Source organism: Streptomyces flavovariabilis (assembly GCF_000725785.1).
In the GTDB taxonomy this organism is placed as follows: domain Bacteria; phylum Actinomycetota; class Actinomycetes; order Streptomycetales; family Streptomycetaceae; genus Streptomyces; species Streptomyces hawaiiensis.
Map to the genome: position 1 here is coordinate 1 of NZ_JNXD01000037.1, position 46,965 is coordinate 46,965.

A 46,965-nucleotide genomic window follows, 5' to 3' on the forward strand; every position below is an offset into this window, starting at 1 on the left:
GGTGCTCGTCCTGTACCGGTCGGGGCCGGCGTGCTCCCGCCCTGTCCGGAGGATGGCGCCCGGCGGCACACTGGCGGTGGCGCTTCTGCTGACCGTCTCACTCGGATTCGCCGTCTACACCTCCCTGGTCAGCACCTATGACCGTCTGTACGGTTCACTGGCAGGCGTCGTGGTGTTCCTGGTCTGGCTGTGGCTCTCCAACCTGTCCCTCCTGATCGGCGCTCAGTTCAACGCAGAGCTGACGAAGCCTGCGCACGGGGAATGAGCCGGTCTTCTCGTACCTGCGGCTGACCGCCCGTACCCTTGGGGCCGGTTCGCCGCGGCCCCGTGGGCAGTGGCGGCCTCTGGCCTCGCGCGGCGCGCCGTCCGCCGCTGGACCGGCAGGGCACCGCACAAGGTCAGCGCGATCACGGGCCAGGGTGGCAAGGGGAGACCACAGGCCGGCCGCGAGCGCGGCGATGCCAGGTTGGTAGCCGGGCATGGAGAAGCAGTCGGCATCGTGCAGGCACATCACGCGCCACCACCGGTGCCCCTCCTGTTCGGGGTGCGGGTCCGGCGCGGGCCCGGGCGGGCGTCCGCTCGCTCAGGCCCTGTCGAGTCAGACCACCCATCGTGCATCCGGGGCGGCGGATGCGGGGCCTCGCCGAATCCGACCATCTGCCCGGCCTCAAGACACAGGTCATCGGCGAACTGTGGCTCCGAGATCTCGAGCTCACCGCCTGGCGCGTTCTGCATGCAGACCGCAGGTCGGGCCAGCCTCCGGTTCGGTGTTGCGGCACCTTGCGAGCAACCCTGGTCGCCGACGAACTGCGACACGTACGGTGAGGCGGCCGAGCCCGGGACAACGCCTGATGTGACCGAGTTCAGGAAGTTCTCGGCCTGCGGGCCCTTCTGGCCCTGGGAGACGTCGAACGGTGGGCGCCCGAACGGCGTACCGTTCGGGCCCCACTACTGTTTGTCAACTCCGGTGCCAGCGTGGCATGAACTCTGGTAAGCCGGATGACTACGAGGTCCAGGCGTTCCACACGGCGACGGTGGCCGGGCCGTTCGACGAACAGCCGGCCGACAGGTGCATCCGTTCAGAGGCTCTGTGGTGCAATAACATCTACCGGGCACCGGGCTTGGCGCCAGCCCCTCGCATCCGGGCCGGAGCCCTGAGCAGCACCGAGCAGCGAGGAGTCACCGTGACCGTGCGCGGGCCTGACGGGGACGGTGGGCCGACCACTCATACTCCCGCGAACGGGGGTGGCCGGGGCAGGGCGATAACCCTGGCGGAGACTCTGGCCGCAGCGGAGTCGGCGGCGCCCGTGGAGTCGCTCGACGTGGTCGCGCACATGCTCAAGGAGCGCCTCGGGGCCGCGTCGGTGTCGTTCCTCATCACCGACTTCACCGGTGGCTCGGTCGTACGGCTGGGAGCGGCGGGCAGCATCGATACCGATGAACCCGCCCGGCGCATCACGCTGCGGGGCACCCTGTACGACGACGTGATCCGAACCCAGCGGCCGAGCGTGGAGGACAAGGGCGAGGGCGCGCTGGTGCGGATCGTCGCCCCGGTGACCAACCGCGGGGACGCCATCGGGCTCCTCGAACTCTTCCTGCCCGCGGCGCCGGACGCGGAGGCGATGCGGGAGATCGGCGAGACCGCGCACGCCCTGGCGTACATCGTCATCGCCAACCGGTCCTACACCGACGTGTACCAGTGGGGCCGCCGTACCAGCCCGCTGAGTCTCGCTGCGGAAATCCAGCACCGGCTGCTCCCGGCGTCGCTGGCGTGTGAGGCGGCTCAGTTCGCGGTGGCCGGGGCACTGGAGCCCGCCGACCACGTCGGGGGCGACACCTTCGACTACGTGATCGACCGGGATACAGTCCAGCTCTCCGTCACCGACGCCATGGGTCACGATGTCGACGCCGCGCTGCTGGCCACCCTCCTGGTGGGCGCCCTTCGCCGGGCACGGCGGGCCGGCGCCGACCTCGCCGAACAGGCCCGACAGGCCGACCAGGCCATGCGTGAACACGGCCGCCAGAGCTACGTCACCGGCCAGCTCCTGCGCATCAGCCTGACCGACGGCAGGACCGAGTTCATCAACGCCGGCCACCCCTGGCCGCTGCGCATGCGGAACGGCCAGGTGCGGGAGATCACTCCGAAGATCGATATGCCGTTCGGCTTCCAGGTCCCCCACACCTACCGGGTCCAGTCGCTGGACCTGCAGCCGGGCGACCGACTGGTGATGCTGACCGACGGCATGCTGGAGCGCAACGCAGGCAGCCTCGATCTGTCCGACCTGATCGTGGGTACCCGCGCGCTGCATCCCCGCGAGGCCGCCCGCACCCTCATCGCGGCGATCGTCGACGCCCACCACGGCCACCTGCAGGACGACGCGACCGTCATGTGCCTGGACTGGCACGGCGTGGGCCACTCCGAGCGGGACGCCGACACCGGCGCCGACCTCTCCGACGCCTCCGCCCCGTCGCGGACGGGGCGGACCACTCCTGGGCGATGACTCGACGACTGCTCCGACCCCCCCGCTGCGTCCGGTCCCCGGACGGGCGGCCCGTGGGGCGCTTGCCCGGCTGACCGCGTCACCTGGGGAGGCGCCTGCGGCGGCGGCCCAGGCGTAGGCCGAGGAGGACGAGGTCGGCGACCAGAACCACCACGCCGATGACCAACAGGTAGAACAGGCCCTTGGCCACCACACCGATGATGCCGAGCACGATGGCCACAATGAGCAGCAGGAGGAAGAGAGCCATTGGTGTCACCTCGTGGTGGGGGACGTTGGTGAGGGCATCAGCGGCGGGCGAGGCGACGTTCGCCGCCCGCACCCGTTCGGTAGGCGAGCTCGTAGTGCGCGAAGACCGTCTTCTCGTCCTCCGCGAGCAGTTCGCCGTCCGTGCCGATCGAGGGCGCTTCCTTGACCTGCTTCTTGTCGTAGGCGACCTTCAGATAACCGGGACCGACCGTCGCGTCGCCCAGAGGGACGAACACCAGCCGGTGCCGGGTCGGCAGGCCGACCGTCACCGTCGCGAACGCGGGCTGGTCTGTGGCAGTGTCGACATAGACCGCCTCCAGGACGCCGATCTTGTGCCGCTCGCGGTCGACCACGTCGTGGCCTCGCCACTCCCTGATGTCTTGCGCCTCGAACACGGAGCCCCCTCTGTCTCAGGTCAGCTGAAGACCGCTGTCGTCTTTCTCTCGCTCCTCCCTCCTTACCTGCCTACGGAGCGTCACACCCTGGAGAGCAGCCAACTTCAGGGCGGACGACGGCGGATAACCTCGTATCCCTGGCCCCTCCACCGGCGTACGTGGGATGCACCACAGCACGCGGCGACGTGGGCGATGAGCGGCGGACCAGAACACAGTCGCGGGGTCAGTAGGTGGCGAGGGAGATGGCGGTGTAGTGCGCGGTGAAGGCCACCACCGTCAGCGCATGGAAGACCTCGTGGAAACCGAACCAGCGGGGTGCGGGGTCGGGCCGCTGGAGGGCGTAGACCACCGCGCCCGCGCTGTAGAAGAGACCGCCGACAACGATCAGGACCACTACGGCCGCTCCGCCGGTGTGCAGGAAGTCGGGCAGGTAGCTCACCGGTGCCCACCCCAGCGCCAGGTAGCACGGGGTGTACAGCCAGCGCGGAGCTCCGACCCACAGGACCCGGAACGCGATGCCGGCCAAAGCTCCTGTCCAGACGATCCACAGCAGCACGGACCGCTGGTCCGGCGGGAGCAGGAGCACAGCCAGGGGGGTACAGGTGCCGGCGATGATCAGGAAGATGTTGGCGTGGTCGAGGCGTCGCAGAAGAGCCTCGCCGAGCGGTCCCCAGGTGCCGCGGTGGTAGATGGCGCTGGTCGCGAACAGCAGCCAGGCGGTGGCCGCATACACGGCGCAGGCCACGACCGCCTGCGGAGTACGGGCCAGGCAGATGAGCACGACGCCTGCGATCAGTGCGGCGGGGACCATTCCGGCATGAAGCCAGCCACGCAACCTCGGCTTGATCGGCTCGGCCACGTCGGACACCCGCTCCACCAGAGCAGCAACCGAGTGAGCCCCCTCCCCCGCATGGTCGCCCGGTGATTGGTCGGGCAGCCCGTCTGCACGGCGCTCTCCACGCGCTGACACGACGTGACCACATTCGACTTCAGCGGCGTCGCGGGACACAGCTTCTCGTCCTCCCCCGGGCTCCTGGGCGTCACTGGCAACCATGCGGTCATGCTAGGAAACCTCACCCGGAAACATGACGGGAGGTCGGTCCAGAACCCCAGAGCCACGTCGCCGGGCGCGGGCCGGTTCGCCGCCGTGTGAACTCCAGCCCCGTTGACGCTACCGCCGATTGAACGTGCCGAAGCCGAGTAGAACGGCTGGTCATAGGAACGATCAGGGCCTCCGAACGGGCATCTCCGATCGCCTACGCGCAAGGATCGCCGATGCTTCCTGAGGTCCGCCCCCACGTATCCACCGCCCTCGCAGACCAGTTGGAACACCAACTGGACCTGGCTCCGCATCTCGAAGTCGGCCAGCTCGACGTGGAGCGCGTCGCCGGGATTGCGGTGGTCGCCGCCGCCCACGCCGATGGCTATGCGGCCACCGGCCATCTCCTCGGGCTGCTGGTTGCTCTGCCTGCCCCCACCAAGGCAGGAGAACGCTTCTGGTCGGACCTGTGGAGGTCGTCGGGCACCGCGTACCTGCTGCCCGTCAACATCAAGGCTCCGCTGCTGCGTTCGCTGGCAGGAGAAGGAACCGCCCTGGCCCGGCAGATCCTCTCGGCCGTCGATGAGATGACCCCGCCCCAGCGCGTCGCGGCCGGGGATGTGATCGGTCAGGCTCGTCGAGTCCGACCATCTGCCCGACCTCAAGACACAGGTCATCGGAGAACTGTGGCTCCGAGATATCGAGCTCACCGCCTGGCGCGTCCCGCACGCAGACCGCAGGCCGGACGATCCGGCTGGACGGAAAGCCTTCCTCGACGCCTGGACGAGCGTCTGAGCGTCGGCTCCTTCGAGCTGCACGGCAGCCGCGCAGGAGATGCGGCTCCCGTGCCCGACGACGCGTGCAGCGACTGAGGTCAGGAAGTTCCGGGCCGAAGTCGCACCGGCCCGGGGGCCTCCACAGATCAGGGGCCGCGCAGCCATTGCTGCGCGGCCCCTGATCCTGCCGACCCGGCACGAGAGCAGGCGCCTTCGTCCGGGTGGGTGGCAGGGCCCGCAGGGGCGGCGGCCGCCACCTGGACGCGGCGTGCGCGATTCCTCGGACAGGTCTGCGAGGTCAGGCCACGTTGATGTTCTCGGCCTGCGGACCCTTCTGGCCCTGGGTGACGTCGAACGTCACGGCCTGGCCCTCCTGGAGCTCACGAAAGCCTGTGGAGTTGATCGCGGAGTAGTGCGCGAAGACATCCGGGCCGCCGCCGTCCTGGGCGATGAAACCGAAGCCCTTCTCCGCGTTGAACCACTTCACAGTTCCCGTAGCCATGTCTCATGCCTTCCAGTCGATGAACGCCTCCCACTCCATGTGGCAGACGGAGGTGATCGCCCTGGTCCCTGCGGCACAGCACAGCAAAACGCCCACACCGAAGGCGTGGGCAAGAGGGAATTCCGAACCACGACAGCTGACGCAGACGCTACACGCCCGCACACCGCGTCACCATAGGAAATGATCACACCGCACACCGAGACCGTCCGTGCGGTGCCCGCCGAACCTGACGGGCACGCTCATCTCATGCTGCTGCCGTCGGGTTCGCCGATTCGGCGGCGCGGCGGTATTCGGCGTTGAGACGCTGGGCTTCCTCGAGCTGGTCTTCGAGGATGACGATCCGGCAGGCGGCCTCGATGGGGGTCCCGTGGTCGACGAGTTCCCGGGCCCGCGCGGCGATGCGCAGCTGGTAGCGGGAGTAGCGGCGGTGGCCGCCTGCGGAGCGCAGCGGGGTGATGAGGCGGGCTTCACCGATGGCGCGGAGGAAGCCCTGTGTGGTGCCGAGCATCTCGGCGGCCCGGCCCATGGTGTAGGCGGGGTAGTCGTCGTCATCGAGACGGCCGAACGTGTCGTCTGCTGTCATCGCACCTCTCTGTGGAACGCGTGGAGGGGCCCTGGCGCCGTACTGCCGCCAGGGCCCCGAAGGAACTACTACACCATCTGCCGGCCCTGATACTGCACCGGCCCTCTGTTTCCGCAGACCCGACCGAGACGCTGTCGGGGGCGCGGGGATCGCGGTTGCTCGACCGGAGACCACCTCACTATCGATGTCCTGCGGTACCCGGGGCCAAGACTTCCGCCCGGGCGATCCTGATGGCGCTCGGCTCCTCCGTTCTTCCCTCTTGATCAACTACTCACTAACGGAAACTGCGAACTGCTGGTGGCCTCGAACAGCGCCACTCTTCGGCAGTCAGCCCCGTCGCCCGTCCTGCGTCTGCACTGGCTTGGAACCCCACTGCCGAACCTCCCGGTGCGCGCGCCCGCAGCCGACGCCTTCACCGAGGTACTGCTCACTTACTTCACTGCTGGGTACTGCGAACCTTCACTTACTGGTACTGCCACTGCGGTACTGCCTCACGGCGGCCCCTGATCACTGCGGGCCACCCGGTCCGGTCGTCAGTCCCGTCGCCGTCCTGCAACCACTCTGGCTTCGGAACTCCACCACCGCACCGTCCTGCGAACTGCAACTGCGTACTGCTGCCCGGCAGTTCGTCTCTGCCGGGCCTCTCTTGATCTCGGCTACGAGAGAAACCATAACCACACTGCCGACGAATGTCTACTTCAGCTGGCATAGATTTCCATGTGCTCGAAGATGAGGTAGTCCGTCTCGACCAGCCTGCCTCGACCGGTCCAGGGATGGTTCAAGCAGCTTCGGGCTCAGTCCGGCGCGCAGGGATCCCCCGCCGCGCAGTACGTCGGGCTGAGCGGGACGTCGCCGACTGCGCCGCGGCTACCGTCGGCGGGCACCGGCCAACACTGCGTCTCGTGGAGAACTCCACCGGCCGGGACGGACGTTTCCAGCCGTGGCCCCCCAGGTCGGCCGTTGACGAGCGTGGCAGAAGGCCCTGCGCCGCCCTCGACGATCCCGGGATGATCGAGCAGCTCGTGGCGAACCGGCACGGCCCCTGACTCGAGCAGACCGCGGGCTGCGGAGACACGGTCACGGCAGCAGGTGCCGTCATGCGTCGACTGTGGTCCTCCGACCCCTTCCGGCAAGCACTGGGGCTCCGCGGGATTGGCGGGTGGAGGGGCGGGGCACAGGGGGCTGGGTAGGCACGGGCAGGGGCATGGACGATTCAGAGACCAGGGGGACCCTGATGATCACGGTGATGGCCAGCGCCGCAGCCGTCCGTTCCACAACAGCCGTTGCCGACGCACGCGATACGGCACGGGCCTTCCTCGAAGGTTTGCAGCAGTCGGCCGTGGCCCCTGACGCGGCGGACACTGTGGTCTTGGTCGTGTCCGAGCTCGTCACCAATGCCCTGCGCCACGGCGGGGGCCGCTGCACACTGGAACTGACTGCGCACCCCGACACCATCGAGGTCGCCGTTCACGATCCCAGCCGGCATGTGCCGCGCATGCGCACCCCTGACCTGAACGGCGGCACCGGGGGCTTCGGCTGGCCCATGGTCACCCGCCTCGCGCACGCCACGGCGGTCACCCGCGGGGCCTCCGGCGGCAAGACCGTGAGCGCCCGCCTTGCCCTGTAGCGTCACCGCTCAAGCAGCCGGATGGCCGGCGAATATGGTCCGCCTCATGTCGCAGCCTGACGAGTTGCTCGCTGACGTCAGCGCCCCGGTGGAGTCCGACGCCCACGAAGAAGGACAGGCCGCCCACGCGTCTGCACTTCCATGTCGCCCGGATCCTGCAGGGCACGCACGCAGTGTGGGCCCGACCGGCGTACCGGTCGGGCCCACACTGCCGGTCAGGTGCCGGCTCGTGTCTGTTCACCCGGTCAGACCGTGACGGGGGTGCCGAGCATCGCGGAGGCGTGCTGCATCGGGCTGAGGATGCCCAGGGGCGCTGCCTTGGGAACGGCGCGGCAGGTGAAGCCGAGCTGAGCCATGGCCCGCAGGACTTCGGCGGCGCTGAAGTCACGGCGGTCCTGGCGGGTGATGACCTGGCCGACCTGCTTGAGGGGGTAGTTGCGGCGGCCGATGATCACCGATTCGCCGGTGGCCGGTTCGGGCTTGATGCCCTTCATCGATTCCAGCACGCCGCCCTTGGTGAGCTCGAAGGGGAAGCGGGCGATGACGCAGCGCATGTGGCCTCACAGAGAGAAGGAAAGAACGGTCGCCCTACCAGGGGCGAGGTGTTTCAGCGGGAGAGGGCGAGGATGCCCAGGGCGCTGCCTTGCTCGTCGACCACCGGCAGGACACCAAGCCGACGGGTGCGCATCGCGTGCTCGGCTTCGGCCATCGTGGTCACGGGTGAGGGGAACGAGCCGTGGTCGCCGAGGATGTCGCGCAGGCGGACACGGTCCGTGTAGTCGGAGCTGTCGCGGACGGCGACGAGTTCGGTACGGGTGACCAGGCCGGTGCACTGGCCGTCCTGGTCGCAGACGACCAGTCGGATTGTGCGGGCGGCGGCCATGACGGCCAGCGCGACCTCGACGCTCATGTCGTCACAGACCTGCGGTCCGGCCGCGTCCATGACCTCCACCGCCGTCCTGTGCGCGGGGTTGGCGTCCGCCGGGCGGGGCTGCATCTGAACCAGCGTCAAAAGGTGCCTCCTGCAGAGTTGGGCCGGCTTCCCGATCACGGAGGTTCTAGGCCACCGCGCCGAAGCCGGACTGGCGTACGGGGGTGCGCCTGGTCGCCGAGGCGGGGCGGCGGTGGCCTCGGGAGGTGGCGCTGCGCTTGGGGCGTTCGACCACCGGTGCGGTGATGACAACCGGGATGCCGGACGGGGCCTGGGCGCCGGTGATCCGGTTCAGGGCCTCGTCGCCCGAGCGGACCTGGGTGGTCTGCGGCCGGATTCCGGCGTCCGACATGAGACGGACCATGCCTCGGCGCTGGTTCGGGGTGACCAGGGTGACGACGCTGCCGGACTCGCCGGCGCGGGCGGTACGGCCGCCGCGGTGGAGGTAGTCCTTGTGGTCGGTCGGCGGATCGACGTTGACGACCAGGTCGAGGTTGTCGACGTGGATGCCGCGCGCCGCGACGTTGGTCGCCACCAGCACGGTGACATGCCCCGTCTTGAACTGCGCCAGCGTGCGGGTGCGTTGCGGCTGCGACTTGCCGCCGTGCAGCGCGGCGGCCCGTACCCCGCTGTTGAGGAGGTCCTGGGTCAGGCGGTCGACGGCGTGCTTGGTGTCCAGGAACATGATCACGCGTCCGTCGCGGGCGGCGATCTCGGTCGTGGCGGCGTGCTTGTCGGCGCCGTGGACGTGCAGGACGTGGTGTTCCATCGTCGTGACCGCACCGGCCGACGGGTCGACGGAGTGCACGACGGGGTCGGTCAGGTAGCGGCGTACCAGCAGGTCGACGTTGCGGTCCAGGGTGGCGGAGAACAGCATGCGCTGCCCCTCGGGGCGGACCTGGTCGAGCAGCGCGGTGACCTGGGGCATGAAGCCCATGTCGGCCATCTGGTCGGCCTCGTCCAGCACGGTGATGCCGACGTGGTTCAGCCGGCAGTCGCCGCGGTCGATGAGGTCCTTGAGCCGGCCCGGAGTCGCGACGACGACCTCGGCTCCGCCGCGCAGCGCGCTGGCCTGCCTGCCGATCGACATGCCGCCCACCACCGTGGCCAGCCGCAGCCGCACGGAGCGGGCGTACGGGGTCAGCGCGTCGGTCACCTGCTGTGCCAGCTCACGCGTGGGTACGAGGATCAGTCCCAGCGGCTGGCGGGGCTCGGCGCGCTGTCCGGCGGTGCGGGCGAGCAGGGCGAGGCCGAAGGCCAGGGTCTTGCCGGACCCGGTGCGGCCGCGGCCCAGGACGTCACGGCCCGCCAGGGAGTTCGGCAGCGTCGCGCCCTGGATCGGGAACGGTGCGGTCACACCCTGCCTGCCGAGTTCGGCCAGCAGTTGCTCGGGCATGTCGAGATCGGCGAAGCCCTCGACTGCCGGCAGTGCGGGGGTGATCGTCCTGGGCAGCGCGAACTCACCCTGCACTGCGGCGGGCCGACGGCCGTAACCACCGGAACGGGCAGGCCCGCCGGAACGGCGCGGTGCCTGCGAGGCCCAGCGGCTGCCGCCCTTTTCGGCGTCGGCATTGCCATTACGGGCGCGGGCGGGGCGGTCGTTCGTGTACGTGCGGTTCATGCGGAACCTTCCTCGATGTGGCACATATCAAGGAATTCCCGCTGCGATGAACGGCATGGAGAATTACAAGTATGGACCGGTGGCAAGAGAAAGCAGATCTGGCCGGCGGGAACATCCGTGGGCGCAGGTGCTGAAATGGGTGACGCGATAGGGACCTTGAGATCCGGACGCCGACTGCGGTGTAGCGCTTCAGGATGCGCCTGCGTCCTGGGGGAGGAACCGCTTGTGGTGGTGGTACTGCGGATTCCTCCGGGGCGTCCCGCGGGTGAAATCCGCTGCGGGATACGCGTGCAGCTGGGGCCCGCACCCCGAAGGATGCGGGCCCCAGCTACGGATTGCGCGTGAGCGTCAGGCCGGGACGATGTTCTCGGCCGTCGGGCCCTTCTGGCCCTGCGCGATGTCGAAGGTCACCTTCTGGCCCTCGAGCAGCTCGCGGAAGCCCTGCGCGGCAATGTTCGAGTAGTGGGCGAACACGTCGGCGCCGCCACCGTCCTGCTCGATGAAGCCGAAGCCCTTTTCCGCGTTGAACCACTTCACGGTACCAGCAGCCATGTCATATCTCCTTTGGGGCAGTGCGTCGGCGTCCGCACTGCGCGGACGCCGTGTCGCCGCGATGATTACCCCGCCCGGAATGACCGGAAATACAAAAGTGCTCCCGCCCGACAGAAGCCTGGTGGGGGCACTTGAAGTTTTGGGAACCACAACTGCAACTGAGATAGACAGTAGCATGCCGGAGCGGCCCATGTGCGTTGGATAATCCCATTCTGCTCGTCGCAGCAAAAATCCCCACTGCGCGGTCCGTCAAACTCTGATCTCTCGGGCACAGATATTGATTCACTCGGAGTGCAACGTCGCATGAAGAGTGGCCAACGGCACCAGGGCTCCCAAGGGGCGTAACGACGGACGCGGCTATCCGTAAGACGCCTCTTCGAAGGGGCCCAGCAACTCGTATCGCATACCGTGGGCCGGATCCCGCGGTACGACTACTCCCGCATGACCGTCCGAGGATTTTGCTTCAGCGGTGGGTTGCCCCACCGAGCCGGCCTCGCGTTGACGCAGCAGTACCCCGGTTCTGCAGGACATCGAAGTCGGACCAGTCCCACGGGCCGCCGACGCTGTCGAGGACCATGCGACCGGTGCGGTGCGGGGAGCGGGCCGCACAGGCCGCGCCAAGCCTGGTGCCGTAGGAGACGCCGAGGAGGTTCGCCGTCCGTTCGCTCGCTGGGCGCGGCGCGTATCGCGTCCCTGTCCCGGACAGTCTGCTCTGCCGAGAGGCACGGCAGCTCACCGCCGGCACCCGCCGCGCAGTCGTCGGCCACGTTCCGGAGTGACGTCAGGTAGGCACGTTCCGCCGCCGGTCCGGCGTGGGCCCGCGGCCCTGATCGCCGCGGCTGACGCCGCGGGCCGCAGCGGACATGCCCTTCCGACCGTGCCACCTCGGAGCAGACGGAAGCTACCTCGCGTCGACGCTGCGAGGCCGACCGGCCACTCAACCACCAGCCCGGCGTCGACTACCCCGACGACCGCGCCCTGCTCCTCGCCTGCCCGAACTCGCCAACCCCCACGCAGCAGACATGGCGTGAGCCGACCGCCCCCGACGCCTTTGGACGGGGCCGGGCGTGCTCACCGCAGTTGACGCACCACGTCAGCCTTGTCCCAGCGATCAACGGTTGAGTCCGCAGTTCCGCGAATCCCACCGGTCGATCTCCATGGCCCCACTCAGGTCGAAGCGGACGATCCAAGCCCGACGAGCCTGCCGTCGGCAGGACTCATTCGTTCAGCGGCGGACCGTGTCGCTGCTGAAGGCGTCGGACAGGGCGATGCGGGCCGTGATGCGCTTACCGACCGGCTCCCGTTCGGTGAAGAGGTCCTGTGTGACAGCTTTGACGATCTCCAGGCCGTGCTGGCCGATCCGATCGGGATCGGCGGGCCGGGCAGCTGGCACGATGGGGTCGCTGTCCCACACGACGACGTCCACGGCTTGGGCGGAGATCCGCAGTTCCATCAGGACGGGGCCGGGGGCGTACTTGAGCGCGTTGGTGACCAGCTCACTGACCACCAGCTGCGTGAGGTCTCTCGCGCGAGCGGACACGGGCAGGCCATGATCAGCACGGGATTGGTCGAGGAAGGCGACAGCGTGGTGGCGAGCGTCGGCGATACGGCCGACGCCTCCGTCCACGCGTAGCCGGCCCGCATCAGGTACCGATCTGCGGTACAGCCGTCACCCTCGGCATGGACTCCCACGTATCTCGTCCTCACTCCCCCCGTCGACGTGCGCAAGTACCCACGACAGCGACACGCATGTCACCAGGCGCCTTGTCCCACACCTCTGGCCGGGCACATGCCGCCGCGGCGGTGGGGCAGAATCGTCCCGGCACACCCCGAGTGAGCAAGCCCAGGCGCAGTCGAGGAGACGTGAGCGACATCCACAAGGAAGACCGCCAGGCCGATTCTCCGTCCAGCACGAAATGGTCGACCGCGTCCTCGTCGTGGCCGTGCACGGCGAAATCGACCACGACGTCCAGGACGTCCTCAGCCAGGCAATGCTGACCGACGACGGCAGGACGCAGCCCCGCATCGTGGCGGACCTCAGCGGCGTGACCTTCATGGACTCCAGCGGCATCAATGTCTTGGTCACCGTGCACCGACGCGTGAACGCCGCTCAGGGGTGGCTGCGCATCGCCGGCGCCCAGGAGGCCGTCGTGCGCCTGCTGAACATGGTCGGTATCGACGAGATCATCGACTGCCACCCACCGTCGAACAGGCCCTCAAACACGTGAAGCCCTGCCCCAGCCTGTCCGGGACGTCCTGGTGAGGCGTGAGCCGCCGCACCGCCACACCCAGTTCCCGGCCCAGCGCCCACGCGATGACGGCTTCCGCCTCCGCAGAGGCACCGATCCTCACGCATTCAGACCACCGCGCTTGACGAGCTGACTCGCGATGACGTTCCGCTAAATCTCGTTGGCGCCCTCGCCACGATCATCAGTGGGGCGTCAAGGATGTGGCATTCGGCGTCGAACTCCGTGGAATAGCCGTAGCGCATGACATCTCGGTCATGAGCGAGGGCCCGAACTTGCCCGGATGTTGTCCATGATCTGTTCGGCGACGAGCCGGGCTTCGTGGGTGGCCGTCCAGGCTGATCCGCTGGGTCACCTGGCCGGCGTCGATGAGACCCTCGGCTCTCAAGAGGAACCCGGTCAGGCGGGCGCGACGAAGACCGCCGGCGCCCATCGGCCGACAGGCGACGTGTGACTGGTCGGCGTCGCTGGACGGTCGTGTGCACCGCCGCTACGAACGCAAGGCCGAACACGTCCTCGCGTCCGCGTCCGGCGGTACCCGCACGTTCGACTTCCGCGAGTTGGTATCGGGAATCCGCCCATGCCGCCGCAGACTCTCACACCGGAGCGACAGGGAAACGGAATAGGACAGTGGGCTCGTCGGGAAGGCTGTCATCTTCTCGTTCTTGCAGCTCCCGCCTGCCGCGTGACATCCACCCTGCCCGTTCGAATCCAGCGGTGCCCTGCCACATCGTTGCGCCGCCTGCGGGACGTGTGGGTGACGCTCGGTCAGCCGGCTCGACTAGCTCCGTTCATTCGTTCGAGGTCTCCCGGACAGGATGTGACCTCGGCAAACGACCGGTTGGCCACGCTGTGGAGCTACAGCCGGCTCTTTACGCTGAGTCTCATGGGCGCCCCCTGAAGAAACTCTCGAGGCTGAGGAGCACTGACATGAGCGACCTCGTACTGCTCGCGGGCGGATCGGTGACGATGACCCACCACGTCACCGGCACCTACTTCATGTGCAACGACTGGCACGACGGTGTCGGCAACCACACCCAGACCTGGGCACAGGACCCGTTCGCCAAGGACAACAACTCGCACCGATGGTTCCTGCGGCAGAACTCCGACGGCACCGTGCGCATCGAGTCGTACGCCAACCACCGCTGCCTCACCGCGGGGGCCAACCCGCCCGACATCGTGACTCTTCGAGAAAGCACGGACAGCCTCAGCCAGCACTGGCGGCTGGTCTCCCATGCAGAGCGCGGCAATGACTTCTACATGGTCTCGGTCGTGCACCCGCGCTACGCCCTCGCCATCGCCGACCACCTCCAGGGCAACGACCGGCTGGTGGGCCTGACCCGCATGTGGGGCGGACCGAACCTCTCCCAGCTGTGGCGGATCTACCCCTCGTCAGAGGACCAGGGATGAACCCGGACGAGCACGCGCACTGCCCCATCGCGGGGAGTGCCACCTGAAGCGTGCCGGTCGATCAGCAGGTGGCCGCCAGGCGCCGACCGGAACGGCGACGCAACGGCGGTCACCCGCGGCCGGACGTCACCAGCCCTCCCCGACAGGCCCGTTGTCGCTCTCGGGGCCAACAAGGGCCTGCGAGGCCGTTCCCGCTTCGACGCGGCCCACGAACTGGTACTCCAGCCGTAGATCGTGATCTTGCTGCCGTCGCTCTGTGGAGTGTTCGTGTGGGGGATCTCTTCGGCAGAGCGCACCGCGTGCTGCGGCGCGCTCTGCCGGGGTTGGCTACTGGGCGGATGGCGACTGCGTGAATCTCAGGGCATTGCCGTACGGGTCGATGACCTGCAGTGTCGGTCCTCCGGGGGCGTCCGGATCGATTCCGGGACGTACCGGCGCGTTCGGTCGGGCGAGCAATTCCTTGTGCAGAGCGGACACATCGCGTACCGGGATCCAGACCACGCTGTTGGGGGCGCCATCGCCGTGGTGCTCGGAGAGGTGCAGCACGGCTGACGAGCGCGATACCTGCACGTACAGTGGCAGCCCGGGCTCGAACCGGTGCTCCCAGTCCAGGGCGAAGCCCAGGAAGTCAAGGTAGAACGGCAGTGCCTGTGCGACGGACATGACGCGCAGGACGGGCACGCCCGGGCTGATGTCCGGCGGGGCAGGCCTTGCTGCGCGGCTCGTCAGGGCGGCGAGCACGTTCCAGTCCTTGGTGCCGAGTTGGTGGGCGATCAGTTCGAGCGCGAGGCTGTGGGGGATCTCGGTTCCCGCCGTGGCCAGGTCCTCGCGCAAGCGTTTGGCGAGTTTCTTGGCGTGGTCAGTGGTATTAGACGTCATCGCGTCGGCTTTCCACGCGGCCCATCCTGCCGATGGTCGCATTGTCGGCTGGCGCCGCGTTCAGTGAGCCGAGGCGAGGCGACCCACGGTGCATTCACCCAACCTTGAAAGGCGCGAGCGGCCGGCTGCACCAGGCCGCTACCGATGCTACCGGTTGGCCTGGCGGGATGGCACCACTGCCGCAGCGCCTCGCCCTCACCTCGTGACTCTGCATCAGGTTACGGTCGAGTGGTCGGCACGGCGGGCGGGTTCGCGAGCGCGGTCCCGGTCCGCACTGCACCGACGCGGTGGTAGAAGTCCTCGGCGGGAACATGCGACACGACCTTGACACGGTCGAGCCCGGCGGCACGGGCCTCGGCCGGTAGCCCGCCGCTGCGGCCGCGTACTTGCCCTCGTAGGCGCCTGAGCCACGCACGAGCCGCGTGAGCCGTTCGGCATCCCACGCGACTGCCCTCCGTATCGTGACCGGCCGGCTGATCGAGGAAGCGCGTGAACCCATCAAGAGTATTTCGCACCGGGGAGGGCCTTCCTGCGGCGGGTCGGCAGCTCGGGCAGGCGTTCCTGCACCACTCCCGGGAACCACTCGTGCGAGCGCAACCGATCTCACGCCGGAGCGCTCCGGCGTGAGATCACGGCTCCGCGCGGAAGTCCCCGTCGGAACGGTTTCTGGCGGGTTTTGTTGTACCACCCGCTATCACCCAAGTCCCCTTCCGGTCCGATAGCGCGTCGCGTTGCCGGTACCGGGCCGCGTCGGGCGGTCAGAATCGTGAGGACGCCACAACGATCGGCAGGCCCCTATCGGGACACGCCCCGCCGGCCCGGCACCGACAACGCACCATCCCCAGCCAACGGCCGACACTGTGTGATCGGGACACTTCGGTCAGCACCCCACCCAGAAACGCAGAGCATGCTCAGTGCCAGCTCCCGGAGCGCCCTGGATCTGGCACCGGCCGATCATTCCGCGGCACAGAGACCGACATCTTGGTTCAGGTTGCTTCACCCCCAGTGCGGCGCCTCTCGACGGCTGTAGGACAGGGCATCAACGGGCTGGCGTCGGGTCGAGTGGGTTGCCCGCGCGGCGGCGCCGGTTGTGGGCCCTCAAGGAGGCGTTCGCAGACGCCGCAGCAGGATCGAGGAGCGGACGCTCGCTGCCCAGGAAGACTGAAGCCCCCGCCATCCATTGCCCGGCAGGGGCCTCAGTGACCCATCACGTGTCACGTGCTGTCACCAACACCATCGATGTGCCTGGACCACAAAGGCCCCACCTGCATGAACAGCAGCGATGTAGACCACGTGGACGCCGGAAGACGGCTTCTACAACCTGTGCCATGTGGTGCCGAGGGACGGCCCCAGGATCAGGACAGGGGCGTCCTCCGGTCCGTCGAAGCGGTGTTGCAGGGTGTTCGGTGGTGTCTCGCTCACCCGTCAGTCCCTCTCATCTCTCACGGGGTCCCGCATGGCCGGTCCCAACCTAACGCTCCCGTCCCTCTCGCTCCGACGGGCCCGGTGTCCCAGGCGACGGCGCCGTAGCGCGGGCGGGCCGTCCCGGTCCACAGCCGGCGGCCGGACCGCTCGTCCGCGAGAGCTGCGTGCCCGCCGGATCCTGCCGGTCGTCTCACACCGCTCGCTTTATTCGCCGTCCGGAACGGGGCGCTATTCACTTTTCCCATTCGGAACATCGAGGGGAGAATTCTTCCGCCCTGTCGGGTACCGAAGCCGGCGATCTTCGGCATGGGCCTGTTGCCAAGCCGGCGCCAAGTCGCGGAACAGTGCCGACCAAGCTCTCTGGCGGAACCTTGGCCGTATGGAGCGCCACGACGAGGACACCACGACGAGCGGGGCGGCTGGGCCCGGCCCGGAGGGTTCGGCGCGAGCGTCGATCCGTATGCGCCAACCATGTCGAACTGCTTGACCTGTTACGGCATTGACATTGGTTTCTTGCCATTCCCCTCGAAAGCAGACGGCCACGGCATGCCACGGTGTGCCGGAATTTCCGGCGCTCGGCTTTCGGCGGTCACGCAGTGCCGTCCTTGGGCCCATCACCCACCCCAGGCACCCAGATAGGAGCATGACATGAGGCCACCGAATTCACCGCGTTCGGCCCCGTTACCGTGGCCCTCGGACGTCAGCCCGGAGCAGGTGCGCAAGGCCACATCCGCGCTGGTCGCACATGTCAGCAGCAGGGTCGATCCCGACGGCGCGATACGTGAGGAATGTCAGAGCCGAGTGCTGGAATCGGCGCTCGCCCTGACGCTGATGACGCGCATCGGCATGGCCTCGCCCGCTCGGGACAGCGTGCTCGCCTTCCTGCAAACGCACCTCGACACCCCGCGGGAGTTCGACCGCGTCCTCGCCACGCTCGCCGTGGGGCGCGCCTCCGACCGGTCACCCGCTGATGACACCGACCTCATCGACAAGCTGACCGACGCCCTGCTCGGCGCGGCACCGGAGTTCATCTCCGCCCGCCGCCGCCGGATGCTGTACGCCGTGTTGTCGGTGCTCGGGTGCCCGCTGCCGCCCGGCCTCGTGCCGGCGGCCGATGAAGAAGCCCCCACCGACCCCATGCACTCCTGGGCCGCCGTCCAGCAGGCCGCCGTGACGCTGATCCTCGCCTCCGCCGCAGGGGTCAGCAACGAGGCCACCGCCGCCGCGCTGAACACACTGACCGCCACCCGCCCGGCGACGACGGTGTGGGAGGGCTATGTGCTGCTGCACCTGCTGTCGCTGCACGGGCTCGCCGGTGTTCCCGGGCAGGAAGCGACCGTGCGCAGCGGCCTGGAAACACTGCTGCGGCACCAGCGCGACGACGGCGGCTTCCCGTTCGTGCTGGAGATGCAGAACTGGTGCACGTCGACCGCCGCGATAGCCTTCGCCGCCGCCGGCGCCCCACCGGCTCTGCTGCAGACGATCGCGGGGAAGCTCGCCGCCCACGAGGTCGACGACTCGCTGCGCTCTCTTTCCCTTTCGCTGTCCCGCGGATCTGCGCTCAGCGGCGCCTGGTCCATCGGCCCCGGCGTGGCGCAGAACGATGTCGACTGCACCTCGTGCGTCCTGGAGTTCCTGCAGGAGATCGATCCGGTCTCCTACGGCGGCACCGTGCGGCGCGGGGTGGACGCACTGCTGGCCGTGCAGGGCGCCGACGGCGGGTTCCCCACCTATGTGGCCGGCGCCGCCTCCGAGCCGTGCATGACGGCTGCGGCCGTCAACGCGCTCGCGCCGCATCCCTCCACCGCACCCGCCCGGGAACGCGCCTTGGCGTTCCTCGCCGACAGTCAGCTGTCCGACGGCGGTTTCGAGCCGGGGTGGAGCCGCAGTCGTCTGCACACGATGTTCCGAGCCCGTCTCGCCGCCTGCACCGCGGACCCGGACGACCGCCGTACGGCCGGTATGGCCGAGCGGATCGAGCGCTCTGTGTACGAGACGCAGAACCCCGACGGCGGCTGGGGGATGCAGCCCGGCGATCCCAGCGACGAGATCAGCACCGCCTACGCGCTGATCACGCTGTGCTACGGGGCCGAGGTCCGGCCCGTCGGGCGCGCCATGTCCTGGCTGCTCGCGCGCCAGAACGCGGACGGAGGGTACGACGGCCCGCCCGACATGGTCGGCCCTCGTCCGTTCCCGTACCACTTGCCCGTCCTGACCGACATCTCCGTGCTCCTGGCGTTCGGTCACGTCCGCTCCCGCGTTCAGCGCACGGCGGCTGAACTCCAGGGCGCGGTGTGAGGTAGTCCGGTAGCCGCGACGTGCCGCTGCCTGCGGCGACCGGCCGGAAGGCCGCATCACCGCAGGCAGCACGCGAAGTCCACCGGCCGGGAAAGCGGGCAACGAGATGTTCGCGGCCGACGGCGGGCGATTCTCAGCCCAGGCTCGGGGCCTGATGCAATATCTCCCGCTCGAGGTGCCGAAGCGCCGGGCTGGGGTCGATTCCCAGCTCCTCCGCCATCCGCTTCTGGTGGGCTCGCAGCATCGCCAACGCATCGGCCTGCCGCCCTGCCCGGTACAGCGCCAGACTGAACAGTTCACAGCCGTATTCCCGGAGCGGATGGGCCTGTGTGAAGGCTGCCAGTTCGGACACCGCTATCTCGTGCGCCCCCATGGCGATCAGGGTCGCGCACCGCCCTTCGATCGCCCACAGCCGCAACTCCTCCAACCGCACGACCTCCGGCGCCACATGAGTCGCGTCGGCCACCTCCGCGTAGGCCTGCCCACGCCACAATGCCAGCCCCGCATCGAACTCACGCAGCGCCCGTTGCGAATCACCGCGATCCAGTGCCTGCCAGCCGGCCATGGCGCGGTCACCGAAGCGATGGACATCCACCTGGACCATGCGGCTGTCCAGCAGATAGGCGCGGCCGCGTGTGCGCAGCACCCTCGCCGGCTTCCGTGGCGCCCGATCGGGCTCAAGCACCCTGCGCAGGTTGGCTACATACGCATGCAGCGAGGTGATCGCCGACGGCGGCGGGCTCCCGTCCCACAACTCCTCCAGCAGCACATCCACCGACACCGGCTGACCCACCTGGCTGACCAGCAGCGCGAGCACCGCACGCTGCTTCGGCGCTCCCAGATCGATCCGCCGGCCGGCGACAGCCGCCTCCACCGGGCCGAGCACCCGGAACTCCACCCCGGTCGGCGGCGTCTCCGTCGGTTTCGGGACCTGTATCTCGACCCCTCGGACAGCGACCGGTGCGGTACGCCGGGAGACCGCGGCAGCGTTCGAGCCTTTCCTGCCGACGGTCGTCTCGAAGCCGGTGCCGGGGATCGGCGAATCGAGATGGAGCCCGAGAGCCTTCGCCACGTGCATCTTCAACGTGTCGTTCGTTCGCCGGAGATCCCGTAATTCGGTCTCCAGTTCGGCCACTTTGCACTTCAGTTCGGCGACGCGCGGTGCGTCGCCGATAGTGTCGCCCGGCCGCTGCCGGGGAAGGACGTACATCCGGCAACTATTGCCGGTCACAGGATCGGCGACCATCGTGTCGCAGTTGGATTGCTCGTTCGTCATGACTGAACTCCTCTGCAATTTCTTTTCCTTACCCAGGGAAAAAACTCAAGTCGACACCTGGACTTGAACAAGCCGGGTGCGCAACATTGGGGTCGTACACGCTGCGAGGCAGCGGAACTACCGGAGTGCAGAAGCGGTATTTGCGTTGTCAAGGAAACGGCGCACGCAAGTGGAAGAGGCTCCGGCGGGCGCGGACCTGGCGGCCGGGGGCATCCACGCCCTGCGGTGCGCGGCCCGGGACACCGACGGCGGGCGGGGGCGCCGAACAGCCCCACGGTCCGCACGAGATGCCGGACATCGCCGGCTCGCGCACGAGCGCCCTCGTGGAACTCGACGGTGTCCGGGGCACCGAGGGAACGGGAGCTGCCGAAGGAGCGCGAGATGATGCAGCCCCGCCCACCAAGTCGCCCGGTGGCGAGTCCGGTTGGGCGGCATGAGAGAAGTAGCCTCGCGGGCGTCTTTGGTCTCACCCCAGATGGTCACGTGTGCCGCGGAATCTCCTCGTCCTGATCCAGCCGGCCGAGGGTGGCGGTGCCGTCACCGGGTTCTCGACTTCGCAGGGGAAGGAACTCACCATGACGGCGGATGGGCACGTCACTGTCGCAGGCGCTGCCGGGGCGGGATCCGATGCGAAGCCCGCGCATGCCGTCCGGCTCGGCAACGCCGCGTCTGGCTCTCACCAGGTGCCGGACCTCGTCCGCTCTTCCGCCCGCGGCAGGATGGCTGGTCGGCCTCTCGGCATTCCGGGGCAGGAATCGCGTGAGCGCGGGGATGCCCAGGAGCGCGCGAATCCGTATCACGCGCGATCCCCCGGGTGTGCACCGCTGTCGCAGTCGGAGCGTGGCGTGGGCAGATTCAGCACGCCGCTCTCGGCCCGTGTGGCAGGCCGTGCATAATAGTTGCCCGCAGCTAGTTTTTCCCGATCCCTCTCTCGCCCCTCCACCTCTTGCTTTTCGACATGGCGCAGCTCGGCCTACCTGGCCCGTGACCACAATTCCCCCTTTTGGCGTGGATCCGCCGTTTCCCCCGTGTGCGGAACGCCGAACCCACCCGAAGGAGAGGTTCACCGAGATGGGCGGCACTAGTCAAGGGGGTTGCCCGTCGGGCTGCCGTGGCACGGGCGAGAGGGCGGGCCGGTGCCACATGGCGAACTCCCCCCGCACACCTTGACCGCACCGGTCGGCACCAAGAGCACAAGCGGAATGAACTTGTCTTCGCAGAACCACGGTTGAAGCACGTGCATCCGGTTTCAAGCGGAATGCCTCGACGGGACTGTCTGCCAGGTTGCTGCCGACTCAACGCCAAGTCAGCACCAACCCGCTCATCAGTCCCAGGCAAGCCCTTCGGCAGATGGTGGTCGCCGTAGCTCGGGACGCCTCACGGAAGAGCCGCATCCGCATGGAATTGCTAGAGAAGATCCACAGTCCGGAAGACCTACGGTCGCTGGCGCCCTCACAGTTGCCGGACCTCGCATCCGAAATCCGTGACTTCTTGGTGAGCGCAGTCTCCAAGACCGGCGGACACATCGGGCCGAACCTGGGAGTCGTCGAGCTGACCATCGCGCTCCATCGAGTATTCGAGTCCCCTCGGGACCAGATTCTCTTCGACACCGGTCATCAGACCTACGTGCACAAACTGCTGACCGGGCGTCGCGCGGGCTTCGAGCGGCTGCGCCAGCGCGGTGGCCTGTCCGGATATCCGAGCAGGGCCGAGTCCGAGCACGATTTCATCGAGAACTCCCATGCCTCGACCGCGCTCTCCTACGCCGACGGACTCGCGAAGGCCCGCCAACTGCTCGACCTCGACGGGTGCGTGGTCGCCGTCGTCGGGGACGGCGCGCTGACCGGCGGCATGGCGTGGGAAGCGCTGAACAACATCGCGGCGTGCGAGGAACGTCCTGTGGTGATCGTCGTCAACGACAACGGACGGTCCTACTCGCCCACGATCGGAGGCTTCGCCACTCACCTCGCGTCACTCCGGCTGGACCCCGACTACGAGAACGCGATGCGCCTGGTGAAACGGGTGATGCCGCAGGCACCCGTGGCCGGCGCAGCCGTCTACGAGGCGCTGCATGCCCTGAAGAAGGGGCTCAAGGACGTCCTCGCCCCGCAGGCGATGTTCGAGGACCTCGGCCTCAAGTACGTCGGGCCGGTCGACGGCCACGACGTGCACAGCCTCGAGGAGGCTCTCCGCGCGGCCCGTGCATTCGGGCGCCCGGTGATCGTGCACTGTGTCACCAAGAAGGGCCACGGTTACGCGCCGGCCGAGAGGGACACCGAGGACTGCTTCCATGGGCCCGGCGCCTTCGATCCGGAGACGGGCCTATCCCGGGCGGCCTCGGCCACCTCCTGGAGCAACGTGTTCGGCTCGGAGATGGTGAAGATCGGAGCCGAGCGGTCCGACGTCGTGGCGTTGACCGCCGCCATGCTGCACCCGACCGGGCTCGCCGGCTTCGCCGAAGCCTACCCGGACCGGTTGTTCGACGTCGGTATCGCCGAACAGCACGCCGCCACCTCGGCGGCGGGCCTGGCGATGGGTGGTCTGCACCCCGTGATGGCGGTGTACGCCACCTTCCTCAACCGGGCGTTCGACCAGGTGCTGATGGACGTTGCCCTGCATCGGCTGCCCGTCACCTTCGTTCTCGACCGCGCGGGCGTGACGGGCAACGACGGACCGAGCCACAACGGCATGTGGGACATGTCGATCCTGCAGCTGGTGCCGGGGCTGCGGCTCGCGGCCCCCCGGGACGGGGCGCGGCTGCGTGAGCTGCTCCGCGAAGCCGTGAAGGTGAGCGACGGCCCCACCGCGGTCCGTTTCCCCAAGGGAGCGGTGGGCGACGACATCGACGCCGTCGGCAAGCTCGGCGAGATGGACGTGCTCACACGGTTCGCAGGGCTGTCCCCCGTCGACGGCGAGCCGGCGGACGTCCTCCTCGTCGGCGTCGGCTCCATGGCCCGCGTCTGTGTCGACGCCGCGCGTCTGATCGCGGAGCAGGGCGTCGGCGTCACCGTCGTGGACCCCCGGTGGGTCAAGCCCCTGGACCCCGCGCTCCTCGACGCGGCCCGCGAGCACAGCCGGGTCGTGGTCGTCGAGGACAACGGGCGTGTGGGTGCCGTGGGCGACGCGGTGGCCAGGTACGTGAACGATGCCGGCGTCAGCACACCGGTACGCACCTTCGGCATCCCGCAGGAGTTCCTGGAGCAGGCGAGCCGGGCCGAGATTCTGGCCGACATCGGACTGACCGCGCAGGACCTGGCCGATGACATCACGCTGTTCGCCCGCAGCCCCCTCGACGACCCCGGTGACGGCCGACCGGCCCCCACCCCGCCCGAGAGGAGCATGGTCCGTGCCGAACGTTGAGCTCGGAATGCCGCAGCCCCCACCGCGTCCGCTGGCCAAGCGGCGGCCGTCCCGTCCGCTGCAGGTGGGATCGGTGGGCGTGGGTGGCGACCACCCCGTATCGGTCCAGTCGATGACCACCACCCGGACGTCCGACATCAACGCCACACTGCAGCAGATCGCCGAACTCACCGCCTCCGGCTGTCAGATGGTGCGGGTGGCGGTGCCCACGCAGGACGACGCCGATGCCCTGTCCACCATCGCCGAGAAGGCGCAGATCCCGGTCATCGCCGACATCCACTTCCAGCCGAAGTACGTCTTCGCGGCGATCGACGCCGGCTGCGCGGCGGTGCGCGTCAACCCGGGCAACATCAAGCAGTTCGACGACCGGGTCAAGGAGATCGCGGCCGCGGCCTCCGCGGCCGGCACGCCGATCCGGATCGGCGTCAACGCCGGGTCGCTCGACGGACGGCTGCTGGCCAAGTACGGCAAGGCCACGCCGGAGGCGTTGGTCGAGTCGGCGCTGTGGGAGTGCTCCCTGTTCGAGGAGTACGACTTCCGGGACATCAAGATCTCGGTGAAGCACAACGACCCGGTCGTGATGGTCAACGCGTACCGGCTGCTCGCCGAGCAGTGCGACTATCCGCTTCACCTCGGCGTCACCGAGGCCGGCCCGGCCTTCCAGGGCACCATCAAGTCCGCCGTCGCCTTCGGTGCCCTGCTGAGCGAGGGCATCGGCGACACCATCCGGGTGTCGCTCTCCGCCCCTCCCGCGGAGGAGGTGAAGGTCGGCCTGCAGATCCTGGAGTCGCTCGGTCTGCGCGAACGGGGCCTGGAGATCGTCTCCTGCCCCTCCTGCGGCCGCGCCCAGGTCGACGTCTACAAGCTGGCCGACGAGGTCAACGCGGCGCTGTCCGGCTTTCCCGCGCCGCTGCGCGTGGCGGTCATGGGGTGCGTCGTCAACGGGCCCGGGGAGGCCCGTGAGGCCGACCTGGGTGTGGCGTCGGGCAACGGCAAGGGCCAGATCTTCGTCAGGGGGGAGGTCGTCAAGACCGTACCTGAATCGAAGATCGTCGAAACGCTGATCGAAGAGGCCATGCGTATCGCCGAGGAGATGGGGATCGACCCCCTCGGCAGCGATGACGTTCCGTCCCAAGCGACCTGAGGGGAAAACATGTCGCCCACCCCACGCCGAATCCTGCTCGCCGAGCCGCGCGGTTCCTGTGCCGGTGTGCACAGGGCCATCGACATCGTGGAACGCGCGCTCGAAATACACGGCGCGCCCGTCTACGTACGCAAGCAGATCGTGCACAACGAACACGTGGTGCGCCGCCTCGAGACGATGGGTGCCAGGTTCGTCGACTCGGAGACCGACGTGCCGAACGGGGCGGTGTGCATCTTCTCCGCGCACGGCGTGTCCCCGCAGGTACGCAGCAACGCCGAGCAGCGCGACCTCAAGGTCATCGACGCGACCTGCCCGCTCGTCGCCAAGGTGCACCAGGAGGCCCGCCGCTTCGCCCGCGACAAGCAGACGCTGATCCTCATCGGACACGCCGATCACGAGGAGGTCGAGGGCACCTACGGGGAGGCTCCGGACCGTACCGTCATCGTGGAGAACGCGGATGACGCCAGGCGGCTCGACCTGCCGCCGGGCACGTCCGCCGCGTATCTCACCCAGACGACGCTGTCGGTGGACGACACGGCCGAGATCGTGTCCATCCTCAGCGAGCGGTTCCCCGGGATAACCGGCCCGGGCAGCGAGGACATCTGCTACGCCAGCCAGAACCGGCAGAACGCGGTGAAGGCGATCGCCAGGCGCAGCGACCTCGTGCTCATCGTCGGGTCGGCCAACTCCAGCAACTCGGTCCGGATGGTGGAGGTCGCCCAGGCCGCCGGAGCACAGGCCCGGCTGCTGCCCGACGTGGACCATCTGGACACCGCCTGGCTGAAGGACGTCCGCACCCTGGGGCTGAGCGCCGGGGCGAGCGTGCCCGAGGTGCTGGTGGAGCAGGTCGTCGAGCGGCTCGCGACCCTCGGCTTCAACGACATCGAAACCGAGGTGACGGCCGTCGAGAACGTCGTGTTCAGGCCGCCGCTGGAGCTGGAGCGGCCGGGGCCCGCCGAAGCCGGCGACGATGCCTGCGCCGAACTGCTCGCCCGGGTCGACGCCCGCATCCAGGAGCTGCTGAGCGCCGAGGCCGCGCGCTGGGGGGCCGTCGATGCCCGCGTGGCGGTGCCGGTCGAGGCGATAGCGGAACTCGTCGGGGCGGGTGGCAAGCGGCTGCGCCCCACGTTCTGCATCAGCGGCTACCTGGCGGCCGGCGGTTCGGCGGACGACGACACGGTCGTCGCGGCGGCGGCCGGGCTGGAACTGCTGCACGCCTTCGCCCTGATCCACGACGACATCATGGACAACTCGCCCACCCGGCGCGGAGTGCCGACCGTGCACGCCCACCACGCCCGCCTGCATGCGGAGCGCGGCTGGGCCGGCGAGGCCCGCCGGTACGGAGAGGGCGTCGCCCTCCTGGCCGGTGACCTGGCGCTCAGCTACGCCGGCCGCCTCACCAGCGGGCTGCCCGCCCCGGCGATGGAGATCTGGACGGAACTGGTCACCGAAATGATCATCGGCCAGCAGCTGGACATCGCTCTGGCCGCCGAGCTGGCGCCGGACCCGGACCTGGCCCGCTGGGTCGCGGTCTGCAAGTCCGGCCGCTACACCATCCACCGCCCCCTCGCCCTCGGCGCGTCCATCGCCGGGCGGCCCGAACTGCAGGTGCCCTTCGAGGAGTACGGCGTCGCGGCCGGCGAGGCGTTCCAGTTGCGCGACGACCTGCTCGACGCGTTCGGTGACTCCGCGGCGACCGGCAAGCCGGCCGGCCTGGACGTCAGTGAACACAAGATGACCTTGCTGCTCGCTCTGGCGGCCGCCAAGGACTCCCGGGTGGCGCGCCTGGTCGCGGACGGCAAGAAGGGCCACTGGGACGCGGCCGAGCTGCATGAGGCGCTGCTCGCCTCCGGCGTACGCCGTGACGTCGAGCAGCAGATCGACCGGCTCGTCGCGACCGCCCGTACAGCACTCGACACGGCGCCGCTGGCGGACGACTGGCAGCAGCGCCTGGGCAAGATGGCGGAGCAGGTGGCCTACCGCGACCGCTGACGCCACCGCGCGAACGACGGCAGGGGCATGCGCCGGACGGCACCGGAGGGTACGAGCAGGTACGCCGTCATCGACCGGCGCCTGCTCACCCTCGCCCCCGCCTTCGGTCGCCAAGCAGACGCCAATCTGATGGCAAGCGGGGGACGCGACGATCCCGATGTCCATCCGCGTAGCACTAGGTTGACCTTTGGAGGGGGAAATGTCCGAAGCCTCTGAGCTGGCAGACATATATTCGGCCATCGAGGAAACGGCTCAGCTGCTGGATGTGCCCTGCTCACGTGACAAGGTCCAGCCGGCCCTGGCCGCTTTCGGAGACGGGCTCGCGGACGCCCATATCGTCTTCAGCATGGCGACCGGCGAGCGCTACAAGGGTGAGCTCGCCTTCGACTTCACGGTGCCCACCGCTGCCGGTGATCCCTATGCCATTGCGCTGGCCAACGGCCTCGTCGAAGAGACGGATCACCCCATCCGCACCCTGTTCTCGGACGTCCAGAAGCGGTGCCCCGTCGACAGTTACGGGGTGGACTACGGAATCGTCGGCGGGTTCAAGAAGACCTACATATCGTTCCCTCTTGGCGATCTGCAGCGGCTGTCAGCCCTTGTCGGCATTCCGTCCATGCCGCGGGCGCTGGCCGAGCACGCCGATTTCTTCGCGAGCCACGGCCTGGACGACAAGGTGTCGGCCATCGCCATCGACTACGCACACCGGACGTGGAATGTGTACTTCAGCGGGATTCCCGCCGAAGTCAAGGAACCGCAGACCCTCCAGTCGGTGCTTCAGAAGTTCGGACTGCCGGAACCGAGCGAGCAGCTGATGGACTTCATCCGGACGTCGTTCGCGATGTACACCACCTTCGGCTGGGATTCCACGAAGGCCGAGCGGATCTGTTTCTCTGCCCGGAGCTCGGATCCGACGGCACTCCCCGCTCAGTTCGAACCGCAGATCGGGAAGTTCGCGAAAAGCGCGCCGTACACGTACACCGGCGAGCGCGTACTCACCTACGCCGGCGCATTGTCGCCGAGCGAGGAGTTCTACAAACTCGCGACGTTCTATCAGAAGACATCCAAGCTGTCCGACCGGGTTCGACCCGCGACGTGACATCCACGGGTCGCCGCGGAGATCCGTCAAAGGCCCCGGGCCTGCCAGCGAGGAAACCAGTGAGGACAAGGGACAGAGGATGACCGAGGCAGACGAAGGCGCCGCCACAACCGAGAGTCCGCGACTGCCCTTCGGGCCGCGGATCGCAAGCCTGCCAAAAACCCCCGCGGCTGCGAACGTCGAGGGGGTCCGGCGATGACACGCGTACTCATAGCCGGTGGCGGGATCGGCGGGCTCACGGCCGCGCTGAGCCTGCACGCCGCGGGCATCGACGCCGTCGTGGTGGAGAGCGCCCGCCGCATCGAGCCGCTCGGCGTCGGGATGAACCTGCTCCCCCACGGGGTCCGCGAGCTGATGGAGCTCGGCCTCGGCGATGACCTCGCCGACATCGGCGTGGCCACGGGCGAGCACATGTTCTGCGACAGTGCCGGCGACGAGCTCTTCACCGAGCCGCGCGGCCTGGCCCAGGGCTACCGCTGGCCGCAGTACTCCGTCCACCGCGGTGAGCTGCACCTGATGCTCCTGGAGCGCGTCCGCGAACGGCTCGGCGCCGACGCCGTGCGCACCGGCACCCGGTTGCTGGACTTCACCGAGGGACCGGACACCGTCCGTGTCCGGGTGACGGACCGTGCGACCGACGCCGTCGAGACGCTCGAGGCCGACGCGCTGGTCGGCGCGGACGGGCTGCACTCGACCGTGCGCGCTCAGCTCCACCCGGATGAGGGGCCCCTGTCCTGGTCGGGCCAGCGGATGTGGCGTGGCGTGGCGGAAGGAGTCCCGCCCTTCCTGACCGGCCGTTCCATGGTGATCGCACATGACGGCACGGCGTCGCTGGTCGCGTACCCGATCGGCCGGGACCGGACCAACTGGGTCTGCCTGGTGCGCGTCGGCGAACCGGGCCCCCTCCCCGAGGACGGCACGGTGGACGCGGTCGACGACCACCGCACGGGCCAGTTGAAGGAGGTGCTGGCCCACTACGAAGGCTGGTCGCTGGGCTGGCTGGACGTGCCGGAGCTGCTGGAGCGCAGCGACCGCATCCTGGAATACCCCATGGTCGACCGCGAACCGCTTGCCGCTTGGGGCCGCGGCAGGGTGACGCTGCTCGGCGACGCCGCGCACCCGATGTATCCCGCCGGCGCCAACGGCGCGTCCCAGGCCGTGCTCGACGCGCGGGTTCTCGCCTACGAGCTGGCGCAGGCCGACGGCGACACGGTGTCGGCGCTCGCCGCCTACGAGCGCACTCGCCTGCCCGCGTCCACGGAGGTCGTCCAGGCGGGCCGCATGATGGAGCGCGCCGGGGGCATGCTGCTCAATCGCGAGCAGCTCACCTTCATCACCGAGATGTACCGGCAGAAGGCCGACGGCGAAGTCACCGAGCTCAACGCCCGTCCGTCCCTGACGCCGCCCGGGCGGTCGTAGCGCCGCGCCTGCCCGACGCTCCGCCAAAGCCGCGGACGGGCGTGCCGGCGAGTTCCGGTCACGCCCGCCCGCGGCTCCGGCCTGCCTGCGCGGCGCACCCGCCGTGCGGCCCCGCTCCGGCTCGATGCGGTCCCGCGCGGAACCGGTGCCGATCCGGACAGGCCGTTCCCCGCCCGTACGAACCATCCCCGTTCACCCCACCAGAGAGGAACACCATGCACGCGTACACGGTGGTGGACGCCTTCACGACCACACCGCTCGAGGGCAACCCCGTGGCGGTCTTCTTCGACGCCGACGACCTCTCCGCCGACACCATGCAGCGCATCGCCATGGAGATGCACCTCTCGGAGTGCACCTTCGTGCTGCGTGCGAAGGCGGGCGGCGACGCCCACATCCGCATCTTCACCCCGGTCAACGAGCTGCCGTTCGCCGGCCACCCGCTGCTGGGCACCGCCATCGCTCTGGGCACGGCCACCAAGAGCAACGAACTGTCGCTGGAAACCCACATGGGTGCCATCCCCTTCACGCTGGAACGCCGCGACGGCGAGGCCGTCGCCGCCTGGATGCGTCAGCCGGTCCCCACCTGGGAGCCGTTCGACCGCGCCGACGAGCTGCTCGCCGCGCTCGGCCTCGAGTCCTCGACACTGCCCGTGGAGATCTACCGCAACGGCCCCCGTCACGTCTTCGTGGGCGTGGAGAGCGTGGCGGCGCTGTCCCGGATCTCTCCGGACCACCGCCGGCTGGCCACGTTTCCCGACATGGCGACCAACTGCTTCGCCGGCTCGGGGCGGCAGTGGCGCACCCGGATGTTCTCGCCCGCCTACGGCGTGGTCGAGGACGCGGCCACGGGTTCGGCGGCCGGTCCCCTCGCGCTGCACCTGGCACGGCACGGCCTGGCCGACCACGGGCAGACGATCGAGATCCTCCAGGGCGTGGAACTGGGCCGGCCCTCGCTGATGAAGGCGGTCGCCCGGCGCGAGGGTGACGAGGTCTCCTCGGTCGATGTGGGCGGCAACGGTGTGACCATCGCCCAGGGAACGATCTACGTGTGACAACGCATGACGCATCGGAGGTGCCTAGATGAGCGCGATCGGGAGTGCCAGCAAAACCGAGTCCATCACCGGGTCGCTGGACTTCGTCTTCAAGGAGTACGACGACCCGCCGGCCGATCCGATCCCGATGCTGCGCGACTGGCTGGCGTACGCACAGGAGAACGACGTCAGGGAGCCGAAGGCCATGGCCCTCGCCACCGCGAACGCGGCGGGCCAGGCCTCGACCCGGATCGTCGTGCTGAACCGGGTGACGGACGACGGCTTCGTCTTCGAGACGCACGCCACCAGCCGGAAGGGCCGCGAACTGGCGGAGACGGGGTGGGCGTCCGGGGTGCTCTACTGGCGGGAGACCAGCCAGCAGATCACCATCAGCGGACCCGTCGTGCAGCTGTCCGAAGCCGAGTCCGACGCACTCTGGCACGCGCGTCCGCCGGCCGCCCACCCGATGACCACGCTGTCGCACCAGAGCGAGCCGCTCACGGACGCGGTGGCCATGCGGACCGAGGCCGAGCGGCTGCATGACGTGCCCGGCCCGCTGCCACGCCCCGAGCGGTACCGCGGCTACCACGTGGCCGCTGCCCGGATCGAGTTCTGGTACGCGCGGCACGACCGGCTGCACCAGCGGCTGAGTTACGAACGCGACGCCGAGGGCTGGACGGCGACCCGGCTGCAGCCCTGAGCCCCAGGCCGTGTCCGCAAAGTCCCGGAGTTCTCACCGGCGTCGGTCACCCGGCGCCGGTGAGGGTGGGGATCCGGGCGGAGAACGGCAGCTCTAACACGCCATTTTCCTCTCCGTCCCCCGTGACCGGCCGCAACCTCGAGCAGGCCGCAAAGGCCCCACCGACCCGCGAGGAGACGCCATGACCTCGTCACGGCACCCCCAGCCCGGCACCGCCGCAGCGGTGTTCACCGACCACCACGACCTACGGGCCCGCAACCGGCGTGCCGTGGAGCAGTACATGGAGACCGGCGCGGAAGCCCGGCTGCGCAGGTACACGCTCTACACCGAAGACGGTTCCGCGTGTCTTTTCAACACCGACATCGGCCGGCCCATCCTCGTGCAGGGCAGGGAGAAGCTGAAGCGGCACGGCGAGCTCTCCCTCGAGGTGCTGCCCGACTGGCAGTGGATCGACGTGCACATCTACGAGACGCAGGATCCGGCGGTCATCTGGGTCGAATGCGACGGCGAAGGAACGATTCGGTTCCCCGGCTATCCCGAAGGCCGCTACCGCAACCACTTCATCCACGGCTTCACGCTGCGCGACGGACGGATCGTCTCCAGCCGCGAATACACCAACCCGATCGAGCACATGCGTGCCCTCAGCATCGAGACACCGCACATCAAGCGGGACTGGATCCCCTCCTCCTGACCGGAGCACGGCCGGGCGCCGCCGCCGAAAGTTCCAACAGCCCTTCTGGCCGGATCAGTTACCACTGGTCGTTCGCGCCCTGCCGGCCCGGCACCGCAGTCTCCTTCAAGTGATATAGATGACGTCTGGAGCGGATGTCACACTCCCAGTGCCTGGGCCGCCCCCAGTTCGGAAGACGTCCTCGACGGGAGGCCCCACAGTGCCCCACCCAACGACCAGGAACCAGGCACCGAGCCCGGGGCGGATCGACACCGCCGACCTGGTGCGGACCGCGGTGAACCGGGTCTTCGCCGGCGGGCCGCCATCGGCCGTCGCCGTCAACCCCGCGGGGGCCATGGCTGACTGAACCGCCGGCCTGCTCCTTCCCCGAGGCTCCGCAGGAGCGTTCCCGGCCGCCGCGCTCCGCGGTGCCCTCGACTCAGCCGGCCGGGGCCCTGCGGCCGCTCCACGGCCGGGACAAGGCGGCCCGCCTGCTCGCCGCAGCCGCGCTCGTCAAGGGCCTTCGGCAGCGCCGGCCCTGGTGTCACGGCGACCACCTGTGCGGGATCGACGCCGTCGCCCGTCCCGGCAAGCACTCTCATGTCGACCCATCGCTGAGGAAATTCACATGATGCGAAAACTGACGTCCTTACCCAGTGGCAGGGTGGCCAAATGGGTCATCCTCGCCCTCTGGGTGGCCCTGCTGATCCCGGCCCTCATGCTGGCCGGCAAGCTCGGCGACGTTCAGGAGAACGACAGCGCGGCCTGGCTGCCCGGTGACGCGGAGTCGACCGTGGTCGTCGAGCGGGCCATGAAGTTCCAGCCCGCCGACACCGTGCCGGCGATCGTCGTCTACGACCGCCCCGAGGGCGTCACCGCGGCCGACATGGCCAAGGCCCAGGCCGACGCCGAAGCCTTCAAGGGCGTCGACATGGTGGTGGGGCAGCCGCAGGGCCCCTTGAAGTCCCAGGACGGCAAGGCCATCCAGACCGTGGTCCAGGTCCGGAACGGCGACAGCGGCTGGGAAGGGATCCACGAGGTCGTCGGCGAGATGACCGAGGTCGGCGAGAAGAACGCCGACGGTCTCGGGTTTCACGTCACCGGACCGGCCGGCTATGCGTCCGACTCGATCACAGCCTTCAGCGGAGAAGGTGTCCTGACAGCGATCACGGCCCTGGTCGTGGTCGTGATCCTGCTGCTCACCTACCGCAGTCCGTTGCTGCCCCTGCTGCCCCTGCTGACCGCGGGCAGCGCACTGGTCACCGCGCAGGCGGTGATCTATCTGCTGGCGAAGCACGCCGGGCTCGTCGCCAACACGCAGACCAACTTCATCCTGACCGTCCTGGTGTTCGGCGCCGCCACCGACTACGCACTCCTGCTCACCTCGCGGTACCGGGAGGAGCTGCGGCGGCACGAGGACCGGCACGAGGCGATGGCCGAGGCCCTGCACCGCTCCGGCCCCGCCATCGTCGCCAGCGCCGCGACCGTGGCGGTCAGCCTGATGCTGCTGATGCTCGCCACCCTCAACTCGACCCAGGGGCTCGGGCCGGCCTGTGCCGTGGGCATCCTCGTCGGACTGCTCGCCACGGTCACCCTGATGCCGGCCCTGCTGGTCATCTGCGACCGCTGGATCTTCTGGCCCGTGAAGCCGTCGTACGGGTCGAGCGAGGTCACCAAGGAGAGCGTCTGGGACCGGGTCGGCACCGCCGTCTCCCGCCGGCCGCGGATCGTGTGGATCGGCACCACGCTCCTCCTCGCCGTCATGGCGATCGGAGCGTTCGGGCTCAAGGCGGACGGGCTCTCCAACAAGGACCAGTTCACCAACAAGCCGCAGATGGCCGTCGGCGAGGAGATCCAGGCCGAGCACTTCCCGGCCGGATCGGGCGACCCCGTCTACGTCGTGGCCGAGGCCTCCTCGGCCGAGCAGGTGAGCACCGCGCTCTCCGGCGTCCCAGGAATCGCCAACGTCTCACCACCGACGGTCAAGGACGGTCAGGCCCTCATCCTCGGGGAGCTCGAGGACGCTCCCAGCAGCACGGCCGCGCTGGGCACCGTCGAGCAGGCCAGGACCGCCGTCCACGCCGTCGAGGGCGCGGACGCCCAGGTCGGCGGCAACACGGCGATCATGCTCGACACCCGAGAAGCGGCTTCCCGCGACTCCAAGGTGATCATCCCCATCGTGCTGGTCGTGGTGTTCCTGATCCTCGCGGTACTGCTGAGGGCGATCGTCGCACCCCTGCTGCTCATGGCGACGGTGGTGCTGTCGTTCGGTGCGGCCCTCGGCGTGAGCAGCCTGATGTTCAACCACGTGTTCGGCTTCGCCGGAGCGGACGCCTCCTTCCCGCTCCTGACGTTCGTGTTCCTGGTCGCCCTGGGCATCGACTACAACATCTTCCTCGTCACCCGGGTACGCGAGGAGGCGCTGCTGCACGGCACCCGACGTGGCGCGCTGACGGGTCTGTCCACCACGGGCGGCGTGATCACCTCGGCGGGTCTGGTACTGGCCGGCACCTTCGCCGCGATGGCCTCCCTGCCGCTGGTCTTCGCGGCCGAGCTCGGGTTCGCGGTGGCGTTCGGCGTACTGCTGGACACCATGATCGTCCGCTCGGTGCTGGTCACCGCACTGACCCTGGACGTGGACCGCTGGATGTGGTGGCCCAGCAAGCTGTTCAAGCAGCGGGACACTCCCGAGTCGCCCGCGGGCGGGCCCGACCTCGAACCCGCTCTCAGGGGCACGTGACGACCGATCCACCACGGGCCTTCCGGCGTCTGCCGGGAGGCCCGAGGAACGGGTGCGGGGATCGTCCCGGAGGGCGGGCGGGCGATCGCCCGCCCTTTGCCGTGCCGTTCACCGTTCCGCCCGTGTGACTGCCCCGCACAGGGCTGTCCGGACACCGCTGACCGGCCGTTCGCGGAGCACGCCCGAGCACCCGGACCTCTCCGTCCGTGCGACCGGAGCGACCCGTCCGCCTGCCAAGAGCTTCACAAGTCCGTTGTCCCACGGTGGTACGCGGTTGTGCCCCACCTTCGACCACGGCCGTACGCCGGTTTCCGCCCGGGCATTCCCCGGCAGACCCACGGCAGCGCGGTGGTCGCCAAGGATGCGCGCACGATCAGCATGCAGCTCCGACCACCCAAGCAGTGGAAAGTGAGGCCGCCCATGTCCGACGACAATGAGGTACGCGACCACAACCGTGCTGTCGTCGCGCAGTACATGAACACCCGCGGACAGGATCGCCTTGAGCGGCACCTGCTGTTCACGGAGGACGGCACCGGCGGCCTGTGGACCACCGAGACCGGCGAACCCATCGTCATCAGCGGCCGGGACCGGCTCGGCGAGCACGCCGTCTGGTCGCTGAAGTGCTTCCCGGACTGGGCGTGGATCAACATCGAGATCTTCGACACCCAGGATCCCAACCGGTTCTGGGTCGAATGCGATGGCGAGGGCAAGATCCTTTTCCCGGGCTATCCGGCGGGGCACTACCGCAACCACTTCCTGCACTCGTTCCTGTTCGAGAACGGCAAGATCAAGCAGCAGCGCGAGTTCATGAACCCCTGCCAGCAGTTCCGGGCACTGGGCATCGACGTCCCCGCGGTCCGCCGAGAGGGCATCCCGACCTGACGCCCTCCGCCCGACCGTCGATCCTCGAGCCCACAGGGGGAGACCGTGCGTACGACAGTCCAGGACATCCACGCGTCATCGGCTCTTCAGCAGCCCCAGTGGGGGGACCCCGGCCCGGTAAAGCGAGTACGGGACACCCTCAGCGCCTCTCCACCGCTGGTCACCGCCGACGGAGTGGCACGACTACGGCGCCTGCTCGCCGACGTGGCCGCGGGCGCGGCGCACGTCCTCCAGGCCGGCGACTGTGCCGAGGACCCGGCGGAGTCGACGCCCTACCACGTCCGGCGCAAGACGGCGCTGCTGGATAGCCTCGCCCATGCCGTGACCACGGTCACCGACGCACCCGTCATCCGGATCGGGCGGATCGCCGGGCAGTTCGCCAAGCCCCGTTCCAAGCCGGTGGAACAGGTCGGCGACATCACCCTCCCGGTCTACCGCGGTCACATGGTCAACGGGCCGGAACCCGACCCCGACGTCCGGCGCCCGGACCCGGAACGCATTCTCACGTGCTACCGGGCCGCCCAGGACGTCGTACGCGAGCTCGCTGCGGTCAACGCGGGCCGCCAGGACGCCGAACGGGTGTGGACCAGCCACGAGGCGCTGCTCTTCGACTTCGAGTTACCGATGCTCAGGCCGGCGGGAGCCGACCAGCAGTTCCTCGGCTCCGCGCACCTGCCGTGGATCGGAGAGCGGACGCGTCAACCGGACGGCGCCCACGCCCGCATGCTGGCCGGCATCGTCAACCCGGTCGCCTGCAAGGTCGGCCCGGGCGTGACGACCGAGGACGTCACCGCCCAGGCCGCCCGGCTCGATCCGGCACGGGTGCCCGGTCGTCTCGTCCTGATCGCCCGGATGGGATCCGGATTCGTCTCGCGCCGACTCCCCCCGCTGGTGGAGGCGGTACGGGCGGCCGGGCACCCCGCGATCTGGCTCTGCGACCCCATGCACGGCAACACCATCACCAGTCCCGACGGGCACAAGACCCGGCTGCTGGACGCGATGATCGCCGAGGTCGAAGGCTTCAGCGACGTCATGGCGGCGGTCGACGGCATCAACGGTGGGCTGCACCTGGAGACGACCCCGGACGACGTCACCGAATGCGCCGCCGACGTCTCCGAACTCGGCATGGTGGGCGACCGGCACACCACGTTCTGCGATCCCCGGCTCAATTCGGGACAGGCCATGCGTCTCGTATCGGCGTGGGCCAGGACTCTCTGAGCGACGCCGCCGCGGTGCCGGGCACTCCAGCGCACCCGGGCGGCGTCGCGGGCCCGTTCCCCTCTCCGGACCTCGTCCCCACCGTCTTTTGAAAAGGAGCCGACTCGTGGTTGGCATACCTGCCATCGCCCCGTACGCCATGCCGACGGCGGACAGCCTGCCGGCCAATGTGGCCGACTGGACACCGGACCCCGGTCGCGCGGCTCTGATGGTTCACGACATGCAGCGCTTCTTCCTGCGTCCGGTGCCCGACGCGCTGCGCTCCCAGCTCGTCCACAACGCCGCGCTGTTGCGCAAGCGGGCCGCGAGCCTCGGAGCCCCGGTCGTCTACTCGGCGCAGCCCGGCGGGATGACACAGCAGGACCGCGGGCTGTTGCGGGACTTCTGGGGCCCGGGCATGCGCACCTCTCCCGAGGACCGGGAGGTCGTGCCGGAGCTGGCCCCCACCGAGGACGACTGGGTGCTGACCAAACGGCGCTACAGCGCCTTCTTCCGGTCCGGTCTGCTGGAGAGGATGCGGGCCGAGGGGCGCGACCAGCTCGTGTTGTGCGGGGTCTACGCCCACATCGGTGTGCTGGCCACGGCGATCGACGCGTTCAGCCACGACATCCAGGTGTTCCTGGCCGCCGACGCCGTCGCCGACTTCTCCGCCGAGCAGCATCGACTCACGCTGGACTACGTGGCCGGCCGGTGCGGGATGGTCACCCTGAGCGCGGAGGTGTTCGAGTGACCGCCGATCTGCTCGACCGGCTGCTGGCCATGCCCGCACCACCCGACTTCGCGCTGCTGCACCGGCCGGAGACGAACACCCCGGGCACGGTCGACGTCCTGCTGGGTGATGTCTCGCACCCCACCTCGTTGGCCGGCCTGCCGCTGCCCGATCTGGCCGGCCCGCCGGACGCCACGACCCATGACGCGCTGATCCTGGTGCCCTACCGGCAACTCGCCGAGCGGGGCCTCGCCGCTCCGGACGACGGGGCACCGCTGATCGCCCTCACCGTCAGGGAGCAGGCCGTCCTGCCGATGCCGGACGTCCTCTCCCGGCTGCCCGACACCCCTGTCGCCCTGTCCGGGCACCACTTCGACCTGTCCGACGAGGAGTACGCCGACGTGGTGCGGCACGTCGTCGCGGACGAGATCGGCAGCGGCGAGGGGGCCAACTTCGTCATCAAGCGCACGCTGCTGGCGGACCTCGGCGGCGAGTCGGCGCACACCGCGCTGGCCGTCTTCCGGCGGCTGATCGCCCTGGAGCCGAGCGCCTACTGGACGTTCGCCGTCCACGTGAACGGCCGGGCGTTCGTCGGAGCCACCCCGGAGCGCCACATCTCGGTGCATGAGGGCCACACCGTGATGAACCCCATCAGCGGCACCTACCGCTACCCGCCCGGCGGCCCGACCCTGGACGGCCTCACCGCGTTTCTGAGGGACCGCAAGGAAACCGACGAGCTGTACATGGTGCTCGACGAGGAGCTCAAGACGATGTCCCGCATCTGCGAGGACGGCGGCCGGGTCACCGGCCCCTTCCTCAAGGAGATGGCGCGGCTGGCCCACACCGAGTACTTCATCGAGGGCCGTACCCGCCGGGACGTACGGGAGGTCCTGCGCGAGAGCCTGTTCGCGCCGACCGTCATGGGCAGCCCGGTGGAGAGCGCGGCCCGGGTCATCGCACGGCACGAGCCCCAGGGGCGCGGCTACTACAGCGGAGTCGCCGCGCTGATCAGCCGCGAGCCGTCGGGCAGCCGGTCGTTGGACTCGGCCATCCTGATCCGCACCGCCGACATCGCGCCGGACGGACGCATGGCCATCGCCGTCGGGGCGACCCTGGTGCGCCATTCGTCCCCGGAAGCGGAAGCGGCCGAGACCCGGGCCAAGGCGGCCGGACTGCTCGACGCGCTGGGCGCGGATCCCGGCACGGGGCCGGCACCGGGGCCTGGCGACATGCCGGCACCGGCCGCCCCCCGGTTCGCCGATCATCCCGTGGTGCGGGACGCCCTGCGCAGCCGTAACACCGGCATCGCCGACTTCTGGCTGGCGTCAACGGGCGCCCGCTCGCTGACCGTGCCCGCGCTGGAGGGGCTGAAGGTGCTGGTGGTCGACGCCGAGGACACCTTCACCGCGATGATCGTGCAGCAGCTGGAAGCGCTCGGGCCCACCGCAGAGGTCCTGCGCTACGACGAGCCGTACGCCCTCGACGGGTACGACCTGGTGGTCATGGGGCCCGGTCCGGGTGATCCCCTCGCCGGCGACGATCCGAAGATCGCGGCGCTCAACGCGGCAGTGGCGAGGCTGCTGGACGAGCGGATCCGTTTCCTCGCGGTCTGTCTGAGCCACCAGGTGCTCAGCCTCAGGCTCGGCTTCGACCTGGTGCGGCGCACCGAGCCCAACCAGGGCGTGCAGCGCAGCATCGACCTCTTCGGCCGGCCCGAGCGGGTGGGGTACTACAACACCTTCGCCGCCGTCAGCCGCAGCGACGACCGCGACGTGCCCGGGGTGGGGCGGGTCCGGGTCAGCCGGGACCCGGCCAGCGGGGAGGTGGACATGCTGCACGGCCCGCACTTCGCCTCGTTCCAGTTCCATGCCGAGTCCGTGCTCACCGTCGACGGGCCCCGGCTGTTCACCGAGGCCCTGCGGGCGGTGCTCGACGAGTGAAACTCCGAGAGCGCCGGATCGCTACTTCTTGTGCCCGATCACCAGGTGCTTCTCGCCGCTGCCCTTGCGCACCTCGCAGTCACCGAACCCGGCCCGCTCCAGCAGTGCGATGAACTCGGCGGCCGTGCGGTGCCGCCCGGCCATCTCGATGTGCATCACCAGGTTCATCGCGGCGGTGGCCAGCGGGCCGCTGCGGTCGTCGTCGAAGAGGCGGTCCATGACGAGGACCCGGCCGGGTGCCTGGCACGCGCGGTATGCCTTCTCCAGGAGCATGACGCAGGTGTCGTCGTCCCAGTCGGAGAGGATGTACCCGAAGGCGAGGCAGTCACCGTGGGGGAGTTCGCCCGCGAAGAAGTCGCCGCCGACGAAGTCGAGGCGGTCGGCGACCGGACGTGCCTCGGCGTCCTCGCCGACCAGGGGGCCGACCGCCGGCATGTCGAAGACGGTGGCGCGCAGCGCGGGTTCGGTGAGCAGCGCCGCCACCGCGAACGGCCCGGTGGCTCCGCCGACGTCGACCAGGTGCTTCGTCCCCGCCATCCCGGCGAGGGCGGCGAGTTCCTGCGACATGCCGAAGCTGAGGTCCCACATGGCGCGCATGAAGGCCCGCAGCGACTCGGCGTCGCGGTACACGTCGTCGAACGGGGACGCTTCCGTGGCCGGTTTGCCCCGGGTGAGGTAGGCGTCCAGGCGGCCCAGACGGCCCTGGGTCTCCAGCGTGAGGTGCTCGATGAAGCCACCCAGGTACCGGCTGCTGCGGCGGTCGAGGAACGGCGCGGCGTCGGAGGTCAGGGAGAACTCGCCGCCCGCCGCCCGTCGGACGATCCCCAGGGACGTCAGGACGAGCAGCATGCGCTCCAGGGTGTCCTGGTCTGTGCCGAGGCGCTCGGCGAGGCTTCCCACCGTGGCCGGACCGTCCTCGACGAGGGACGCGAACACCCCGTGCTTGAGGGCCGTGTGGAGTACCGGGGTGGAAATGAGTCCGTAGACGGTGTTCTCAAGTGCGCGGGGCATCATCGGGGTTGCTCCTCGGTCACGTCGATCTCCTGTACCAGTTGGGCCAGTTCCTGCGGATGGCTGACGTGGGAGGCGTGGCCGGCGCCGGGGATCTCGGCGAACCGGCCGTGCGGCAGCAGCTCGGCGAGCCGCCGCGCCACGTCCCGGTGGTGGGTGGCGGACCGCGATCCGGCCACCACCAGGGTGGGGGTGGGGAACGTCAGCGGGTCGAAGCGGGGCAGATCGACGGTGGGGTCCGTCATCTCGGAGAGGAGAGCCGCCCCGTCGGCGGCGAGGTCGGACGGCTGCGCACGCGCCAGGTGCAAGCGGCTCGCGGGGCCGAGGAGTTCGGCGAGCAGGGTTCGGGTGGCCTGCTCGGGGCCGCCCTCGGCGGCGGCGCTGCGCACGGTCCGCTCCCACGGGTCCTCGGCGGGCCACCAGGGCAGCCAGCGCACCGGGGGTTCGACGGCGGCGATCGCGGTGACCCGCGACGGGTCGGCGGCAGCGGCGGCCATGGCCACCAGAGCGCCGTAGCTGTGCCCGAGCACGATCGGCGCATCCAGCTCCGCCAGGACCGCACGCAGGTCGTCCACGTGCGCCTGGTGGTCGACGTCCGATCCGCCGAGCGAGCGGGACTCGCCCCAGCCGCGCCGGTCGTAGCCGAGGACCGTACGGTTCGCGAGGTGGTCGGTCACCCGGCGGAAGGCGGCGCTGCGGTCCAGGGAGCCGTGCACGATCACCACGGGCCGGGCTGTGCTGTCCGCTCCGCCCGCCAGGGTGCGGACGGCCGGCCGTGCCCGCTCCGGCCCGGCCTGTGTCGCTGTGTCGTTGACGTTCACGGTGCCTCTCGTCCCTCGCTCACGAGCCGCACGAGTCCGGCCAGGGTGGGCTCGTCGAGCAGTCGCTGTATGTCGATCAGCACGCCGAAACGATCCTCCGCGGCGGCCATGAACTCGGCCATGGCCAGCGAGTCGCCGCCGGCGGAGAAGAAGTCGGTGTCCAGCTTCACGTGGGCCTGCGGCACGCGCAGGCACGACGAGAACAGCCGGGCCAGCTCCCATGTCAGGCGGGTCGGTCCCCCGCCGGCGTCCGCCACGGGTGCGGGACGGGCCGCGGGCACCGGAGCGGGAGGCAGCGCGGGCACCGCCGAGGGGGCCGGGACCCCGGCCGAACCCGCGGCCCGGTCGGCGCCGGTCCCGGGCGCCGCCGTCTTGTGGCGCTGTCCCACCTTGCCGTTCGAGGTGAGCGGCAGCTGGTCCATGACGGTGAACACCGCCGGAATCATGCCGCCGTGCAGACGCTCGGCGAGATAGCGGCGTACCGCCGACTCGTCCCAGTCGTGAGGCTGCCGGGGTACGACGAGGGCGTGCAGCCGGTTGTCGCGCTCGACCGCGTGGCAGGACGCCACCCCGGGCGCCTTCTCCAGCACGCGCTCCACCTCGTCGAGTTCGACCCGCTGCCCCCGGATCTTGACCTGCCGGTCGCGGCGGCCGACGTACTCCAGGGAGCCGTCCTCCCGCCAGACGCACACGTCACCGGTCCGGTACATCAGCCGTCCCGGCCGCCCCGCGAAGGGATCGGGCACGAACGAGTGGGCCATGAGATCGGGGCGGCCCAGATAGCGGCCGACTCCGCGACCGGCGATGTACAGCTCGCCCGGGCTTCCGGCGGGCAGCAGCCGCTGTTCGTCGTCCAGGACGTAGACCCGCTTGCCCGCCACGGGGCGCCCGATCGGCGGGTCGTCCTCACCCCGGCACTCGTGCCAGGTGGACCAGACCGCCGCTTCGGCGGGCCCGTAGAGGTTGAGGAGCCTGCGGCCCCGCGCCGTCCAGCGGCGGACCAGGTCGCCGGGCAGCCGCTCGCCTGCGAAGGCGGCGATGCGCAGGTCGGGCAGTGGATCGGACGGGAGCACCGACCACACCGAAGGCGTCATGATGGCGGCGCTCACCCGTCTCTCGCGCATCAGCCGCAGCAGTGGCGGGCCGGGGGTCAGCTGTGCGGACCTCGCGACGACGAGGGTCGCCCCGCACAGCAGGGCGAGGACGACCTCGGAGACGCAGCCGTCGAAGTTCAGCGACAGGAACTGCAGCACCCGGTCCTGGGGCCGGATCCGGAACACCTGTCGCTGGGCGAGGTGCAGGTTCGTCAGCGCCTCGTGGCTGTTGGCGATGGCCTTCGGCCGGCCCGTGGTGCCGCTGGTGAACACGACATAGGCGGTGTTGCCCGGCACGACGCCGGTGATGGGCGGGGCGGAGGCGCGCACGGCCGGGTCGAGGAGGACGACCTCGGCCGGGACGTCCAGGGACGCGATCCGGGCGGCGGTGGCGTCGTCGGCGATGACCAGCCGGGCCGACGTCTGCGCCAGCATGGTCTTCAGGCGCTCGCCGGGGCAGTCGGCGGCGGCCAGCAGGAAGGCGCCTCCCGCCTTGGCCACGGCCAGGACGGCGACGACGAGCTGCACGGAGCGTTCCATGCTGATCGCGACGACCGTCTCGGGCTCCACCCCGAGTTCACGCAGGCGGAGCGCGGCCCCGTTGGCCCGCGCGTCGATGTCCGCGTACGAGTAGGTGACGCCCTCGTCCTCGACCGCCGTGCTGTCCGGCGCGAGCCGGGCCCGCTCCTCGAAGAGCAGTTGCCAGCAGATCTGGGCGGCGCCGTCGTCGGTGCCGGTGTCGTTCCACTCGGCGACGATCTGGTGCCGTTCGAGGTCGCTCACCGTCTTCGCTTCCGGTACTGCTTCGGCCTCTTCAGCCGATTCGGCCTGCCCGCGGGCGGCGTCCTCGGACGTGTCGGCCTTGCCGGCCGCTGGTGGGAGGCCGGCCGGCGGGCCGTCCTGCGCGGCGGGCTCGGGCGTACGGCCGACGAGCATCAGGGCGCGGTGCCGGGAGCGCGTGTTGCAGTGCGGCCCCCACTGCACCGGGTCCGGATCCACCGGGGTGAGCCCGAACTCCTCGTAGCGTTCGATGAAGCCGAGGATCGCCCAGCGCGCCAGACGTTCGGCGAAGGGCGCGCCCAGGCAGTAGTGCGGGCCGGAGCCGAACCCGAGGTGGCGGCCCTCGGTGCGCGCGATGTCGAAGGCGGTGGGGTCGGTGAACTTGCGGGGGTCGAGGTTCGCCGCGGCGAGCAGGACGAGGACTCCGTCCCCGTCCCTCACCCGCGCCCCGCCGATCTCGATGTCGGTGACGGCGTGCCGTCCCACGTACTGGCTCGACCCGTCGATGCGCATCGTCTCGGCCACGGCGGAGTCGGCCAGCGAGGGGTCCTGCCGCAGCCGCCGCAGCTGTTCCGGGTTCTCGGCGAGCAGCAGCAGTCCGGTGGAGACGAGGTGCGTCAGGGTCTGGTAACCGCCGGCGACCAGCACCATCGCGTTGGCGGCGACGAGGTGGAGGAGTTCGGCGGACGGTTCGCCCGAGGCGTCGGCGTCGAAGTCGTCCCGCAGGGCCGTCGCGAGTGTGGTGACGAGGTCGTCGCCGGGTACGGCGAGGCGTTCGGCGGCCAGTCGGCGCAGACCGGCGAGTGCCTTGTCGAAGAGCGGGATCGTCGCCAGATCGGCCCGGCTGGGGAACGTGGAGACGCTGCTGAGGAGGCGCTCGTAGCAGTCGGCCCACTCGGTGAGTTCCGCGCCGCGGCCCGCCATGCCGAGCAGGTGGGTCATCAGACGCTCGGGGAGCTGCTCCGCGAAGTCCCGTACCAGGTCGATGGTTCCGGCCTCGGGCAACGCGTCCAGGACCTCGTCGGCGATCTTCCGCAGGGCCGGGTCGTGCCGGCGCAGGCCGGCCGGTGAGAACTCGCCACGCAGGGCGTTCCTGATCCGGGTGTGCTCGGGCGGATCGTTGAAGAGGAACTGGGCGGACAGCGTCTCGGCGGTCGGCGCGATGCCGCTCATGCCGCGCGCCGCCAGGTCGCCGGCGGCATGGTGGCGGGCGGACGAGAACGCCCGGTGGTTGGCGAGGATCTCGACCGACTCGGCATACCCGGAGCAGACCCAGACGCCTCCCACCTCGTCGTAGAAGACGGGCGGAAGCTCGGAGATCGCCTCCCAGTAGAGCCGGGGGTCGGCTATGACCTCGGCGCGGCGCAGATTGTGGATGCCATGCCGCGCACGGTCGTAGCCGGCGGCGGCAGGGGCGGTCGGAGGCCCCACGCTCTTCCCCATCTCCCTTTCCTTGGTTGTCATCGTCTCCCGTTCCTCGGCGCGGGGTTGGTTCACACGGCCGGGGAATCGTTCAGTACGGCAGCGCGCGGGCGCGCACCGGTCGTCAGTTGCCGGCCATGCGCTGTGCGAGGCTGCGCGGGCGCATGTCGGTCCAGTTCTCCTCGATGTGGCGCAGGCACGCCTCGCGCGTGTCGCTCGGGTGCGCGACGGTCCAGCCCGCGGGCACGTCCACGGTGACCGGCCAGAGCGAGTGCTGGTTCTCGTCGTTGACGAGCACCATGTACGCGCCGTCCGGGTTCTCGAAGGGGTTCGTCATCCTTGGCTCCTTGATGGTGGGGCTTGCTCAGGGGTTCGGTTCTGACCTTGGTTCTGGCTGTGGTTCCGACTCCGGATCCGGCCGCAACGGGGCGTCGTTCAGGTGCGACGGCCCCTGCCGCAGGGCGCGGGAGAGGGTCTCTCCCACCGGCTCCAGGATGTGAGGCATCAGCATGTCGTCGTGGCGGCACGGGACGCGGTACTCGTCGATCCGGCCGGTGACGTGCGCTGTCCAGGCGTGGCGTCCCTTCCCGGGGGCGGTCTCCGCCCCGTCCCGGGCCAGTGCCGCCGTCAGCAGGAGCAGGTCGCCGCGGAACACACCCGGTGCGAACGCCGCGCCGATACCGGCGTTGTGCCGCAGCGTGTGCGCGAAGGTGTGGAGGTCGTCGGCCGTCAGGTTCGCCATCACCGCGCCGACCTGCTGGAAGAACTCGCTCAGCGCGGCCGGGGTCAGCGGATCGCCGGCACGGACGGTGGTGATGGCGTTCGGATCGTAGCCGGCGTTCGCGGCGATCATCCTGAGCATGCTGTCCTCGTCCGCGGGCACGGCCTCGTCGCCGTCCTCCACCGCGGCCGGGAAGGCGTCCAGGAGCGCGAGGAGCGCGATCTCCTCGCCCTGTTCCTGGAGTTGCGTGGCCATCTCGAAGGCGACGAGGCCACCGAACGACCACCCGAGGAGGTGGTAGGGACCACGGGGCTGCACCGAGCGCAGCTGTTGGACGTAGTCCGCCGCCATCGCCGCGAGCGTGGCCGGCGGCTCCGCACCCTGCAGCAGGGTGCGGGCCTGGAGGCCGTAGAGCGGGTGGCCCGGCGGCAGGTGGTCCTTGAGGCCGTAGTAGCCCCAGCTGTGTCCGCCCGCCGGGTGGACGCAGAAGATCGGTGCCCGCTCTCCGCCGGGGTGCAGCGGCAGCAGGACGTCGCCCCGGACCTTCGCCGCACCGCGCAGCCGCTCGGCGAGCCCGGCCACGGTGGGCGCCTCGAAGAGGTCCCTGGGCCCCAACTGGGCACCCAGCGCGGCACGGATCCGCCCGATCAGGCGCATGGCCAGCAGCGAGTGCCCGCCGAGGGCGAAGAAGCCGTCGTCGCTGCCGACCCGGGCGACGTCCAGGCCGAGGACTTCGGCGAAGAGGCCGGCGATGATCCGCTCGTGCGGGGTGCCCGGGGCCCGGGCCGGGGTGGCCCCGGCGGCGTAATCGGGGGCGGGCAGCGCCTTGCGGTCCAGCTTCCCGTTGGGCGTCAACGGCAGTTCGCCGAGCTCGACGACGGTCGTGGGCACCATGTACTCGGGCAGCAGCCGCCCCAATCGGGCGCGCACCTCGGGCTGGTCCAGGACCACGCCCTCCTCGACCACCGCATAGCCGACCAGGCGGTGGTCACCCGGCCGGTCCTCGCGGATCACGACGGCGGCGCTCACCACACCCGGGCACGCCGCCAACGCGGCCTCGACTTCTCCCAGTTCGATACGGAACCCCCGCAGCTTCACCTGGTCGTCGGCGCGGCCCAGGAAGCGCAGGGTGCCGTCGCTGTTCCAGCACGCCCGGTCACCGGTGCGGTACATGCGCGTACCCGGCACACCGTGGGGATCGGCGGTGAACCGTTCCGCGGTCAGCCCGGGACGGTTCAGGTAGCCCCGGGCCAGCCCCTCCCCCGCGATGTACAGCTCCCCGGGCACTCCGGGCGGCACCGGGCGCAGCCCCGCGTCCAGGACGTACACCCGCGTGTTGGCGATGGGCCGGCCGATCGGCGGAGCAGTTCCGTCGCCGGTGTGCTCCAGCTCGGCGGCCGTCGACCAGATGGTCGTCTCGGTGGGCCCGTACACATTGGTGACCGACCGTCCGAGGCCGCGCAGGGTCTCGGCCAGGGCGGCCGGGACCGCCTCGCCTCCCACCAGCACGCGGCGCAGCCCCAGCCCGGTAGCGCCGGATGCCGCCGCCAGCTCCCGCCACAGCGAAGGCGTCGCCTGGACGACGGTGACTCCGGCGTCGGCGATCAGTTCGACCATGGCATGCGGCTCATTGGCCACAGCGGCTCCGGGCAGGACCAATCCCGCGCCGCACAGGAGCGGCAGGTAGATCTCGAGCCCGGCGATGTCGAACGCGATCGTCGTCACCGACAGGAACCGGTCCCCCTCCCGGACGCCGACCCGGCTCTTCATGTCACACAGGAAGTTGGCCAGTCCCCGGTGCGGGACGGTGACGCCCTTGGGTACACCTGTCGATCCCGAGGTGTAGATGACGTATGCCGGGTGGGCGGGGTCGGGTGTGGTGGTGGGGTCGGTGGTGTCGTGTCC

At 69.7% G+C, this 46,965-nt stretch carries 38 protein-coding genes and 2 pseudogenes; 21 read left to right on the plus strand and 19 right to left on the minus strand.

Going from position 1 to position 46,965, the window contains the following annotated elements; genetic code table 11:
* Positions 1-265 (plus strand): YhjD/YihY/BrkB family envelope integrity protein (locus IO24_RS0138045; protein WP_031144128.1); only part of this gene is annotated, 265 nt, incomplete at its 5' end.
* A gap of 86 nt (positions 266-351) precedes the next feature.
* On the opposite strand, the pseudogene IO24_RS46910 reads toward IO24_RS0138045, so the two are convergent.
* Positions 352-580 (minus strand): annotated as a pseudogene (locus tag IO24_RS46910) (amino acid transporter); the annotation flags it as partial.
* A gap of 682 nt (positions 581-1,262) precedes the next feature.
* On the opposite strand from IO24_RS46910, the gene IO24_RS0138050 reads away from it, so the two are divergent.
* A complete protein-coding gene (locus IO24_RS0138050; protein WP_031144130.1) occupies positions 1,263-2,501 on the plus strand; it encodes a PP2C family protein-serine/threonine phosphatase in 1,239 nt (412 codons plus the stop codon).
* A 79-nt stretch (positions 2,502-2,580) separates the two neighbouring features.
* Here the strand turns inward: IO24_RS0138050 and IO24_RS45860 are convergent, their stop codons facing one another.
* The 3 genes from IO24_RS45860 to trhA all read right to left on the minus strand — a co-directional run bounded on the left by IO24_RS45860 (position 2,581) and on the right by trhA (position 4,151).
* A complete protein-coding gene (locus IO24_RS45860) occupies positions 2,581-2,748 on the minus strand; it encodes a hypothetical protein (protein WP_167551660.1) in 168 nt (55 codons plus the stop codon).
* A 37-nt stretch (positions 2,749-2,785) separates the two neighbouring features.
* Positions 2,786-3,142, minus strand: a complete 357-nt coding sequence (locus tag IO24_RS0138060; RefSeq protein WP_031144132.1) for a PRC-barrel domain-containing protein — start codon at positions 3,140-3,142, stop codon at positions 2,786-2,788.
* Between the two features lie 223 nt (positions 3,143-3,365).
* Positions 3,366-4,151, minus strand: a complete 786-nt coding sequence (trhA, locus tag IO24_RS0138065) for a PAQR family membrane homeostasis protein TrhA (protein ID WP_420823256.1) — start codon at positions 4,149-4,151, stop codon at positions 3,366-3,368.
* A gap of 266 nt (positions 4,152-4,417) precedes the next feature.
* Here trhA and IO24_RS43900 point away from each other — a divergent pair, with 266 nt between their 5' ends.
* Positions 4,418-5,053: a hypothetical protein gene (locus IO24_RS43900; RefSeq protein ID WP_234335420.1), complete on the plus strand. Its 636-nt coding sequence runs from the start codon at positions 4,418-4,420 to the stop codon at positions 5,051-5,053.
* A 202-nt stretch (positions 5,054-5,255) separates the two neighbouring features.
* Here the strand turns inward: IO24_RS43900 and IO24_RS0138070 are convergent, their stop codons facing one another.
* Positions 5,256-5,459, minus strand: coding sequence for a cold-shock protein (locus tag IO24_RS0138070; protein WP_031104458.1), 204 nt, complete (start codon positions 5,457-5,459; stop codon positions 5,256-5,258).
* A gap of 244 nt (positions 5,460-5,703) precedes the next feature.
* Complete coding sequence (locus tag IO24_RS0138075; protein ID WP_031144137.1) at positions 5,704-6,042, minus strand: MerR family transcriptional regulator; 339 nt, start codon at positions 6,040-6,042, stop codon at positions 5,704-5,706.
* Positions 6,043-7,276: 1,234 nt separating this feature from the next.
* Here IO24_RS0138075 and IO24_RS0138080 point away from each other — a divergent pair.
* Positions 7,277-7,669 carry an ATP-binding protein gene (locus IO24_RS0138080; protein WP_031144139.1) on the plus strand — a complete coding sequence of 131 codons (393 nt, stop codon included), beginning with the start codon at positions 7,277-7,279 and terminating at the stop codon, positions 7,667-7,669.
* 245 nt (positions 7,670-7,914) lie between these two features.
* Here the strand turns inward: IO24_RS0138080 and IO24_RS0138090 are convergent, their stop codons facing one another.
* The 5 genes from IO24_RS0138090 to IO24_RS41440 all read right to left on the minus strand — a co-directional run bounded on the left by IO24_RS0138090 (position 7,915) and on the right by IO24_RS41440 (position 12,313).
* Positions 7,915-8,223 carry an SCO5918 family protein gene (locus IO24_RS0138090; protein ID WP_031144141.1) on the minus strand — a complete coding sequence of 103 codons (309 nt, stop codon included), beginning with the start codon at positions 8,221-8,223 and terminating at the stop codon, positions 7,915-7,917.
* A gap of 53 nt (positions 8,224-8,276) precedes the next feature.
* Positions 8,277-8,681 (minus strand): CBS domain-containing protein, encoded by a 405-nt coding sequence (locus IO24_RS0138095; protein ID WP_031144144.1) that lies wholly within the window; start codon positions 8,679-8,681, stop codon positions 8,277-8,279.
* A gap of 46 nt (positions 8,682-8,727) precedes the next feature.
* The gene (locus IO24_RS0138100) at positions 8,728-10,221 is read right to left on the minus strand and encodes a DEAD/DEAH box helicase (protein WP_031144146.1); all 1,494 of its coding nucleotides are present in this window, start codon (positions 10,219-10,221) and stop codon (positions 8,728-8,730) included.
* 348 nt (positions 10,222-10,569) lie between these two features.
* Positions 10,570-10,773, minus strand: a complete 204-nt coding sequence (locus IO24_RS0138105) for a cold-shock protein (RefSeq protein ID WP_023586116.1) — start codon at positions 10,771-10,773, stop codon at positions 10,570-10,572.
* Positions 10,774-11,998: 1,225 nt separating this feature from the next.
* On the minus strand, positions 11,999-12,313 hold the full coding sequence (locus IO24_RS41440; RefSeq protein WP_420823255.1) for an ATP-binding protein: 315 nt from the start codon (positions 12,311-12,313) through the stop codon (positions 11,999-12,001).
* Positions 12,314-12,689: 376 nt separating this feature from the next.
* Here IO24_RS41440 and IO24_RS41445 point away from each other — a divergent pair, with 376 nt between their 5' ends.
* Together IO24_RS41445 and IO24_RS0138125 are read left to right on the plus strand one after the other, a co-directional pair.
* The gene (locus tag IO24_RS41445) at positions 12,690-13,001 is read left to right on the plus strand and encodes an STAS domain-containing protein (RefSeq protein WP_037669634.1); all 312 of its coding nucleotides are present in this window, start codon (positions 12,690-12,692) and stop codon (positions 12,999-13,001) included.
* Positions 13,002-13,949: 948 nt separating this feature from the next.
* Complete coding sequence (locus IO24_RS0138125) at positions 13,950-14,429, plus strand: RICIN domain-containing protein (protein WP_031144150.1); 480 nt, start codon at positions 13,950-13,952, stop codon at positions 14,427-14,429.
* Between the two features lie 327 nt (positions 14,430-14,756).
* Here IO24_RS0138125 and IO24_RS46915 read toward each other — a convergent pair whose 3' ends face one another.
* Together IO24_RS46915 and IO24_RS46920 are read right to left on the minus strand one after the other, a co-directional pair.
* Positions 14,757-15,308, minus strand: a complete 552-nt coding sequence (locus tag IO24_RS46915) for a glyoxalase superfamily protein (RefSeq protein WP_031144152.1) — start codon at positions 15,306-15,308, stop codon at positions 14,757-14,759.
* Between the two features lie 218 nt (positions 15,309-15,526).
* Positions 15,527-15,807, minus strand: a pseudogene (locus tag IO24_RS46920) (hypothetical protein).
* Between the two features lie 1,727 nt (positions 15,808-17,534).
* On the opposite strand from IO24_RS46920, the gene IO24_RS0138135 reads away from it, so the two are divergent.
* The gene (locus IO24_RS0138135; RefSeq protein ID WP_234335375.1) at positions 17,535-19,031 is read left to right on the plus strand and encodes a prenyltransferase/squalene oxidase repeat-containing protein; all 1,497 of its coding nucleotides are present in this window, start codon (positions 17,535-17,537) and stop codon (positions 19,029-19,031) included.
* 133 nt (positions 19,032-19,164) lie between these two features.
* Here the strand turns inward: IO24_RS0138135 and IO24_RS0138140 are convergent, their stop codons facing one another.
* A complete protein-coding gene (locus tag IO24_RS0138140) occupies positions 19,165-20,307 on the minus strand; it encodes an AfsR/SARP family transcriptional regulator (RefSeq protein WP_234335376.1) in 1,143 nt (380 codons plus the stop codon).
* A gap of 1,398 nt (positions 20,308-21,705) precedes the next feature.
* On the opposite strand from IO24_RS0138140, the gene dxs reads away from it, so the two are divergent.
* From dxs to IO24_RS0138215, 14 genes are all read left to right on the plus strand, one after another.
* Positions 21,706-23,667, plus strand: a complete 1,962-nt coding sequence (gene dxs / locus IO24_RS0138145; protein WP_045297212.1) for a 1-deoxy-D-xylulose-5-phosphate synthase — start codon at positions 21,706-21,708, stop codon at positions 23,665-23,667.
* A 7-nt stretch (positions 23,668-23,674) separates the two neighbouring features.
* On the plus strand, positions 23,675-24,811 hold the full coding sequence (gene ispG, locus IO24_RS0138150) for a flavodoxin-dependent (E)-4-hydroxy-3-methylbut-2-enyl-diphosphate synthase (RefSeq protein WP_031144160.1): 1,137 nt from the start codon (positions 23,675-23,677) through the stop codon (positions 24,809-24,811).
* A gap of 9 nt (positions 24,812-24,820) precedes the next feature.
* A complete protein-coding gene (gene ispH, locus IO24_RS47285) occupies positions 24,821-26,803 on the plus strand; it encodes a 4-hydroxy-3-methylbut-2-enyl diphosphate reductase (protein WP_078899559.1) in 1,983 nt (660 codons plus the stop codon).
* Positions 26,804-27,002: 199 nt separating this feature from the next.
* Positions 27,003-27,902 (plus strand): aromatic prenyltransferase, encoded by a 900-nt coding sequence (locus tag IO24_RS0138165; RefSeq protein WP_078899560.1) that lies wholly within the window; start codon positions 27,003-27,005, stop codon positions 27,900-27,902.
* Positions 27,903-28,097: 195 nt separating this feature from the next.
* Positions 28,098-29,321, plus strand: a complete 1,224-nt coding sequence (locus IO24_RS0138170) for an FAD-dependent monooxygenase (protein ID WP_031144164.1) — start codon at positions 28,098-28,100, stop codon at positions 29,319-29,321.
* A gap of 215 nt (positions 29,322-29,536) precedes the next feature.
* Positions 29,537-30,373, plus strand: coding sequence for a PhzF family phenazine biosynthesis isomerase (locus IO24_RS0138175; RefSeq protein WP_031144166.1), 837 nt, complete (start codon positions 29,537-29,539; stop codon positions 30,371-30,373).
* A 28-nt stretch (positions 30,374-30,401) separates the two neighbouring features.
* Positions 30,402-31,052, plus strand: a complete 651-nt coding sequence (gene phzG / locus IO24_RS0138180) for a phenazine biosynthesis FMN-dependent oxidase PhzG (RefSeq protein WP_031144167.1) — start codon at positions 30,402-30,404, stop codon at positions 31,050-31,052.
* A gap of 181 nt (positions 31,053-31,233) precedes the next feature.
* On the plus strand, positions 31,234-31,743 hold the full coding sequence (locus IO24_RS0138185) for a PhzA/PhzB family protein (protein WP_031144169.1): 510 nt from the start codon (positions 31,234-31,236) through the stop codon (positions 31,741-31,743).
* A gap of 199 nt (positions 31,744-31,942) precedes the next feature.
* A complete protein-coding gene (locus IO24_RS45420; protein ID WP_157851335.1) occupies positions 31,943-32,089 on the plus strand; it encodes a hypothetical protein in 147 nt (48 codons plus the stop codon).
* 261 nt (positions 32,090-32,350) lie between these two features.
* Positions 32,351-34,462 carry an MMPL family transporter gene (locus IO24_RS0138195; protein ID WP_031144173.1) on the plus strand — a complete coding sequence of 704 codons (2,112 nt, stop codon included), beginning with the start codon at positions 32,351-32,353 and terminating at the stop codon, positions 34,460-34,462.
* A gap of 420 nt (positions 34,463-34,882) precedes the next feature.
* The gene (locus tag IO24_RS0138200; protein WP_031144175.1) at positions 34,883-35,344 is read left to right on the plus strand and encodes a PhzA/PhzB family protein; all 462 of its coding nucleotides are present in this window, start codon (positions 34,883-34,885) and stop codon (positions 35,342-35,344) included.
* A 45-nt stretch (positions 35,345-35,389) separates the two neighbouring features.
* Positions 35,390-36,562, plus strand: coding sequence for a 3-deoxy-7-phosphoheptulonate synthase (locus IO24_RS0138205; RefSeq protein ID WP_107063111.1), 1,173 nt, complete (start codon positions 35,390-35,392; stop codon positions 36,560-36,562).
* Between the two features lie 106 nt (positions 36,563-36,668).
* Positions 36,669-37,292 carry an isochorismatase family protein gene (locus tag IO24_RS0138210; protein WP_031144179.1) on the plus strand — a complete coding sequence of 208 codons (624 nt, stop codon included), beginning with the start codon at positions 36,669-36,671 and terminating at the stop codon, positions 37,290-37,292.
* A 29-nt stretch (positions 37,293-37,321) separates the two neighbouring features.
* A complete protein-coding gene (locus tag IO24_RS0138215) occupies positions 37,322-39,211 on the plus strand; it encodes an anthranilate synthase family protein (protein WP_078899562.1) in 1,890 nt (629 codons plus the stop codon).
* Between the two features lie 21 nt (positions 39,212-39,232).
* Here IO24_RS0138215 and IO24_RS0138220 read toward each other — a convergent pair whose 3' ends face one another.
* The 5 genes from IO24_RS0138220 to IO24_RS47290 all read right to left on the minus strand — a co-directional run.
* Positions 39,233-40,225 carry a methyltransferase gene (locus IO24_RS0138220; RefSeq protein WP_031144183.1) on the minus strand — a complete coding sequence of 331 codons (993 nt, stop codon included), beginning with the start codon at positions 40,223-40,225 and terminating at the stop codon, positions 39,233-39,235.
* A complete protein-coding gene (locus IO24_RS42320; protein WP_051906014.1) occupies positions 40,222-41,043 on the minus strand; it encodes an alpha/beta fold hydrolase in 822 nt (273 codons plus the stop codon). The genes IO24_RS0138220 and IO24_RS42320 overlap by 4 nt, the downstream gene beginning before the upstream one ends.
* Positions 41,040-44,381 (minus strand): amino acid adenylation domain-containing protein, encoded by a 3,342-nt coding sequence (locus IO24_RS0138230; RefSeq protein ID WP_234335378.1) that lies wholly within the window; start codon positions 44,379-44,381, stop codon positions 41,040-41,042. Before IO24_RS0138230 ends, IO24_RS42320 begins: the two co-directional genes overlap by 4 nt.
* Positions 44,382-44,463: 82 nt before the next feature.
* A complete protein-coding gene (locus tag IO24_RS0138235; RefSeq protein ID WP_031144189.1) occupies positions 44,464-44,676 on the minus strand; it encodes an MbtH family protein in 213 nt (70 codons plus the stop codon).
* A gap of 27 nt (positions 44,677-44,703) precedes the next feature.
* The coding region (locus IO24_RS47290; protein WP_157851336.1) for an amino acid adenylation domain-containing protein at positions 44,704-46,965 on the minus strand (2,262 nt) is incomplete at its 5' end.

What these genes read in the sequence shown, in the direction of transcription:
- IO24_RS0138125 (WP_031144150.1), top strand. Translation starts at nt 13,950, where the DNA reads ATGAGCGACCTCGTACTGCTCGCGGGCGGATCGGTGACGATGACCCAC.
- IO24_RS0138175 (WP_031144166.1), top strand. Translation starts at nt 29,537, where the DNA reads ATGCACGCGTACACGGTGGTGGACGCCTTCACGACCACACCGCTCGAG.
- IO24_RS0138165 (WP_078899560.1), top strand. Translation starts at nt 27,003, where the DNA reads ATGTCCGAAGCCTCTGAGCTGGCAGACATATATTCGGCCATCGAGGAA.
- IO24_RS0138195 (WP_031144173.1), top strand. Translation starts at nt 32,351, where the DNA reads ATGATGCGAAAACTGACGTCCTTACCCAGTGGCAGGGTGGCCAAATGG.
- IO24_RS43900 (WP_234335420.1), top strand. Translation starts at nt 4,418, where the DNA reads ATGCTTCCTGAGGTCCGCCCCCACGTATCCACCGCCCTCGCAGACCAG.
- phzG (WP_031144167.1), top strand. Translation starts at nt 30,402, where the DNA reads ATGAGCGCGATCGGGAGTGCCAGCAAAACCGAGTCCATCACCGGGTCG.
- IO24_RS0138185 (WP_031144169.1), top strand. Translation starts at nt 31,234, where the DNA reads ATGACCTCGTCACGGCACCCCCAGCCCGGCACCGCCGCAGCGGTGTTC.
- IO24_RS0138100 (WP_031144146.1), bottom strand. Translation starts at nt 10,221, where the DNA reads ATGAACCGCACGTACACGAACGACCGCCCCGCCCGCGCCCGTAATGGC.
- ispG (WP_031144160.1), top strand. Translation starts at nt 23,675, where the DNA reads ATGCCGCAGCCCCCACCGCGTCCGCTGGCCAAGCGGCGGCCGTCCCGT.
- IO24_RS0138075 (WP_031144137.1), bottom strand. Translation starts at nt 6,042, where the DNA reads ATGACAGCAGACGACACGTTCGGCCGTCTCGATGACGACGACTACCCC.
- IO24_RS0138090 (WP_031144141.1), bottom strand. Translation starts at nt 8,223, where the DNA reads ATGCGCTGCGTCATCGCCCGCTTCCCCTTCGAGCTCACCAAGGGCGGC.
- IO24_RS0138070 (WP_031104458.1), bottom strand. Translation starts at nt 5,459, where the DNA reads ATGGCTACGGGAACTGTGAAGTGGTTCAACGCGGAGAAGGGCTTCGGT.
- IO24_RS0138235 (WP_031144189.1), bottom strand. Translation starts at nt 44,676, where the DNA reads ATGACGAACCCCTTCGAGAACCCGGACGGCGCGTACATGGTGCTCGTC.
- ispH (WP_078899559.1), top strand. Translation starts at nt 24,821, where the DNA reads ATGTCGCCCACCCCACGCCGAATCCTGCTCGCCGAGCCGCGCGGTTCC.
- IO24_RS45860 (WP_167551660.1), bottom strand. Translation starts at nt 2,748, where the DNA reads ATGGCTCTCTTCCTCCTGCTGCTCATTGTGGCCATCGTGCTCGGCATC.
- IO24_RS46915 (WP_031144152.1), bottom strand. Translation starts at nt 15,308, where the DNA reads ATGACGTCTAATACCACTGACCACGCCAAGAAACTCGCCAAACGCTTG.
- IO24_RS0138080 (WP_031144139.1), top strand. Translation starts at nt 7,277, where the DNA reads ATGATCACGGTGATGGCCAGCGCCGCAGCCGTCCGTTCCACAACAGCC.
- IO24_RS41445 (WP_037669634.1), top strand. Translation starts at nt 12,690, where the DNA reads ATGGTCGACCGCGTCCTCGTCGTGGCCGTGCACGGCGAAATCGACCAC.
- IO24_RS0138220 (WP_031144183.1), bottom strand. Translation starts at nt 40,225, where the DNA reads ATGATGCCCCGCGCACTTGAGAACACCGTCTACGGACTCATTTCCACC.
- IO24_RS0138230 (WP_234335378.1), bottom strand. Translation starts at nt 44,381, where the DNA reads ATGACAACCAAGGAAAGGGAGATGGGGAAGAGCGTGGGGCCTCCGACC.
- IO24_RS0138215 (WP_078899562.1), top strand. Translation starts at nt 37,322, where the DNA reads ATGCCCGCACCACCCGACTTCGCGCTGCTGCACCGGCCGGAGACGAAC.
- IO24_RS0138170 (WP_031144164.1), top strand. Translation starts at nt 28,098, where the DNA reads ATGACACGCGTACTCATAGCCGGTGGCGGGATCGGCGGGCTCACGGCC.
- IO24_RS0138200 (WP_031144175.1), top strand. Translation starts at nt 34,883, where the DNA reads ATGTCCGACGACAATGAGGTACGCGACCACAACCGTGCTGTCGTCGCG.
- IO24_RS0138140 (WP_234335376.1), bottom strand. Translation starts at nt 20,307, where the DNA reads ATGACGAACGAGCAATCCAACTGCGACACGATGGTCGCCGATCCTGTG.
- IO24_RS0138105 (WP_023586116.1), bottom strand. Translation starts at nt 10,773, where the DNA reads ATGGCTGCTGGTACCGTGAAGTGGTTCAACGCGGAAAAGGGCTTCGGC.
- dxs (WP_045297212.1), top strand. Translation starts at nt 21,706, where the DNA reads ATGGAATTGCTAGAGAAGATCCACAGTCCGGAAGACCTACGGTCGCTG.